Raw genomic sequence first — 57,671 nt, 5'->3', positions numbered from 1 at the left:
AGCTAAAGTACCGCCAAACAGAAAAATCGTCTGTGAGTCAATTGACTGGTAGGCCTGTTTTTCAGTAATCACTCGCGTAATAACCAAAAATAAGGCGCCAATTGAACCAATAATTGCAATTGGCAAACCAATGACGCTCTCAAAAATCATGCCCAGTACGGTAAATACCAACACTAAAACCGCAATAACTTGCTTATATTTAGGACAGTCAACTTTCCTTCTCTTTTCTGCTTTTCCCTCGGTACGCACAGATTGTGCCGGTAACAATTTATAACCTATTGTCAAAAAGTAGATGATCCCGCAAAGCAGCATAGGGATACCCAGTTTGGCATACTCGAAAAAACCGAAGCGTTGCCCGACTTGTTCCAGCGCCGACTGGGCGATCAAATTACCCGGCGAGCCAATAAGCGATAAGTTTCCACCCAGCGCCGACGCAAACGCTAATGGCATCAACAAACGAGATTGCGCATAGCCAGACTTCACCGCGGCGCCGATAACTACGGGGATCAGTACCGCGGCCGTTCCCGTGTTAGACAGAAAGCCGGAGAGTATTCCGCAAACCAACATGATAATAACGATGAGTTGCTTCTCCGAGCGTGCGTAACGGGTAACTATTCCTCCAATTTTATCTGTGACGCCAGTTTCGAATAAGGCGCCGCCAACCACAAACATGGCGACAAATAAAATGACATTCTGGTTAATAAACCCCGAGAAGGCCGTTTTCACATCAAACACGCCGGTTACGACCAGGACAATGCATACGATCATCGCGGTCGCCGCCAGCGGGATCTTCTCCCAAATAAACATCACAATTGAAAATAACAATAGTGACAATGTAATTGTTACTGGAGACATAAAAATGCGACACTCCATTTAGCGTTTTTAAAATATATCCTTGTTCCATGAACGCAGATTATAAAAAAGGTCAAAATCAAGATTTAATTTATTAGATTACCTTCCAGTACATTAATAACTCCCACCACCATACCCCGATGGTGATATGCAGGATGAACGTCAGCAGCGCCAATATACCGCCGACAATCCACCACGATTTAATATCATTATAACCAACGCCAAATATCACCGGGCCAGCGGCCCCGCCATAATGGGTGACCATACCGCCATACGAATTACTAAACAGCAGGGCTAATGCGGTTAACATCACTGGCGCACCGGAAACATTCGCCAACATAGCGAAGACCGGGACCATCGCCACAATATAAGCGCTGCCGGAGGCGAAGAAATAACGCACTAATATACTTAATGCTACGATAACGACAAAAGCCAGCGTGCTATGAGTGCCAAACGATATATTGTCCTTCAGCAATTCAGCTAACCACAAGAAAAAGCCCACTTTAGATAATAGTGAACTCAAGCCAATGATCCCGCCGTACCAAATCAGGGTATTCCATCCCCCTTTATTTTTTATCACATCATCCCAGGTGACGATTTTTAACACCAGCATCAATGCCATGACACAAATAGCTACCGTTGATTCGTTAACGCCAAGCGACTTACTAAATACCCAACCGGCTAATGCCATGACAAACAGGCAGGAGAGCATTTTTTCACGTAAGGTCATCGGCCCTAAAGACTCAAGACCCTCTTTGGCAATTGCCTTATTATCCACTTTCTTTAACTCTGGTGGATATAACTTATAGGTAATGAGCGGTGTTAATAACAGCATAATAATGCCAGGTAATATTCCGGCTAATGCCCATCCGCCCCAGCTCAATTTGATATGACAAATATCTTCAATCATTTTGAGCGCCAGTATATTCCCAGCCATTGCGGTAAAGAACATATAACTGGTCGTTTTGGTAACCATATAGACGTTAATCATCAAATAATGGCCAACGCGTTTTGCCGTATGCTCCGGTTCCGAGCCTAACGCAACAGCCACGCTATTGATGATAGGTAAGACGATACCGCCGGCGCGAGCCGTATTCGACGGTGTCGCGGGGGAAAGGATGAGATCAAGAAAGGCGGTAACATAGCCTAAGCCAAGCGTGGTACTCCCTATCTTGCCAATAAGAATATAAGCAATCCGCTTACCTAAACCAGTAATAACAAAGGCAGCACTTAAGGTAAACGCTGAGAAAACCAGCCAGGTAGTTCCCGATGCATAGCCACTTAATACACTCGATGATTTTATTACGCCATCACCTAAATTACCAATAACGACCATTGATGTGGCGACAGCGACTAACAATATTACCGGTTCAGAAAACGGCTTAATAACCAAACCAACAATCGCCGCCAGATAAATCCCTGATAGCACCCAAGCCAGTTTGGTCAATCCCGCTGGAGCCGGAAATAGACTAATAAGCAATGGGATGGCGACAAGCACTAATAGCTTGCATACTGTTTTTTTATCCATTTCGATCCCTTACCTGAATAAAATTATAGAAGAACACTGATTAAGTTATTCAGGGAGATAAACCATGCCAGAAAGAATCTTACGTGCGGTACGAATAACCGATGCGCGAATATTTTCAGGATTTCCATTCGCGTTACTTAAGTTCACCTCAATGCTGCCGCTAGGGTGTTCAACGCTAATTAATCCTTCACCAGACATTCGCGTAAGCTCATTAACCACGGTGTCGGCGATAACACAAGAACTCGCCAGACCGATAGCACCCGTAATCGCCAGAGACTTATGGCAGCTGTGGGGCATGAAATAACGCACGCTCATTGTTCCGCCGTGTTGCGGTGGAGCAACCAGTACCGGTTTAGGTATAACCATGTTGGATACATCGCCAAACCCCATTGCCGCGCCAGCTTGTTGACGTATAGATTCAAGACGCTGGAAAAATGCACTGTCCTTGTCTAATTCAGCAGCAGATTCATATCCGGTTTTACCGAGACTGTGTGCAGGGATAATCACCATCGGCATCGCCATATCAATACACGTGACGCGAATATCATCAAAAATATCGACCCGGTTACCGGTGGGGAAAAGTTGGCCCGACTTCGCCCCGGCGGCGTTTAGAAATGTCAGAGCAACGGGAGCCGCCTGCCCGGGAACGCCATCAATATGGGTATTCCCTTCATAAACGACCTGGCCGTTCGGTGTTTGAATGTCAGCATCGACAAAGGTATTGGTATTTACGTTTCTGATACGCACCCGCGTTACCGGTGAACTCGCCGCGATGAGACCTTTTTCGATAGCAAATCCACCTACCGCGCACAGCATATTACCGCAATTAGGCGTGGTATCGACCCGCCGTTCATTGACAATGACCTGCACAAATAAATAGTCAATGTCTGCTTGTGGGCTGGACGATTGACTGACAATAGCCACTTTACTGGTTTGCGGGCTACCACCGCCAATACCATCAATTTCCAGTTCATGGCCTGAACCCATGATGGTTAATAACGCCTCATCACGTTTTTGAATATCTTCAGGTAGATCATCCGCTAAAAGGAAAGCCCCTTTTGACGTTCCTCCACGCATGAGAACACACGGAATTTGTTTCATAACACGCTCCTTACAAATATAGAAGAAAAAGAATAAATAAACGGGGCGTGAATTTAATGAACTTAATGTATTTAAAGTTTTTTATTTACTTTATTATTCATTAATCGCACAACCGTTCACCATCTGATTCTACTTGCAAGGCGGATAGTGATTGATAAAATATGAAAATAAGACTTATACCTACAAAACATTAATAATAACTATCGGCACGGTAATAATTAACAAGGCCATTCTACATATTAATAATTCATCTCAGATTACGGAGTAACAATGAACAATGAACTATCCGGTATGAAAGCCTTTGTCACTGTTGCCGAACTGGGTTCATTTAGCAAAGCCGCTGAAGTACTTAACCTGACGCAACCCGCCCTAACCCGAAAAATACAGAAAATAGAAAGTAATCTTAATACCCCGCTTTTCGAACGAACCACCCGAAAAATCATGCTCACCCAGGCAGGACAAATGCTTCTTCCTAAAGCGAAATCACTGATTGCCAGCCTAGATGCCGCCATTTTCAACATCAGCAATCTGACTTCGAATGTGCATGATACGGTAACGCTTTCTTGTATCCCGACGGCGGTATTTTATTTTTTACCACGTGCTATCGTTCAATTTAATCAGCGCTATCCCCACATCAAAGTTCGAATTTATGAACAAGGTATAGAAAATTGCATGACTTCGGTGAGAAAAGGCGAAGTCGATTTTGGAATAAATATGAACTTCATCACACATCCCGACATCGAATTTAGCCCGCTGGTCAACGAACCCTTCGTGCTGGCTTGCCGGCAGGATCATCCGCTCGCCAGTAAAAAATTAGTGGAATGGCGCGAGCTCGTCTCGCAGAGATTAATAGGCGTCAGACGCTCAAGCGGTAATCGGCAACTTATTGAAAGTTGCCTGCAGGATAAACCGTGGAGGTTAGATTGGTTTTACGAAGTCAGACATTTATCCACCTCTCTGGGTCTGGTCGAGGCGGGGCTTGGCATATCGGCTCTGCCCTGCCTGGCCATGCCGCATCACGCTAACAGCGCTGTCGTCAGCGTGCCGCTGGTTGAACCGGTCATCAGGCGCACGCTTGGTATGATTCGCGTTAAAAACCGTCCTCTTTCCGCGGCGGCTGAACGCTTCGCTTCATTATTGCTACTCATGTGGACGGATGAAGCGAGCGAGTTATGGTGTAATGTGGTCGATTCACACTAGCTTTACCTGTCACGGCGCGAGAGCGAAAACCTCCGCCGCCCAACGTTGAAAACCAGTGATATCCAAATCCAGCGCCACTTGGGCGTTGGCCGGTTGTCCCAAACGCCCTTCGATATCCACCACGGTGGTGCCGGCCGTCCAGGTCCCCTGCGTCTCCACCGCTACAAAGCAGGGTTTGAGCGTAAATAGATCCGGGCGAACCAACCACGCGATAGCGCAGAGATCGTGCATTCTCAGGCCGCCGCTCATACTGCCGCTGCGATAGTGGCTAAACAGCGCATGAAGCATTTTACCGGTTTGATTGAGCGTCGGCAGGGTTGCCAGATAGTCCGCACTCAGCAGCGCCTTATTGGTGACATCCAGTCCGCACATCACAATGTCCAACCCACTCTGGAAGACTTTCGCGGCGGCTTCCGGATCGATGGCGATATTAAACTCGGCGTTAGGGGTAAAGTTGCCGCGACCGGCCGAGCCGCCCATCAGCACCAGTCGACGAATATTAAACAGGCACTCAGGATACTGCGTAATCAGCAGAGCAATATTGGTTAGCGGGCCGATGGCCACCAGTGTCACGGGTTCCGGCGCGTGCATCAGCGCATCGCGAATTGCCTGAAAAGCCGGTTTAGCCAGCGGCTGGCGGTTATGCTCGACGAAATCATAGCCCTCCATGCCGGATTCGCCGTGCACCGAGGCGGCATCGCGCAGCGGACGCACCAGCGGCATCGATGCCCCTTGCGCCAGTGGTACATCAGCATTCCAGAAATGCAGCAACTGCAGCGCATTGCGGGTCGTCTTCTCCACCGAGACATTACCCGCGACCGTCGTCATGAGTTGCAAATCCAGCTGCGGTGAGAAGAGCGCGGCGGCGATCGCCGCCGCGTCGTCAATACCCGGATCGGTGTCGAGAATAATCGGTAAGCGCATGGTTTTCTCCCAAAAAAAATGCCAGACGTTAAGTCTGGCATCTTCTCATACTGATGGATGAAAGAACTTACTCTACTTCACGGACATCCACACGCAGCTCTTTCGGTACTTCAAAAACGATATTCTCTTCACGGCCTTCCAGCGGCACCGCTTCGCCGCCGCCCAGCTCCTGCAGGCGGGCAATCACGTTCTGCACCAGGATATCCGGGGCCGATGCGCCCGCCGTTACCCCAACGCAGGCAGCGGATTTCACCCACTGTTCCTGAATATCGGTGGCATCGTCGATAAGATAAGCCGCTTTCCCCATCCGCTGCGCCAGTTCGGCCAGACGGTTAGAGTTAGAGGAGTTTTTCGAACCGACCACCAGCACCACGTCAGCCTGTTCCGCCAGCGCGCGTACGGCTTCCTGACGGTTAGTCGTGGCGTAACAAATATCGTCTTTACGCGGGCCGACGATTTTCGGGAAGCGCTCGCGCAGCGCGTCGATAACGTCAGAAGTATCGTCGACGGAGAGCGTGGTCTGAGTCATAAACGACAGTCGGGCATCGTTTTTCACTTCCAGCGTCAGCACATCTTCCGGCGACTCAACCAGGTACATGCCCCCTTCCGGGTTATTGTACTGACCCATGGTGCCTTCAACTTCCGGATGCCCGGCGTGGCCGATCAGAATCGACTCTTCGCCGCGGCGGCTGGCACGGGCGACTTCCATATGGACTTTGGTCACCAGCGGACAGGTGGCGTCGAAAACCGTCAGGTCACGACTCTTCGCTTCATTGCGTACCGCCTGTGAAACGCCGTGAGCAGAGAAAATCAGGATCGCGCCGTCCGGCACTTCGCTAATCTGTTCGATAAAAATCGCTCCACGCTGACGCAGGCTATCGACGACGTAGCGGTTATGGACGACTTCGTGACGAACGTAGATTGGCGCGCCGTACAGCGTCAGCGCGTTTTCGACAATGCTGATAGCGCGGTCAACGCCGGCGCAAAAACCGCGCGGGTTAGCCAACAGGATCTGCATCTTACCCCTCCAGCGCCGGATCGACTTCCAGCACTTCAATATCAAAATGAACGGTGCGCCCGGCCAGCGGATGGTTGAAATCAACGGTAATAGAGTCGCCGTTCACTTCGCGGATCACACCGGGCATTTCGCTGCCATCCATTGCGGTAAAGAGCATAATCGCGCCGATTTCCGGCTCGCCGGCGTCGATAAACTCGCGGCGAGAGAAGTACTGGATCAGATCCGGGCTAGGTACGCCAAAGGCGGCGTCAGGTTCCAGCGAGAACGTGGTTTTATCGCCGGCTTTCAGCCCCAGCAGATGCTGCTCCAGCCCTTCGGAAAGCGAGGCATCACCAAGACGAAACAGCGCCGGTTTACCGTTGCCGCGCGTGGACTCGGCGGTGGAGCCATCATCCAGTTTTAGCGTGAAGTGCACCAGCACCGCGCTGTTGCTCTGTACAGAGTTAGACATGCAGGTTTGCTCTTTTACATTACCGCCGCTTGTTTGCCCGGTGGCGCTGCGCTTACCGGGCAACAAGGGCCGATGTATACTGTAGGCCGGATAAGACGCTTTAGCGTCGCCATCCGGCAATTTTTTATGCTGTTTTTTTATCACTGGAAGGCAAGAAGCCTTCCAGCACAATCAGCGCCGCGCCGATGCAGATGGCGCTATCGGCAAGGTTGAAGGTGGCGAAATGCCAGTCGCCGACGTAAAAGTCGATCATATCGACCACAAAGCCGTGCCACAGGCGGTCGAACAAATTCCCTAACGCGCCGCCAATGATCAGCGCGTAGGCAATGTTGTTCAGCTTTTGCGTCGCCTTCGAACGGTACATCAGCACCGTCAACACCACACAGATGCCGACCGCAATCCCGGCGAAGAACCAGCGCTGCCAGCCGCCGCTATCGGCGAGGAAGCTAAAAGCCGCGCCGTAGTTGCGCGCATAATGCAGATTAAGCGATGGAAACAGCGATACCGTCTCCCCCAGAGCGAAGTTCTGGAGGATCAGGAATTTGCTGCCCAGATCGATAATCAGCACGGCTACGACGACCCACATCCAGCGTAGCCCCGTTGAACAGATCGATTTACTCATCAGGCGAATTTACGTTGCTCGCCGTCACCGGCGACGTTACTGACACAGCGACCGCAGATTTCCGCGTGTTCCGCCACCTTGCCGACGTCGCTGGTGTAATGCCAGCAGCGTGGGCATTTCTCGCCTTCGGCTTTGCTCAGGACCACTTTCAGCCCTTTCAGCAGATCGCTCTGCCAGGCATCAGCCGGCGCCTGTGCATAATCGGCAACGTTAGCGCCGGAGGTCAACAGGACAAATCGCAATTCTTCGCCCAGCGCGTTGAGCTTGGCCGCCAGTTCGGCATCGGCATACAGCGTAACCGCCGCTTCCAGAGAACCGCCAACTTTCTTGTCCGCACGCGCCTGCTCAATCACCTTGTTGACTTCGCCGCGCACTTTCAGCAGTTCATCCCAGAAACCGTCGTTCATCGCTTCGTCGTCGGCCAGGCCGAACAGGCCTTCATACCACTCGCCGGTAAAGACGTATTTTTCACGCTCGCCCGGCAGGTAGCCCCAGATTTCGTCCGCGGTGAAGGACATGATCGGCGCCATCCAGCGCACCAACGCTTCCACAATGTGGAACAGCGCGGTCTGGCAGCTGCGGCGCGCCACGCTGTCCGCTTTCGCGGTGTACTGGCGGTCCTTGATAATATCGAGGTAGAACGAACCCATCTCGATGGAGCAGAAGCGCATCAGGCGCTGTACCACTTCGTGGAAGTCGTAGGATTCGTAGGCTTTGAGGATATCTTCCTGAGCCGCCTGCGCGCAGCCGACCGCCCAGCGATCCAGAACGACCATCTCTTCCGGTTTGACCATGTCTTTTGCCGGATCGAAACCGTTAAGGTTCGCCAGCAGGAAGCGCGCGGTGTTACGGATACGACGATAGCTGTCCGCGGCGCGTTTGAGGATCTCATCGGAGACCGCCATTTCGCCGGTGTAGTCGGTGGAAGCCACCCACAGACGCAGAATATCGGCGCCCAGTTTGTTCATCACGTCCTGCGGGCTAACGGTGTTACCGATAGACTTGGACATTTTGCGGCCCTGACCGTCGACGGTGAAGCCGTGGGTCAGTACCTGACGATATGGCGCTTTGCCTTTCATCGCCGTGGAGATCATCAGCGAAGACATGAACCAGCCGCGATGCTGATCGGAGCCTTCCAGATACATGTCCGCGGCGTGACCGGCGAATTCCGGACGCACATCAACCACCGAAGAGTGGGTAGACCCGGAGTCAAACCACACGTCGAGGGTATCCGGCACTTTTTCATAGCTGTCGGCGTCATCGCCCAGGATGTCGCGGGAATCGAGATCCCACCATGCCTGGATGCCGTCAACTTCAACGCGTTTCGCCACTTCTTCCATCAGTTCGAGGGTACGCGGATGCAGTTCGTGAGTTTCTTTATGCACGAACAGCGACATCGGCACGCCCCAGGTACGCTGACGGGAGATACACCAGTCAGGACGGTTGGCTACCATCGATTCGATACGCGCCTGGCCCCAGTCCGGGATCCACTGCACGCCCTTGATCTCTTTCAGAGACTGCGCGCGCAGGCCTTTCTGATCCATGCTGACGAACCACTGCGGGGTGGCGCGGAAGATGATCGGCGATTTGTGGCGCCAGCAGCACGGATAGCTGTGCTGCATTTTTTCCACGTGCAGCAGCGCGCCGCTGTCACGCAGCATCTCAACGATGATGTCGTTGGCTTTGAAGACGTTGATACCGTCCAGAGACGGGTAAGTACCTGGCAGGTAAGAACCGTCCGGGCCAACCGGGTTGGCGATTTCCAGACCGTATTTCTGGCTGATAGTGTAGTCGTCCGGACCGTGGCCGCCGGCGGTATGCACCGCACCGGTACCCGCGTCCAACGTCACGTGGTCGCCAAGGATAGCCGGCACGTCAAAATCGAGGAACGGATGCTTGAAGCGCATCAGTTCAAGTTCGGAACCTTGTACCGCCGCCAGGATGGTGTAATCCGCCACGCCAATGCGCTGCATCACGCTTTCAACCAGGTCTTTCGCCAGGATCAGCGCCTGACCGTCAACCTGCACCAGCGCATAGTCGAACTCAGGCGACAGAGAGATGGCGCGGTTAGCCGGCAGGGTCCACGGCGTTGTGGTCCAGATAACCAGCGAAACCGGGCCAGTGGCGTCGACTACGCCGAATTTGGCCAGTACCGCGGCTTTATCTACCGCGTGGAACGCCACATCGATAGACGGAGACGTTTTGTCATAATACTCAACTTCCGCTTCCGCCAGCGCGGAACGGCAGTCAACGCACCAGTGAACCGGCTTAGCGCCTTTATGCAGGTGACCGTTGCCGATGATTTTACCCAGCGCGCGGATGATATTGGCTTCAGTTTTGAAGTCCATGGTCAGGTACGGACGCGACCAGTCGCCCAGTACGCCCAGGCGGATAAAGTCTTTACGCTGGCCGTCGATCTGCTCGGCGGCATATTCACGGCACTTGGCGCGGAATTCTGCGGCGGTGAATTTCTCGCCCGGCTTACCGTATTGCTGCTCGACTTTCAGTTCGATCGGCAGACCGTGGCAGTCCCAACCCGGAACGTACGGCGAGTCAAAACCCGTCAGTCCTTTGGACTTAACGATAATGTCTTTCAGAATCTTGTTAACCGAGTGACCAATATGAATGCTGCCATTCGCATAAGGAGGGCCATCATGCAGAATGAAGGTTTTTTTGCCTTTTTTCGCCGCACGGATGATGCCGTACAGGTCATCATCGGTCCAACGCGCCAGCATTCCCGGTTCGCGTTTGGCGAGATCGCCACGCATCGGGAACCCTGTTTCCGGCAAATTCAGGGTGGATTTATAGTCACTCATCAGATTCTCGGTTCCGTTATTTCGGTTTGATAAATACCAGTAGGATTATCCCTGCCTGGTGAGCCCAAAGTACTCGCGGGCCGTTAACTCATCTCGTGCGATTTGCGCTTTTAGCTCATCCAGCGACGCAAAACGCTGCTCGTTACGTATTTTTTTACGCAGTATTACATCTATATGGCGACCGTAGAGGTCCATTACAACGTCCAGAAGGTGAACTTCCAGCTGCTGCCGCACGCCGGAGACCGTTGGACGAGTGCCAATGTTGGCGACGCCGGGTAATGGCTTATCGCCGAGCCCTGCCACTTCTACCGCAAAGACCCCTTTAACCGGGGAAACCTGACGACGCAGCGGTAAGTTCGCCGTCGGGAAACCTATGGTGCGCCCCAGCTCATCGCCGTGGACGACGCGACCAGAGATGGTAAACGGATGCCCCAGCAGGTTTTCCGCCTGCGCGAGGTCATCGTCGGCCAGCGCCTGACGCACCGCGGTGCTGCTAATACGTACGCCGCCTTCACAGAAGGTCTGAGTGCTGGTGACGTCAAAACCGTACTCCGCCCCGGCCTTCTGTAATAACAAGAAATCCCCCTGACGACCAGCGCCAAAGCGGAAATCATCCCCCACAGCAAGGAACTGCACGCCAAGCTGGCGCACCAGCAGTTCGCTGATAAAATCTTGCGCCGTCAACGCGGCGAAACGCCGGTCGAAACGGACACACAGCACGTAGTCGACGCCGCTTTCCGCCAGGTAACCCAGCTTTTCACGCAGCCGCGTGATCCGCGCCGGCGCTTTATCGGCGGCAAACAGCTCCAGCGGCTGCGGCTCAAAAATCATCACCACAACCGGCAGACCGAGCTGGCGGCCCTCTGCGCGCAGGCGCTGCAGCAGCGCCTGATGCCCGCGATGCACGCCGTCGAAATTTCCAATGGTCAGCACGCACCCGTGCGGGGCCTGACTGAGATTATGTATGCCGCGTATCAGCTTCATGTCTGGCTCAAAACAGTGAAAATCGTCCGAGTATACCTTGTACAACAGGCGACGTTAACCAGCGATTGCACCTCGATTACGAAAGATCCTGCTAATTCATTCACTCAGCGTAAGAATGCAGGAAAAACTATACGCGGCCGTCGATTTTTATGGTGGAAAGACTGTATTCGACTACAACAAGCTGGTAGAATCTTGCGCCATCACTACGTAATGAAGCCTCGTTATCTTAAACGGCGCTTATTTGCACAAATCCATTGACAAAAGAAGGCTAAACGGGCATATTCCTCGGCCTTTGAATTGTCCATATAGAACACATTTGGGAGTTGGACCTTGGCTAATATCAAATCAGCTAAGAAGCGCGCCGTTCAGTCTGAAAAGGCTCGCAAGCACAACGCAAGCCGTCGCTCTATGATGCGTACTTTCATCAAGAAAGTATACGCAGCTATCGAAGCTGGCGACAAAGCTGCTGCACTGAAAGCATTTAACGAAATGCAACCAATCGTGGACCGTCAGGCTGCTAAAGGTCTGATCCACAAAAACAAAGCTGCGCGTCATAAAGCAAACCTGACTGCACAGATCAACAAACTGGCTTAATCGCCCGCTTGCTGAACTTTGTTAAAGAAACCCGCGAAAGCGGGTTTTTTTATGTCTGTTGTTCGTCTGGGCCGACCTCTGTCGGCCATAGTCGCGCTTAACTTTGCGGCTGCGCAAACAGCGATGAATAATCGCGATTGCAGATACGCTGTACCGCAGGATGCTGAATCATTCGTTCGGCAAAAATAGCGTGATACTCCTCCATCACGTTCTCCATGCGCCCGATTTCCACAATCGACTCATCGGCATAAAAATCGTGAGCATAGAGGGTTGGCGCCACAAAAATCGCGTTATGCGCCGCGCCGAAGGCTTTCATGAGCGCCGCATCGTCGAACTCGCCGAGAATTTCCACCTGTAGCCCCTGCGAATTAAACCAGTTCAGCAGCTTGCGCCCGAGCATTGAACGACGGCCGGGAATAAGCAGGCGACGCTCCTCAAGACAGGCGGGAAATGCTTTTTCCGGCGGCGGATTCATACACCAGAAGCTGACCCCGCACTCGCCGATTTTCACCGAGAACAGCCCTTCCTGCTGAGTAGAGTCAATTGGGCAATCGGAGATAATCATATCCAGCTTATGCTGGCTCAGTTGCTCCAGCAGCATCTCGTGGGTGGATTCAAAACAGCGCAAATGAATTTGCTCATCTTCCACTACTGCCGCATCCAGCACGCCGCTCACTAACCGCTTGGAAAGCGCATCGGCGACGCCGACATCAAATAGCAGGTTCGACTCTTTGCGGTAATTGACGATATCGAGCATCTCCTGGCTCAGCGTAAACATGCGATCCGCGTAGCGAAATACCAGCTCACCCAATTCGCTCGGTTCCAGACCTCGCCCTTTGCGTTTAAAGAGCTTTCCCTGCAGTCGCTCTTCCAGCGCTTTTATTTGCCCGGTGATCGTCTGCGGCGTCAAATAGAGCGCCTCGGCGGCGCCGACGACCGAGCCTTCACGGTAGACGTGCCAAAAGTAGTACAAATGGTTGTAATTGATATGCGACATGCATCCCTCCCTGATATGTCCGGGAGAGCCCACAGGCCCTCCCGATGAAGTTACACGCTGTGAGTAAGATCCGTTTCGCGCTTACGCAGAATCATGTAGCCGATGACGGCAGACAGGATAGACCCTATCAGAATGCCCAGCTTAGCCCAGTTGATCAATCCGGGATCCACGCTGCTAAAAGCGAGCGTGGCGATGAAAATCGACATGGTGAAGCCGATTCCGCACAGTACGCCGACCGCCATAATCTGCGGGAAGCGGGTTCCTGGCGGCAGCGAGGCCCACTTAAACTTCAGCGCCAGCCAGCAGAACAGGCTGATGCCAAGCGGCTTACCGACAAACAGCCCGGCGATAATCCCCAGCGGCAGCAGTGAGGTCAGCCCCGCGAATGTGACGCCCTGCAGCGAAACCCCGGCATTGGCAAAAGCAAACAGCGGCAGGATAAGAAACGCGACCCACGGATGCAGCACATGTTCAAGCTGCTTCGCTGGCGATTTGCCATTCTGCTCCTTCAAGGGAATCATAAAACCGACGATAACCCCCGCCAGGGTCGCATGTACGCCGGATTTAAGTACCGCCGTCCACAGCACCGCGCCTACCAGTATATAGATACCGGTGCGCCGCACGCCGCTCAGATTAAGCGCCGCCAGCACCACAATCGCGCCTGCGGCGACGGCCAGCGATAGCACCGATAGATCGTTGGTATAAAACAGCGCAATAATAACGATCGCCCCAAGGTCATCGATGATAGCCAGCGCCATCAGGAAAATTTTCAGCGCCGTTGGTACACGGTTGCCTAATAGCGCCAAAACGCCAAGCGCGAAGGCGATATCTGTCGCCGCCGGGATCGCCCACCCTTCCCGCGCAACGGGATCCTGGGCATTGAAGGCTAAGTAGATAAGCGCAGGCACCACCATGCCGCCAATCGCGGCAACCACCGGGAACACCGCCTGGCGGCGGCTGGCAAGCGCCCCCTGGATCATCTCACGTTTAACCTCCAGACCAATTAACAGGAAAAACACTGCCATTAGCGCATCGTTGATCCACAACAGCATGTTTTTGTTAATTTCCAGCGCACCGACGCGCAGCTGTACCGGCGTTTCCAAAAAAGCATGATACAGACCGCTGGTGACGCCGCTATTGGCCATCATCATCGCCAGCGCAGCGGCGCAGATTAAGATAATGCCCCCGGAAGCATCGCTACTGAAAAATCGTTGCAGATGTTTCACTTTTACTCTCACCTTGTTGGTCAATAACTCGATAAAAGTATGATACAACCGCTAACACATCGAAAAAATCAGATTTAAGTTGCCATTACACTCATTTTTTCCGAGCTATAAGCGCCTCTCGTTAATCATAGACCACCCGTAGCAGGGTGAGCTGCTTGTCGGTATCGAGATAGCTTTTTTCCACCGTCGCGTAAGCTGAGGCCAGCGAAGTCGTGATATTTTCCACAATCACGTGGCGTTCGATGCGATCGGCGCGCTGGCAAAAAATCTCGCTACTTTCCGTTTCGTTCCAGCAGCTTTCAGTAACTACGTTGCCAAAAAATTGGATATTACCGACAGTGTGCGCCCGCACGCCGCCGATCGTGAACAGTGAAATGGCCGCCAGCCCTAACCAGCGTTTCTTGAATTGCATACGCGAAATCCTCGGTCGGAGGAAGCAGATAACCGGGAACCGCGCCCCGGTCGCTGAGACTTAGCCTTTAGCTTTCTGAATCGCCATCTGCAACGCATCCTGCGACGTACTGCCCGGCACTACCGAGATACGACCGGCGTCCGGAGCGGCAGCCTGCGGCATGACCACAAAAGCCGGAGTACCGGAAAAGTTCATATGTTGAGCCAGCGCCTGATTGCTCATCAGCGCGTCATGCACCGCCCCGCTCTGCTCGGCGGTTTTTACCGCCGTCATTTGCGGCTGGGTGAGATAATGCGACGCCAGCGCGTAAACCTCCTGCTCGGTTAACTGCCCCTCCACTTTGCCGGTAGCGTACAGCGCATTATGCCAGGCCAAATATTTCGTGCCGCCATCCTTCAACCACACTTGTTCACCGACCCTCGCCGCCAGACCTGACACCGGCCAGCGGGATGAAAAAATCGGGAACTCTTTAAAGATAAAACGCGTGTCAGGATTGGATTTCACGAGCTCCTCCACCACGGGCGACATCTTGCTGCACCAGGAACACTGGTAATCAAAAAACATCACCACCGCTGCTTTGGCATCCGCCGGGCCAACGGAGGGAGAGCTATCGCTCAGCAGCTCAGAGCGGTACTGAAGCGCCAGCTGCGCATAAGCCTGCTTCTGGGCGACCTGCTGGCGCTGATGTAGCGTTTCGCTGGCGGCAATCAGGAATTCCGGATGATCCGCCAGATACGTCGCCACCGCTTCGCCGACTTTATCAGGATGGCTGGCGATATAGGCTTCCGCGGCCGGTCCAATATCGCTGGCAGCTGGAGAGGTATTCGCCGCCAGTACGGAAAAAGAGATGACGCCGCCAAGCGCCATGCACACCGCCGATTTACAGGAAAGTTTGCGCATTATTGAGTTCTCATTATTAAGTTCAGGGGATGCCCACAGGGGCTGAGTAAAATCGTCATCACCGTTGCGCCGTTACCGTAACCGGCGGCATTACTCCTCCGGCATCGTTGAGACTTTGCCAGCGCACGACGCAGCGTGTCGCCTGTCGACACCACGACGTGCGGCGGGTAGAAAAGGGCGCGACCACCCCCGCGGCGTCTATAGGCGCACCGTTGACGCGGGTTGAAAAGAGCGTGACGTAGTACGGCCCGGCATTGCGTACCGCCAGACCATCCGCCGTTAAGCTCCAGGCTAATTGGCGATAAGCCTGCTGCGGATCGCCGGTTAGCCCTACGGGCCGATAAATCAGCTTTAACGCCGAGCGAAAGGCCATCTGCACGCTATTGACGCCGGTTTTTCCCGATGGAATAGCGGCAATACTCAGGGTGAACAAAGTTTCACGATCCTGCGCCAGCGCCTCGCCGCTCCACGCGACACGCAGCGTGTTCTCCTGCCCTGCGCGCAATAAGAAGAGCGGCGGCGTGACCACGAATGGCGGTTTACGGGGTGACAAATTATCAGCGCCTGGCCAGCGTCCACCGCTCAGCACGTGGCTGTCCACCAGCCAGTCGCTCTCAGAGGTATTGCGTAGCGGAACGCTCAGCGTCGTCCGCTCAGCGTGATAAATAAAACGCGTGCCGCCAATCACCACGCCCGCATGACCTATTCCAAAGGGCAACAGCCAGAGCCAAAACCAGCAGAAAAGTCGTCTATTCATAACTCAGCACAAAAGTCGCGGAAGCATCGGCTACACCCGGCGCCACCGGGGCGCCATCAGCCACATAGCGGGCATAAAACTGTAAACGTTGGGACGCTGCGCCCGCGCTTAGCGCCTGCACATCGCTTTGCGCCCCCGGCGCGATCTGTTGTTTGTTCTTGTCGTATAACGCAATCCCGATACCAGAGGCCGCGTTCGCTCCACTATCCAATGCGAAAAGGTCGCCGCTTTGCGAATCGCTGACGCCGTTAAAGCTCAGCGTTACGCCGCTGGCGGTGCTACCGCAATTTTGCAGCGTGATTGAAAATGGCTGCCATTCCGCGCCGGCCCCGGTTTGATAAAACTGGCGGTTGCTGACGGTTCCCATATCGACCTGAATGTTTTCGGAATCCGGCGACAGCGTGCAGGTGTTGTCGGTAATCGTTCCCGTCACATAAACCCTCCCGTCATGCGCCAGCGCGCCGCTTACCGCCAGAAGAAGCCCACAGCAGAAGCACAGTTGTTTGATCATTGCCGCGCGCCTATTCATATTGCAGATCGAAATACATCACCGCCGTCGCATTGCCGGAGGTCACGGTTGGTCGGGTAGATTTGTAGCGGATATAAAACGATAAGGTGTTGCGGCCCGTTTTCAGCGGATAGACCACCGAGCTGGTGTTGTTGATGCTGACGGCATCCTGGTCCTCATCAAGGATCTCCACGCCAACGCCGCCAGCCAGCATTTTTTCGCTTCCCATCCCGGTGTCACTTAGCGCCAGTAACGCCGGGTTGTCGCTGTCGGCAATGCCGGTAAACCAGATTTTGCTGCCGGTAATGCCCCGCGAGCAGTTTTTTAGATTAATGTTGAACGGCTTGAACTTCGTCGTCGTACCGGTAGAGGGGAAATCCTCCACCGAGAACTGACCTAAATCGATACTCTGGCTGAGGCTGGAAATTTCGACATCGCAGGTTTGCGCGACAATCGTGCCGGTAAATTCCAGGTTGTAACCGCTATCGTCGGCGTAGCAGCCGTTACCGCACAGCAGGATAAGTAAGATGAAGTACTGAAACAGGCGCATTAATCGAAATCCACCCGTAAGTTAGCCAACGCGGTAAAAGCGCCTTCCGCCGGCGTCTGGCCGGTGGTGCTGACCGGATACGCTTGCAGGGAAAGGGTCGCCTGTCCGTTTTCATCGGTAGTAAAAGGCTCGACGCTGCTGGCGTCATTGGGTGTTAATACCGTGCCATCGCTGCTTTCGACCACCACGCCAACATCAGGATTATCGGTGGCGATAGCCTGGCTTAAGTGGCTATCGGCGGTGGCTATCAACCGCAGACTCAGGCTAACCTGTGAATCCACCCCACTGCACTTCACCGGCACGGTGAATCTTTTATTACGGACACCGGTTGGTTTTTCTCCGACGCGATTGAAACCGCCGCTGTACAGTGAGCCAAAATCAACGAGGATGGTTTGCCCGGCGTTAATCTCGCAGCTTTGCGGCACGGTCACGCTGCCGCTGTAGACAATGCTGTATACCACGGTACTCAGCGGATCATCCCCGGTGGTGGTGACATAAACGTTAAACATGGTCTTCGGTTCGATATTTACCGTGCCAATAAATGGTTTAACCACCTTAAGCTGAAATACCAGGTTTGAATCATGTACCGGGAATGGTGAGCCATTGTTAACGTTGGCGTCATAACCCATATAGACATAATCAATCGGCGGATAAAATTCCCCTGCCGCCGAGTCTTCGATGCGCATCGCCCCTTCAAGATAGGTGCCGTCCAGCTGCATATATTTCCAGTCGCCGTTGGTTTCCACTATCGATGAAGAAGCGACATACGAACGAAACGTCCGCCCGGAATCTGAAGAACCCGCAGGGCAAATCGCCTGCACGTTTACATCCTGGTTTTTACTCAGCTGAGTGGTCGAACCGGCCTGATTTTGCGCTGCCGTCAGCGTCGTCGTCAGGTCATAATCGACCGTCGCAGGCGAGCCATTGGTATTCTGGCAAATGGCTGCCAGACTACCGCGGGCCAGCAGCAACCCCATGAACAGAACAAAAAAAGAGACAGGCTTCATTTAGCGACATTCCAGATGCTGACGCGCCAGCGGTTGGCTCACGTCGGGGAGATGATAATGAGTGAGGCATTGTTGGTCAGGCTGCGGCCCCCACTGCGCTTTCAGCGTGCCCTGCGGGCTAAGGCCGGAAAGATACACTTCACCGTCGTCGCCAACGATGCCTTCTTCAGGCGCGCCAGCAATAGTGACCGTGGCGCCGAACGGTAGCGGTTTTCCTTCATGGTTTAGCGTCAACAGCGCGCGCTCGCCGATTCGAGCGGTAAAGTTCGCCAGCACCAGCGCCCCTTGGGTGGGAACGACATTGATCACCGCATCATCAATATCGACATCGTCTTTTAGCGAATTAACGTCCAGCGCCATGCGGTTCTGGCGATAGGTCGTGGCATACGGCACCACCGCATAGCCGCGACCATCGGTGTGGATCCCCGGCTGATCTTCGATATTAACGTTGCCAGCCCCCGGCACGGCGATAAGAACATTGGTATCGCCCAACGGCTGGCTGAGAGTAAGACCATGAGCATGCGCGACCATGCCGCCGCTGAGGCCATAGTTCAGTTGTCGATAATCGCCATGATTGCTGTTGTTGTAGCCGACATTCAGGTTACCCTTCGCGCCATCGTATTCCAGGCTGGCGGAACCGCTCTCGCCAACGCCCTGATTCTGGTAGCCCTGCTGCACGCTGTAGCTCAGATTGTTTTGATCCAACAACGTGCCGCTGATACCGCTATTTTGCGTTACGCCGCCGTGTCCATCGCTACTGGTGGAAAACGTCGCATAAACGTTATGACGACGCTGGGTGATATCGTCGCCGTGGGTAAGCCACTGGCTGAGCGGTAGCGAGATATTAAGCGCCAGAGCCTGGTCGCGTTCCTCCTCGCCGGGCGCGCGGCTGCTGCTATATGACAGGCTCCACGAGACCCCGGCCAGCGTGTCGCTGTAGCCAATTTGCAGTAATTTATTGCTTTCATCGGTGTGCCAATAGCTCTGTTGACTGCCGGTGATGTACAGCGAGCCAAAATGCCCGAACTGCTGAGAGATATTGACCTGTACCTTGCCGCGTTTGGTGTAATAGAGGTTGTATTCATCGCCGGCATCGCGCTCGCCGTCGTCGTCCTGCTGGCCGTTATAGCCTGACATTCGCTTCCACGCAGTATCATCGAGCGTATAAAAACCAGAGGTCGAGTAGCGATAGCCCAACAGTTGAAAATGGGTGCCCAGGTCGTTCAATGATTTGGCATATAAAAAGCGCAGCGATTGTCCCTGATGTTCGCTCTCATCCGCCAGAGTGCTGTAAGCCTGGGTAAGATCGACAGAAATCGCTCCCCAGTCGCCGAAGTTAGCCCCTGTACCCAGCGCCAGCGCGCGGTAATCGGAGGCAAACTGCGTTCCGCCGTACAGCGTAAAGCCGTGGGGCAACCCCCACATCAGGGTCGCCTGGCCGAAACTCACATCCCGCTTCTGGCTGCTATCGCCGCGATAGGTCGCCGCGGTGGCGGCGTATTTCACCCGCCCCTCGCGTTGCAAAACCGGTACGGCGGCATAAGGGACGCTATAACTGGAAATGCTGCCATCGGACTCCTTGATCTCGACGTTGAGATCGCCGCTGGAGGAGGTCGGATAGAGATCGTCAATAGTGAAGGCGCCAGGCGGTACATAGCGCTGGTCGATGGTGTAGCCATTCTGGCGAATCGTCACCTGGGCATTGCTTTTCGCGATGCCGTGGATAGTCGGCGCGAAGCCTTTCATGCTGTCCGGCAGCATATTGTCATCAGACGCCAGCTGTAGCCCGCGAAACGGCAGGCTATCGAAAACGCCTGCAGGGGTATAGCTGTCGCCTGCCGTCAGTTCGCCTTTTAACTTCGCTACATCACGTTCAACGTAGGTGCTGATGTGCTGCAAGTCGCTTTTATTCTGCTGATTACCGCTGTTGTAGTTCCATGTCGAGTAATCACGTAAACGCCAGGCGCCAAGATTTAAGCCGCTGTTAAGCCCCAGGAAGTAGCTGTCGCTATTGGTGCCGCCAGCGCTACGGTCCCGGCTATTCGCGCCGGTAAACGTATAGTTGAGCAGCAATGCATTGATACCTTCATCCCAGTTTTGCGGCGGAATATAGCCCCGCGCCCGGGTGTTCAGCGCCGCCTGCGGAATGCTGATATTCAGCCGCTGCTGATTAAAGTCAAAAGCGCTGGAGGCGGCAGGGATCGCCGCCGCGAGATCGACGCAGTCCCCCACGCTTGCCTTCGCCAACGGTGGAAACGCGCTGATATTCACGTTCATGCCGTTGAGCATTTCGGGCGTCAGGCAGGCGCGTAGACCTGAGCCATCGGTAGCCTGCGGGTTCGCGCGAAAAGCGATATCGCGCGTCGTCAGCAATGCGCCATTAAGGTAGACATCGACCCGATAAACTCCCGGCGCCTGACCGTTACCCTCAAAATGCGACAGGTCAGCGATTTTCGACGGGTCGTCAGATAAAAAGGCAGGGTTAAAATAGTTTTCCGCCCAGCCGCGCGGCAGCGTACATACGCTTGCCGAGATTAGAGCCAGGCTGATAAGCGCAGGTAGTCTACCCACCGTCAACTGGCGAGCGGCGACATCGAGTTTCAACACAATCTTACTGGCTCAGACAGGTTTGCTGCGGCGTGGTGGCGCCGAAATCGTTAATCGACTGGAAAGTCACCTGCCCTGTTCCGCCGTGCAAGTTTATCTCGCTTTTCGGCGGCACCATCGCATTGGCTAATTTCTGCCCGCCCACATGAATATCAACCAGCGAGACATAATACGGGGAAGGATTGGCGATACTCAGGCGGTCACCGGCACGCTGACAGCGTAACATTCCCGGCGCGTCTACCGAGGCAACAGACAAGTGTTTAGGGCGAATAAACAGTTTAATGACGCTTTGCGTGGCGATTTGCAGCGAATTCGCCGCCAGTTTACTTTTATTAACCGAGGGAATGGCTTTACTGTTGAGATAAAAAACGCTTTCCCGATCTGTCGGCAGGGAGGGGCCAACGTACATAATACGCAGCAGATTTTCTTTCCCCGGCTGAATGACGAACAGCGGCGGGGTAACGACAAAATCGGCGCTTCTGCCGCCATCGGCGTTCGCCACCCACGACTGGATTAAAAATACATTATTGCTGGAAGAGTTAATCACCGGCAGAGAAACCTGCTTATCGCCCTGCGGATAAATAACCCGGGTCGAACCCAGCGCTATGCCACCCGCATGGGCCAGTTGAGTCATTCCCAACGCCGCCAGCAGCAAGAACGAAAATAAAATCGGGGTAATTCGCGTACTCATTATTTGATAACCAGGGAGAAGATGAAATGCATCCCTCCGCTGACAACAACGGAGGAGATGCGGATACCAATCAGGAATAGACCATGCTGAAGGTCGCGGTCGCTGCGACGTTACCCGCCGTGGCCGCGCCGGTAGCGACATAATCCACGCTCAGCGGCACGGTGTTTTCACCATCAATCAGGGTGATGGTGCCGGAGGTATCGCCGATATTCAGAACCTGCCCATCCGGTCCGTATAACTGCAGCGCAACGTTAGTCGCCGCACCCGCGCCAGCGGTGTTCGCCAGCGAACCCGCGAGCGTGCTGTCCTGCTGACCATTAAAAATCACCGCCGCATTCTGGCTGACGGTGGTATCGCAATCTTCCAGTTTGATTGAGAAATCTTCTTTCTGATTAGCTACCATTCCGGCTGCAGTCAGTTTGCTGGTGCGAACCTGGCTCAGGGTAACGGTTTGATCGATAGAGTCAGCAGAAACGGAGCATGCGGCATTCACAACCTGTCCCGTAAAATTCACCGTACCACCGGAGACCGTCGCGGTATCCGCATTCGCCGCGCAGCTCATACCGCCCGCCGTCATGGCAGTCATGGCCATCACTAAAAGATGTTTTTTCATAAATAACCTTTTAAATACACAAGTCGAAAATAGAATTAATAACGAATTTTAGTACCGAGCTCTCTTCACAGAGATCTCTTGCTGGTACCGGGCGCAAAAACGTTAAAGTTTGTAGCGTACAGAAATACTATATTCAATGAATAGCAAACCAGCGCTTATTTATAAGCGCCGATAGATAATTAATTTCTGCCGTTATTTAATTATTATAAATTGGCCAGAGAGTTGCAATCGACAAAAACTGTTTTTATAGGACCACCATTAACTGACTGTTTTTACAGTAAATAAATCGTTATAGCTGTTATTTAGATACAGCAACTAGTAAGCCAGTGGCAGTTTTTTAATCCCTAACAGACGTCCACCATCAATATTGATATATCCGCCCTTTCGCAATTCAGAAAGAAGCTTCATGGTACGACTCCGCGATATTCCGGTACGACGTTGAATAAAGTTCAGAACATTAATGCTCTGGCGATATTCGTCGTTGTAGGCGGCAATTTCGATTAATAACGCACGAACCTTAAGATAAGAATCAACGCCAACCAGCTCCCGGTCGCGAACGTTCATCACCATCAGACGATAAGCGAGAAAACGAGCTACGTCGTGCCAAAGATTGCACTCATCCGTCACCTTAATAAAATCCGCTAACGAGACGGCACGACCACGGCATTCTGTTTCAGCAATCAAAAAATGCTCCGGGCGGGTGGGAACATCGTATGTCACACCGTAGCTATCTATCAGTCCAGCAATTGACGGGGCGAAAACCGATAGCACGTTCAAGCCTCGATCACTGCGGCAAATTGAGAAGATACCGGACTCCAGCAACACAATGCGGCTGCTCTGCTCTGTGTATAGTGAAAATTCTTCACCCGACTGCACGACGAAAGATTTACCAAAGGGCAAGAGCGCTGAAAATAAGGCGTCAATCGCTGCATGCGGTTTAGCCTGCTGAGAGAAAATATATGAGTGCAAGACATTCTCATTATCATTTTCGAAACTAGTTAATTTCATTATATCTTCATTAAATATCCATAATCATATGAGAAATAAAGATATACGCACATTAGTTAGCCTTCAATTAATAATAAATAAATACTAAATATAGAATAAATGTATGATGAAAGCACAAATAATCAATCATTTATTGAATAAGGTAATTCTCAAACAAATAACCAACAAAGATCTCAAAATATCAATAACTATTATTAACATCGCACACTATTACAAATGAAATTATTTTTTATGATATAACAAGAAAGTGAAAAGGCGGCGATCCAGAATAGTACCTCTTCTGAATCACCGCCTTAACGCTACATGAAATACAGGGAATTAACTAAAGTAGCGGGGCGCCGCGTAGTACTCCACTATTTTCTCCGCCAACCAACCGCCATCTTCACCGTTGGAATGAATAGTGGTGATACTGACGGTCGAACCGCCGCCCCACAGCACGGCAAAAACGTTATAGTCCGGCAGATTTAACGCCTGCATCTGGCTCCAATCGTATCCGCCATCGCGGCGCAGAAAATCACCCACCGTCGCGACGCCATAGGTCGTGCTGTTCACCTCGGTATTTAACAGCGCCGGGGTAATGGTGTCGATATCGCTGCCAATCCGCGAATCCCCCATGAAGAAAGTACCGCCTGACGCAAAATGCGCCGCAGCGATTTTACTGGTCCCTTCCGCAACCGTCGGCATATGGCCGCCGGGGATCTGCCACAACATCGCCGGTTTCTGCAATGCTCTGGCGGTCTCCTTCACCATGCCCAGATAGTTCATCCAGCAGGTAGCGTTCCAGCCGTAGTGGGCTAAGGCATCCGGGCTGAAGCAGTCGCGTTCAAATTTATCAAATGCGATAAAGTCTGGCGCATAGTCGCCGCCGTACACGCCCAGTTCATTAATGAAGTCAGCGATCGCCGCCCCTTGTTCCCGCGGCGCGGCATTGGCGCGCAGCAGCCAATCTGCCGTGCCCGTCGCCCAGACGTTGGTCTGCCAGCCGAAAGCGATGTCCGGCGCGAACTGGCGAACGATATAGTTAATCGCCTGTACGTAGCCGTACAAATCGTTGCTGAAAGTCGGCAGCGTCGGCGCGCTGAACCCTGGCATCGAAGGAAGCGCATTAATCGCCGCCGCCAGTTGGACATTGACCTGTACGCTATTGGCCTTACGCAGCGCGGTATAGCCATAAGGCTCCTGCTGCATGGCGCCAAGGAAGTCTGGATTCAGGACAAAGGTTGCCGGAACCGGATGCTGGTCATCTTTCCAGGATTGCGCCGCCAGACACTGGGTAATGAAGCTACCAAAGTGATTGCGTAGACGCTGTTCGTCCTGCAGGTCCGATACCGCGCTGCCGCCGCTGGCATTGGCGGTATAGACCACCATCACCGGCATCACCGCACGGCCGGCGTCGGCCTCGATCTCGCGAACCAAAGGCACGGTTTTATGGATCGGTAGTGAGGCATAATCAAGGAAGCCATCGCCGTTAGTGTCCACTTCCGCCGCCGGAATCGGATCGCCGCCGCCATCAAAACCATCATATTTAAACAGCGCGCTGAACGGCACGCCACGATAAAGATCGACAGTCTCCGCTGCATTCACCGTCACGCCGCCGTGCGCCAGATAATTCGGCCATCCTTTTACCTGCAGCGGAACGCCCTGGATAAACTCAAGCGCGGCATTATTAACGCTTTGCAGCAAACGCAATGGCGCGCTGACATCACAGCGCCACGGCGTACCGGCGATATACACATCCGCGACCTGCACGCTATATTCCCCGGCAGATAAACGCAGCGGTAATTTCTGCTGACGAGTATCGCTTGCCAGCACGAAACTGTACTGGTAGCTGCCGCAGCAGAAACGATAGCGTTGAGCAGCTGCGCCCTGCGGTAAGCCTAATACCGTCACCGCGACTTCAACAAAGTTGTCGCTCGCAACGGGCGTTTTTTGTAGCGCAACGTCTGCCTGAGCCGTCGTGCCTACCTTCGGCACGAAGGTCGCAGGCTGCGCAGACGTTGTCAGCAACTGGTTGTTCATCGTCGTCGGCTGCAGGCAAATAGCATATTGATGATTTGCTAATAGCCGAGTGACGCGCTGCGGTTGGTTCGCCATCAGCGTCAGGGTACGTTCGCGTACACCTGCTTCCGACCACAGCTCAACGACGACTTCCGCGCCTTCCAGTTCATCATCCGCAAGCAGCAGCTCGATCGCGGCAAAGAGCACCGCTGGCTGATAAGCAATCGGGCACCGTTCAACGGCGTTACCGGACGAGAGTGTCAACGCATAGTTTTCAGTAACAGGTGAAATCCTCATTTCATCGTTACACAACTCCAGTACCGTCATACCATAACGACCAGCGCTCAGATCGCCGATGGTTAGCGAAGCGCCCCATTCGCCGGCAAAGCGCTGCTGGCGGCCATCCGGATACTGCAGCTCAATCTCCGGCTTCAGCGAGGTGCTCTGCGCCTGCGTCGGGAATTGCACAATGATTTGCCCCTGGCGTCCAGGATCATGGGCCAGCGTCGCCGTCAGATCGCTAAGCGCGACGGGCGTTTGCGTGGCCGAAAGATAAAACTCCAGCACCGCCGATTTACCGGAAGCCAACAGATACTCGCCGTCGTTATTGATTGTGATGGTATTTTTTTCAATCGGCCAACCGCCATCGCTGGCCAGCGTTACCGCCTGATTCCCCAGCATGGTGCCGCTAAATGGGCTGTACGGATCGGGATGCGCTGTCGCCGTGAAGCCTAATTTCAACTGATTAATATCGACGGACTGCGAATACTGATTCGTCAGCGTCAGGGCTATGCGTTGATACCAGCTGGCGGCTTTCACCTCCCCGGAAACCAGGGTCAGTCCTGCGCCGGTAATCGCCTCATCGGCGGGCGCTTCAGGTTCAACTTCATCAGCGGTATCATCCGCCGGTACTTCAGGTTCTGGTTCAACCTCATCAGCGGTGTCATCCGCCGGTACTTCAGGTTCTGGTTCAACCTCATCAGCGGTGTCATCCGCTGGTACTTCAGGTTCTGGCTCAACTTCATCAGCGGTATCGTCAGCCAGAGTTAACGTAAAGGTGGACATTTTTACCGGTACCTGGGTGGCAGCCAGGCTAAAAAACAGGGTACCGCTTTCCCCTGCCTGCAGCAGCAGTTCACTACTGTTGTTAATGATGATTTCATTGAATTCCAGGGTTCCCTGGGCGGTGTCACGCAAAGTTAACGAACGATCTCCTTTTAGCGTGCCTCCCGTATTGCCCCACGGATCCGGATGCCCGGAGGCGGTAAAGCTAATTGTCGCCAGATTCAGATCTAGCGGGCGGTTACTTTCGTTTGTGAAGGTTAAAGTGACTTTCTGGTACCAGCTATTCACATCAATCTGGCTATTTTTAATTGCAATGGTCATCAACGCGATTCCTCATTCCCTGGTGGAAAAAAGCCCCGGAAAACCGGGGCTTTGTCATGGAGCCCATACCTCGTTAAGCGCAGAAGTATTAGTAAGCGCCTAAGTCAGTCCATGCGCCGCTCTGACCGCAGTTCAGGTCAGGCTGGTCGCCCTGGGACCACCATTTCACCTGGTAGTTGTGACCTTTCCAGCTCACGGTTTCGAAGGTACCCCAGCTTGCGCCGTATACGGTGTTAGCATCCCACAGCGCGTGTGGCGCATCCTGGTCTGCCGCATCATCGGTAGAGGCGTCATCTTCAGCCGGTGTAGTATCTTCGTCTGGAACCGGAATAATGTCGGTTTCATCTTCTTCTTCATCAGCCGGTTCAGGTTCGCCCTGAGATGCTAATGCTGGCACCGCCGTCAGCACAAAACGTTGCTGAGTGGAAGGTTCGTTGTAGCAGTCACGCACAAACAGAGTGAACTGGAAGGCCGTTTTCGCGCTCACTTCAGGCACCACAAACTCAATCACTTCCGCAGTTTTATCCGCGACGGTAATTTCAGACGGTACGCCCCAGCTGTAGCTCAGTTCATCATCATCTTCATCAGAAGAATTCGCGCCTGACAGCTGGACGGTAGAACCGCCGACAACCAGCAGCTCGATAGCGGCTTTTGGCGCATGATTGACATCAGTTGCCTTATCGTCTTCTTCAGATTCATCTTTTTCTACGTTGATGCCTTCGAAGTAGAACGGTTCCATATCGATGACTTCAGATTCAATTTCATAACCCAGACCTTCACGAGCCGCGTTCAGCAACACGCCATTGTCCTGATCGATAGTCCAGGTAAACATACCACCCAGACCCAGGCTTGCTGCATATTCGCCCTTCGCTTTTACTGAACGTGGAGTATCCAGAGACATGAACAGCTTGGATTCCGGGTTATACAGGTAATCAGCATCAGCGACCTGGTCGGTGTAGACGTTGAAACCGTTACGGCCTTTCTGGTTTTCCAGATCCAGGTAGTTGTAGATCACGTCATACCATTCATTAGTGCCGGATTCGAAAGTACCGGTGGTATCGCCGTTACCTGGGTTATAGGTGCCTTTCAGCGGAGACAGCGACTCCAGCTCAACGTTACGGCCATTACGGGTATAGCCGGCATAACCAATGTTGATATTTTCAGCAGGGAAACCTTCAGACAGCAGATGCTCCACGATAGTGTTGACACCCCAACCGCCCTCTTCCAGCGCATTCAGGTTGGTGTGATGGGCAACGCTTTCCGCCCACGGGGTACCGAAGAAGTCATAGGTCATCAGGTTGATGCCATACAGACCTGCTTTAATCAGCGCTTTCACGTTGGAGTAATCAAAGGTCTTCACGACCGCGGAGCTGGCGATGGAGATTTTCACATTGCTCAGGCTGGCGGAATCCAGTTGCTTACGCAGTTCGCCAATAAGCAACGCATAGTTTTCACCATCTTCCGGGCCGAATGGGTTGCCAGCGCCTTCGGCGTTCGGGTATTCCCAATCGATATCCACTTCGCTGAACATCGGGAACTGTTTGAACAGTTTCACCACGCCTTTGGCGAAGGTTTTACGTGCGGAATCAGACGCTGCGGTTTCATGGAAGCCGTTACTCATGGTCCAGCCGCCGATGCTCATGGACAGCACCAGGTTATGGCCCTGCTGTTTCGCTTTCGCCTGCAGATCGCGCAGACCGCCAAGCAGACCTTTACAATTTTCTTGAGTCACGGTCTTCGGATCAACATCCCAGCCGCTAACGCTATGTCCAACGTTGACGTAAGACTGGAAATCACCCCATGGATCAAGGAAAGTCGGTTCGTACTTAACTTTACCGCACTGTTCCGCGCCTTCAGCCACGACGTCACGATATTGGCCATCATTTTTATGGAAACCGGTCACGCCAACGAAGCCGAAAATAATTTTATCGTAAGCCGTCGGGGATATATTGGTCAGGTCGTAGCCGCGACCGCGGTTATCTTTAGAATCGTCCCCTTGCAGGCGACCATCATACTGAGACCAGTCGGTATAATAGCCAAATACCTTCGGCTTAGTGGTTGCTGCTTTATATTTGTTATAGACCGGCTTTGCGACACGAGCTGATGTATAGCTATAGTTGCTAACTTCAGTTGCTGGGTTAAAACCATCAGCGGCGTTGCTGGTTTCGGTAAGAGTATCGCCTTTAATCAGTTTGCTGGTAGCCATTTTAAATTTCCTTTTAAGTTTAAAATTTATCGCAGTTCGTTCTGCGAGACCAATAATCCATTACTCACCCCAAATTAGCTAATCACAAAACCTCAGCAATTCATCAGCACTAAAAAATTATTTTAATGATGTCTACTCAGGAAACATCAACGTGGAATCATTGGGCAAATGAGGCCCGCCTTCCAGCAGGAAAGATAAAAAACAGACAGCATATTAAATATAATTTAGGTAGTAATTAACCGTCATTTAATTTACATGAGATTATGTGACGAAGGTCTCCCCAACAAATGGCAATACAATAAAATCGATGACAAAAAATGGATTGAGCCATTTCTTGTGCAATATATTCACCAACGACAATCAGGATGTGCAAATCTAAAGGAAGACGTTATGAAAACTTATCTCATCAATAACAACTGCATCTACAATGAACAGAAATATGAACTAAGAACGAGCTCAAACTCGCAAGTTATTAGAATGACAGCAATGCGTTCTAAATGTCTTAGCTTCATTATTGAAAACGCTCATCTGGAGATTATCGAACGCCAGAAAATCACTAATGAGCTATGGGGTAGCAGAAGTCATTTTGTGAATGATGCCAATCTAACGCAGATACTGTATTTAATCAGACGAGACCTCAAGGCGTTGGGCATAAACGATCTCTTCATTACCATCCCGCGCCAGGGATTACAGGTCAATAAGGATATCGCCATTGAGAAAGTCGAGCCAAAAAAACCAAGAGCCAGGAAGCAGTTTTTCCGTAAAACGCTGGCAGCCCTGACCACCGTCTTTTCAGTCACGCTAGGTACAATGATGTACATGCATATTCATTAATTCAGGGAGAAAAAAATGAATCCAATTATTGATGGAATTCTGGGGCTGGAAGGCGGTTACAGCACCAACCCGAAGGATAAAGGCGGAGAGACTAACTGGGGTATCACAGAAGCAACGGCGCGAGCGCATGGTTACCAGGGGAAAATGAGTGAACTTTCTCACAATGAAGCCTATGCAATCCTGGAAACGGATTACTGGATCAAACCCGGCTTTGAACAAGTATCGCAACTTTCCTGGGCGGTAGCATTTGAACTCTGCGATGCCGCCGTGAATATTGGTCCCCATCACCCTTGCACGTGGCTACAGCGCTGGCTTAACGTGATGAACCGAGAGCAGCAGTATTATCCGGATATAAAAGCAGATGGCAGTATCGGCCCGCAAACCCTACATGCGCTAAATTCCTATTTATCGCAACGAGGTAAAGAAGGAGAAGCGGTGTTAGTGAAAGCGCTCAACTGTAGCCAGGGCGCTTATTATCTGGATATCTGCGAAAATCGCCGACAAAATGAAGAGTTCATTTACGGCTGGATTAAAAACCGAGTGACATAGTTGAGACAAACAAATCCGTAATAAAAGACTCAAGGATGAGCCTTTTATTACCTGATAATGCTATTTGAGTTTCGAACCGCCAACAGCACTTTTAACTTTTTCTCCGAGGATTTTTAAAATCGGGCCGGCAAATACACCGCCTAAACCAGCGGCTAACAGCACCATATTAAAGCTAAACCCTTTTTCGATAGCAATAGCGCTAAGGAGAAAACTGGTAAAACAAGATATGACTACCTGCGTCAGGCAGGTCATAATTCCCTGATGGGCTTCGCCAGCCTCTTCTTTATTCCTGCGAAGCAGGAAACTAACAAACCCGCCCCAGGCGCCGATAGAAATAATGGTCAGAAGTATTTCTACTTCCAGTAGTACAACTTCCGTTGTCTCTAAATGATTAGGAATAGACATAATCGCTCCTGAATAACTAAAGTTTAAAAAAGATTCATCAGGAGTGTAAGCGGCGGAATAGTGGAAAGGTAATCAAAGAACATCATGACTAACCACATCATATTAATGACGGTAAGATGAGGAAACTTACCGTCTGAATGAGGACAGCGTATGTAACATGGAAACCGTTTCATTTATCGCTGATATATTTCTACTGCTTTTGTTCCATGAAGCATAAACCTGCACGGATTTAAACATCAACTCAGGGGGCGGTTGGATAAAATTTATATCATATTTACGCTGATTTTTATAAAACAACGCCAGTTTCAAAGGTAACAGTGCAATCAATGCGGTTCTTTCTACCATGCTAACCAGCCCGGTGATAGAATCGCTACAATAGCCCATAGTACGTGAACCGTTATAATAAACATCATCTTTAAATAATCCGTTATCAGTGATGATGGTGAGTGAAGTAATCCCCGGTTGATACATGGCATGGCGGGAAGAGTAGAATTGATGCAAAGAAAGCTGCGACAGCTCGCTGAATAAATGACCTTTGGCACAAATACAGACAAAGTTTCTGAAGCTATCAATAATTTGATTATCGAGTCCGGGCTCAACCAGCGGTTCAGAACCGATCGATAAATCACATTGAGCGGTCAATAAAAGCTCTTTAGCTTTATCGCAGCTAATGTTGCGGGATGAAAAATGGTTGATAACGCCCTGCTCGAAAAGCGCGCTACCGTACAGTTGGGAAAGGTAATAACTTTCGATGAAATCGCTTCCAAGGATCGTAATCCGGGTGTCATCATCCTTGTTTTCCGGCAGAAAAGTATTGTCGACAAGCGACATGGCCTGACGGAAACTTTGGTGTATTTCGAGTGCTTTCGCCGTTGGCAGTAAACCATCTTTGCTTCTGACAAACAGCTCCTGCTGATAGAAGTTTTGCAGACGTCTTAATGCCAAAGAGACCGCGGCGGGAGTGATGGCCAATTTTTTCGCCGCCTTCGCGGCATTTCCTGCCGAAATGACAGCGTCAAGAACCTTGATTAAATTATAATCAAAGCCCTTATTGGCACCTTTCGATCCCATCCACTGTCAGCCTCTTTTATCGAAAAAAGCAATATAGATAATACTCAAAATAAATCAAATCCGGACATGCTAAACAAAGTATAGCGTTTCTATTCAAGGCTGAGGTTGGGACAGAAAAAAGCCTGAACAGGGATATTCAGGCTTGTGCTAATAAGGTGATTAAACGCAATTAACGCGTTAAATCATCAAAGAATTTTTTCACGCCATCGAAGAAGCTTTTGGAACGCGGGCTGTTTTTCTCACCCGTCGGACCGCCAAAAGTTTCCTGCAGCTCTTTAAGCAATTGCTTCTGCTTGTCATTGAGGCCCACTGGCGTTTCTACCACCACGCGACACAGCAGATCGCCCTGAGCACCGCCGCGAACGGATTTAACGCCCTTGCCGCGCATGCGGAACAGTTTGCCGGTTTGCGTTTCGCCAGGCACTTTCAGGTTAACGCGGCCATCCAGCGTCGGTACTTCAATCTCGCCGCCAAGCGCAGCCATGGTGAAGTTGATCGGTACTTCGCAGTACAGGTTATTCCCCTCACGCTCGAAGATCGCGTGCTGTTTAACCTGAACCTGAACGTACAGATCGCCCGACGGAGCGCCATGCTCGCCGGCTTCGCCTTCGCCAGCCAGACGAATGCGATCGCCCGTATCGACGCCAGCCGGGATTTTCACCGACAAGGTTTTGGTTTTTTCAACGCGACCGTGACCGTGACATTTATTGCACGGATCTTTAATCAGCGTACCGCGTCCCTGACAGTGTGGACAGGTTTGCTGAACGGCAAAAAAGCCCTGACGCATCTGGACCTGACCGGAACCGTGACAGGTTGGACAGGTCTGCGGCTGAGTGCCGGATTTGGCGCCGCTGCCGTGGCAGACATCGCACTCTTCCAACGTTGGAATGCGGATTTCTTTGGTAACGCCGCGGACCGCTTCTTCCAGCGTCAATTCCATGTTGTAACGTAGATCTGCGCCGCGCGCCGCGCGTTGACGGCCACGACCGCCGCCGAAGATATCGCCGAACACGTCGCCAAAGATATCGCTGAAATCCGCGCCGCCGCCGAAGCCGCCGCCGAAACCGCCGCCGCCCATGCCGCCTTGTTCAAACGCGGCGTGGCCGTACTGATCGTAGGCTGCACGCTTCTGGGCATCAGTCAGGACTTCATACGCTTCTTTGATTTCTTTAAATTTGGCTTCGGCCTCTTTGTCACCCTGGTTACGGTCCGGGTGATACTTCATGGCCAGGCGCTTATACGCCTTTTTGATTTCACGCTCTTCCGCTGTTTTGGAAACGCCTAAAATCTCGTAATAATCTTGCTTTGCCATTGGTGTTTTTCAGCCCCTTAACATGCGTGCACGGGCGGAGAGGAAACCTCTTCGCCCGTGCCAGTGTTTTACCCGTTCAAAGGGCGATTATTTTTTGTCTTTCACTTCTTCGAACTCAGCGTCGACAACATCGTCGTCCTTCGCGCTGTTCTCTTGAGCGTCAGCACCGCCAGCCTGCTGCTGTGCATGCTGCTGCTGAGCGATTTCCATCAGCTTCTGGGAAGCCTGGGCCAGCGCCTGCATCTTCGCTTCGATGTCCGCTTTATCTTCACCTTTCAGGGAAGCTTCCAGCGCGGTCAGCGCAGACTCGATTGCAGTTTTGTCATCAGCCGGCAGTTTGTCGCCTGCTTCTTCAACCTGCTTACGGGTGCTGTGCAGCAGATGGTCGCCCTGGTTACGGGTCTGAACCAGCTCTTCGAACTTACGGTCAGATTCAGCGTTAGCTTCCGCTTCGCGAACCATTTTCTGAATTTCTTCTTCATTCAGACCGGAAGAAGCCTTGATGGTGATCTTCTGCTCTTTACCGCTGTTTTTATCTTTCGCGGAAACGTGCAGGATACCGTCAGCATCGATATCGAAGGTTACTTCGATCTGCGGCATACCGCGCGGCGCTGGGTTAATACCATCCAGGTTGAACTGACCCAGAGATTTGTTATCAGAAGCGCGTTTACGCTCACCCTGCAGCACATGGATGGTTACCGCGGACTGGTTGTCTTCCGCAGTAGAGAACACCTGGCTGTGCTTGGTCGGGATAGTGGTGTTTTTGCTGATAAGCGCGGTCATCACGCCACCCATGGTTTCGATACCCAGCGACAGCGGGGTAACGTCCAGCAGCAGAACGTCTTTAACTTCACCAGTCAGAACACCACCCTGAACCGCTGCGCCGATAGCCACAGCTTCATCCGGGTTAACGTCTTTACGCGGTTCTTTACCAAAGAACTCGGCAACTTTCTTCTGCACCATCGGCATACGAGTCTGACCACCAACGAGGATCACGTCGTTGATATCGGAAACGGACAGACCGGCATCCTGCAGGGCAACTTTCAGCGGCTCGATGGAACGGTTAACCAGATCTTCAACCAGGCTTTCCAGTTTCGCGCGAGTCACTTTAATGTTCATGTGTTTCGGACCGGTCGCGTCTGCGGTGATATACGGCAGGTTAACGTCGGTCTGCTGAGCGGAAGACAGCTCAATTTTCGCTTTTTCTGCAGCTTCTTTCAGACGCTGCATCGCCAGCGGGTCGTTGCGCAGGTCAATGCCCTGCTCTTTCTTAAACTCGTCAACGAGGTAGTTGATCAGACGAGTATCGAAGTCTTCACCACCCAGGTGGGTATCACCATTGGTTGCCAGAACTTCGAAGGTTTTTTCGCCGTCAACTTCGTCGATTTCGATAATAGAAATATCGAAGGTACCACCACCGAGGTCGTATACCGCGATAGTACGGTTGCCGACTTCTTTATCCAGACCGTATGCCAGCGCAGCGGCAGTCGGTTCGTTGATGATACGTTTGACTTCCAGACCCGCGATACGGCCGGCATCTTTGGTTGCCTGACGCTGAGCATCGTTGAAGTACGCAGGTACGGTGATAACAGCTTCAGTTACCGGCTCACCCAGGTAATCTTCAGCGGTTTTCTTCATTTTTTTCAGCACTTCAGCAGAAATCTGCGGCGGCGCGGTTTTGGTGCCTTTCACATCAAGCCAGGCGTCGCCATTATCTGCGGCAACGATTTTGTACGGCATGATGGAAACGTCACGCTGAACTTCTTCATCCTGGAAGCGGCGACCAATCAGGCGTTTAATCGCAAACAGGGTGTTTTGCGGGTTTGTCACTGCCTGACGTTTAGCCGGCTGACCAACCAGAGTTTCACCATCCTGGGTATAGGCAATAATAGAAGGCGTGGTGCGATCGCCTTCGGCGTTCTCCAGCACGCGAGCGGTAGTGCCATCCATAATCGCTACACAAGAGTTGGTAGTACCCAGGTCGATACCAATAATTTTACCCATCTAAACGTCTCCACTAAAAATTCGATCAACATGTGGTTGTGAACCTGTAATAAGGGCGAAACGTGCGGTTTCAACTGCCCTGACATCATTTTTTTTCAGGTTCTTCACTGCGGTTGACTACAAGATGGGGTCGCCCTGGTTTTCATCAAGGGGCAGGCCAAAAAAAATTTTTCTGGCAAAATGCAGGCGCGAGAGCAAACGACACGCCAGACGATAAAAATAGCCGGTATAACCCATACAAAAAATAAATAGTAAATAAGAACATATTCATTGGATATCGCACTCGTTCGCCGAAGAGTTGGCCATTATCGCCGCGAAAGGTAAATTGCTGAAAAATACCCCGCCAGATCATAGACAGCCTCTGCGCGCCTCATTATTATGCCGCGCCCCACCGCAAGTGGCGGGGTAATGCTTCCCTTTCTAATCATTATTTTGAGGAATTATGGGCAACACTAAGTTGGCTAATCCGGCACCGCTGGGCCTTATGGGTTTCGGCATGACCACTATTCTGCTTAACCTGGCGAATAGCGGCCTTTTCGCATTCGATGTAGCTATCCTGGCGATGGGCATTTTTTACGGCGGCATTGCGCAAATTTTTGCCGGCCTGCTCGAGTATAAAAAAGGCAACACCTTTGGTTTAACCGCTTTTACGTCCTACGGCTCCTTCTGGTTGACGTTGGTCGCGATCCTCCTGATGCCGAAAATGGGCCTGGCTGATGCGCCGAATCCGCATTTCCTGGGCATGTATCTTGGCCTGTGGGGTATCTTTACGTTGTTCATGTTCTTCGGCACGCTGAAAGCCGCGCGCATGCTGCAGTTCTTGTTCCTGAGCCTGACGGTGCTGTTCGCGCTGCTGGCGATTGGCCACCTGGTTGATAACGAAGGCATTGTTAAAATTGCCGGCTGGATCGGCCTGGTATGCGGCGCGAGCGCTATTTACCTGGCGATGGGTGAAGTGTTGAACGAGCAGTTCGGCCGTACCGTCCTGCCGATTGGCGAGCCACGCTAATGGCCTGCCGCCGCCCACAACGCGGGCGGCGGCGTTAAATTTAACGCTGCAGTTCTCCTTGCGGTAAAACCGCCTGCGCCGTCAACCCCTGACGCAGCCAAATACCCAGACCCAGCCCCATCAGCGACAGCGCCAGTACGTACCAGGCCGGCGCCATCGGCGAAACCCCCATCAGCATCGTGACGGCAATCGGCGTCAGGCCGCCGAAAATGGCGTATGACAAATTGTAGGAAAACGAGATGCCGGTAAAACGCACTTCCGCCGGGAAGGCGCGCACCATTACGTAAGGTACCGCCCCCACCACGCCGACGCACAGCCCAACCGTGCCATACAGCAGGAACAGCCGCTGCGGGCTGGCGCCGGAAAGGTGGTAAAAGGCCCAACTGGCCGCCGCTAACAGCAGGCTACCGACGATAAAAGTGCGGCTGGCGCCGAATCGGTCTGCCGCCAGACCGGCGAGTAAACAGCCAATACACAGCATAATCGTGGCGATGCTATTGGCCTGCAGGGTAATCGCCGGCGCAAAGCCATAATGTTTTTGCAGCCACACCGGCGACATCAGGATCACCACTACCACCCCGGCGGAAAGCAGCCAGGTGAGTAGCATCGAAACGATAACGGCCTTCTGGTGCTTGAGCGCCACCGCCTTCACCGGCAGCTCCTGCGCCAGCGCTTTGCGCTGTTGCATCTCAAGAAATATCGGCGTCTCCTGCAGCCAACGACGCAGGTACATGGCTACCAGACCGAACACGCCACCCAGCAGGAAAGGAATACGCCAGCCGCCGTCGTGGATACCCTGCGGCGTCATGCTGGTGTTGATAAGCGTCGCCACTACCGATCCCAACAGGATCCCAACGGTCAACCCCGCGGTCAGGGTGCCGCAGGCGATACCGATGCGTTTTTCCGGGACATGTTCGGCTACAAAGACCCAGGCACCCGGCACTTCACCGCCAATCGCCGCCCCTTGTAAAATACGCATGAGCAGTAATAGCAGCGGCGCAACGATGCCCATTGAGGCATAGGTCGGCAGCAGGCCGATCGCCAGCGTCGGCAGCGCCATCAGCAGAATACTGAGGGTGAACATTTTTTTGCGACCGACCAGGTCGCCAAAGTGGGCCATGATAATGCCGCCAAGAGGGCGCGCCAGATAACCCGCGGCAAAAATACCGAAGGTCTGTACCTGACGTAGCCATTCCGGGATATCCGCCGGGAAGAATAGTTCGCCGACGACGGCGGCGAAGAAGACAAAGATGATGAAGTCATAAAACTCCAACGCCCCGCCGAGGGCGGCCAGCGTCAGAGTTTTATAATCTTGTCGATTCAGTGCTCGGGTGTGTTGTGACATAACTGACGTTTCGTCCGCAGTAATATTACGCAATGTGTAAAGTAAAAAACACTATACCGTAAATAAAACAGCACACCACCGGCAATACAGGTTATATCAGCAATGCATTAAATTCAGGATAAAGTTTCACGCCGTGCGCTTTTCGGGCGAAAAGCTGCTACAACGCTCGCTTCCGTCTCCACATACGGCCCCTCAAGCAACTGTACACAATAAGGTACACTTGCAAAGACACCATGCACCAGCACGTTACCTTCAGCGTCTTTCACCCCTTCGAGGGTTTCCTGAATGGCTTTCGGCTGGCCTGGCAGGTTGAGGATCAGCGCCTGCTTGCGGATGACGCCAACCTGCCGGGATAGGATAGCCGTCGGCACAAAGTGTAGGCTAACCTGGCGCATTTGCTCACCGAAACCAGGCATCACACGATCGGCAATGGCTAAAGTTGCGTCCGGGGTCACATCACGACGCGCCGGGCCGGTGCCGCCGGTGGTTAACACCAGATGACAGCCCATCTCGTCAACCAACTCGCACAGCGTCTGTTCAATGATGGGCTGTTCATCGGGAATCAGGCGAGTCTGCAGTTCAAAGGGCGTTGTCAGCGCACGCGACAGCCACTCTTCCAACGCAGGAATACCTTTGTCCTGGTAAACGCCGCTGGAGGCGCGGTCAGAAATAGAAACTAAGCCGATGCGTAATTTATTCATATTCATTCCGTTCAAATAGTGCAATTAAGCGAAATGATACACGCTGGAGAGAATTACAGACAGGATTCAAAAGAAGTAGCGTGACCGGCAGCCCGGTCACGCTGGGATGATTACAGCATGTCGCCGATCATTTTTTCCAGTTTTTCCTGGTCGATGGCAAACTTACGGATACCTTCCGCCAGTTTGTCTACCGCCATCGGATCCTGGTTGTGCTGCCACAGGAACTGGGATTCAGTAATGCGTTCCGGACGCGCTTTCACTTCGCCGCTGAACGCCAGTTTACGTTCGATAGCGCCTTCGCTTTCCGCCAGCTCTTTCAGCAGCGCAGGGGCGATGGTCAGACGGTCGCAGCCGGCCAGCTCAAGGATTTCGCCAACGTTACGGAAGCTTGCGCCCATTACCACGGTTTCATAGCCGTGCTGCTTGTAGTACTCGTAGATTTCGCTAACGGAAACCACGCCCGGATCTTCTGCCGGCGCGTACTCTTTCTTATCCGTGTTCGCTTTGTACCAGTCGAGGATACGGCCAACAAACGGAGAAATCAGGAAGACGCCCGCTTCGGCGCAAGCGCGAGCCTGAGCGAAGGAGAACAGCAGGGTCAGGTTACAGTTGATGCCTTCTTTTTCCAGCTGCTCGGCGGCGCGAATGCCCTGCCAGGTCGAAGCCAGTTTGATCAGGATACGATCGTTGCCGATACCGGCATCGTTATACAGTTTGATCAGGCGTTTCGCTTTAGCGATGGAAGCATCGGTGTCGTAGGACAGACGGGCATCAACTTCGGTAGAAATACGGCCCGGGATCAGTTTAAGGATTTCGAGACCGATGTTCACCGCCAGTTTGTCGGAAGCATCGATAATCTGCTGTGCGCGATCGCTGCTCTGGCTGCGAGCCCAGGCAACAGCGTCGTCAATCAGCTTACGGTACTCAGGGATCTGAGCCGCGCCGAGGATCAAAGAAGGGTTGGTGGTGGCATCCTGAGGCTGATACAGCTTCATTGCCGCGATATCTCCGGTGTCAGCTACGACAGTGGTGTACTGACGCAGAGAAGTCAATTTATCCGTCATGATAGTGTTTCTCTTAAACAGCAGTTAAGGGGATGTAACCGGTCTGCCAAGATGATAACACGCCATAGGGTCAGCGCAACCGCCGACAATGCAAGAGCGCAGAGTGTGATAAACTCGACATATTAATTATCTGAATGCTAAAGGATTGTCACCGGAGTGGTAGCGCTTACACCGCGCGCCGGCATGGACAAGAGGACGTTTAATGCCTGATTTTCTCTCGTTTATCAATGAAATACTCTGGGGCTCGGTAATGATTTACCTGTTACTGGGCGCCGGTATTTGGTTCACCTGGCGAACGCAATTTGTGCAGTTCCGTTATATTCGTCAGTTTGGCAAAAGCCTTAAAAAAAGCCTCCGCCCGCAGCCCGGCGGCTTAACGTCTTTTCAGGCGCTGTGCACCAGTCTGGCGGCGCGCGTCGGCAGCGGTAATCTGGCGGGAGTGGCGTTAGCGATTGCCGCCGGCGGCCCCGGCGCGGTGTTCTGGATGTGGGTCTCCGCGCTACTCGGTATGGCCAGTAGCTTCGCTGAATGCTCGCTTGCCCAATTGTACAAAGAGCGCGATAGCGCAGGCCAGTTCCGCGGCGGCCCGGCGTGGTATATGGCTCGCGGCCTTGAGATGCGCTGGATGGGCGTGGTCTTCTCGATTCTACTTCTGCTTGCCTACGGGGTGATTTTCAATACCGTGCAGGCCAACTCGGTGGCGCACGCCATGGCCTATGCCTTCGATTTTCCGATGGTCGCCGTCGGCGCCGCGCTGGCTGCCGCGACGCTGTTGATTATCGTCCGCGGTTTACGCGGCGTGGCGCGATTGATGCAGTGGTTTGTCCCGCTGATGGCCCTGCTATGGGTGGGCGCCAGCCTGTTGATTGGCCTCTGGCACTTCTCCGCCCTACCCGCGGTCTTTGAAACCATCTTCCGCTGCGCTTTCGGCTGGCAGGAAGCGGCGGCGGGCGCGGTGGGCTATACCATCAGCCAGGCGCTTACCGGCGGTTTTCAGCGCGGGATGTTTTCCAATGAAGCGGGGATGGGTTCCACGCCAAACGCGGCGGCTACCGCGGCTTCATGGCCGCCGCATCCGGCGGCGCAGGGCATCGTCCAGATGATTGGCGTCTTTATTGATACCATCGTTATCTGTACCGCCAGCGCGGTGATTATCCTGCTGGCGCCGCGCGAAAACCGCGATAATGTGGTCAGTGGGATTCAAACCATGCAGCACGCGATGGGCGATCTCATTGGCAGTTGGGGTCCTGGTCTGGTGGCTGCCGTACTACTGCTTTTCGCTTTCAGTTCGATTGTCGCCAATTATATTTATGCCGAAAATAATCTGATCTTCCTGCGGCTCACTAAGCCGCTGCATATCTGGACGCTCCGGGTCATTACCGTATTCATGGTACTGGCAGGCACTCTGGTAAGTCTGCCGGTGGTCTGGCAATTGGCGGATATTATTATGGCGCTGATGGCTATCACTAACTTAACGGGGATTTTGCTGCTGTCGCCAACGGTACGGATCCTCGCCAGCGATTATCTGCGCCAGCGTAAACTCGGCGTACAGCCGGTCTTCGATCCCGCTCGCTATCCGGAAATTCAGCAACATCTGGCGCCAGGCGCCTGGGATGAGATACCGCGTGAATAGCGCGGTAATCGCAGCAATCGCTCCCACCGTACTCTTTTTTTGTTAAAATTCGTCGAAATTCCCTGCAAGGACTGGATATGCTGATTCTGATTTCACCTGCTAAAACGCTCGATTATCAAAGCCCGCTGGCAACGACGCGCTATACCCAGCCCGAACTCCTGGAGTATTCTCAACAGCTTATCGGTATCGCCCGTAAGCTGACGGCGCCGCAAATCGGTAAGCTGATGAGCATCAGCGATAAGCTTGCCGACCTCAACGCCACCCGTTTTCACGACTGGCATCCGGACTTTACCCCGCAGAATGCCCGTCAAGCGATTCTGGCCTTCAAAGGCGACGTTTATACCGGCCTGCAGGCTGAAACCTTTAGCGAAGCGGATTTCGATTTCGCCCAGCAGCATCTGCGTATGCTATCCGGGCTTTACGGCGTGTTGCGTCCGCTGGATTTGATGCAGCCTTATCGTCTGGAGATGGGCATCAAGTTGGAAAATCCGCAGGGCAAAGATTTGTATCATTTCTGGGGCGATGTCATTACCGATAAGCTCAATCAGGCGCTGCAGGCGCAGGGCGACGATATCGTTATCAACCTGGCGTCCGATGAGTATTTTAAATCGGTAAAACCGAAAAAATTGCAGGGACAGTTGATTAAGCCGGTATTCCTCGATGAGAAAAACGGCAAATTCAAGGTGATCAGCTTCTATGCCAAAAAAGCGCGCGGCCTGATGAGCCGCTTTATCATAGAGAACCGTTTAACCCGTCCGGATCAACTGCAGGAGTTTGATAGCGAAGGTTATTTCTTTGATGCGCAGGCATCGGAGAACGGCGAACTGGTGTTTAAACGCCACGAGCAGTAAGCCTGAATGCCCCCGGTATGGCGCCGGGGGCGGAACGATTAGTCGTCGTGGTGATGCCGCTCGTGGCCATGACCATGATGACCTTGATCGTCATCGTCATCGCGATCGTGGCGGCGATAATCATCATGCGGACGCCAGCGGTCGTCGCGCCAGTCATAATGGTTCGCCCACCAGTCATGATCGCGCCAGCGATCGCCGTCCCAGTAGCGTCCATAATCATCACGGTCGCCGATTTGCAGCTTCACCGCCGGGATCAGGGTAATTTCATCTGCATGAACCAACGCAGGAGCGACCAGCAGCAGAGAAAGCGCCAGCAAAACAGGTTTCAGCATTGTCATAAGCAACCCCTTCTATTCGCCCCCATTATGGGTCGATAACAAAATATTAACCCTGCAAAACTACCCTGTTTATTCTCCGCAATCTGAATTTATGCTCTTCCGCATTTATTGGTCAGTTATACACAATCTCTCCATTTTCGGGCGTAAAAAAACCGGGCGCGGAGCCCGGTTTAACGAACAGCGGAGTGGCAATGCTAGCCCATCATCAGCTTACGCAGCGCGGCGAAGTCGGCTGGGAGATTGTGCGAGAGCAGCGGCAGGTCGGCGCGGTCGGCCAGTTCTTTCGGCAGCGGCAACGTCTCCTGTAGGATCTCTTCTACGCTCTCTTTGAATTTAGCCGGATGCGCCGTTCCGAGGAATAACCCATATTCTCCCGGCTGCAGCTGGTCGCGCAACGCGCGATAGGCAATGGCCGCATGCGGTTCCGAGGTATAGCCGATGGCTTTCAATTCACGCATGGTCGCTTTAGTGGTTTCATCATCCACCGCAGCATAGCCCAGTTCATTCAGACGCCATATTTTACGGCGGAATAACTCCTCCACGCGCGGCCAGTTGTTCGGTTGGCTGACGTCCATCGCGTTAGACAGGGTCGCCTGCGTCGCCTTCGGCGCCCAGTTGCCATCCTGCAGGAAGCGCGGCACGGTGTCATTGGCGTTGGTCGCGGCAATAAAACGCTTAATCGGCAGCCCCAGCGATTTCGCCAGCAGGCCGGCAGTAAGATCGCCGAAGTTGCCGCTTGGCACCGACACCACCAGCTGATTGCGGGCTTCCTGCGGCAATTGCGCGACCGCCTCGAAGTAGTAGCAGATCTGCGCCAGCAGGCGGCTGATGTTAATCGAGTTGGCGGAGTTGAGGCCGAGCGCCACCTTCAGCTCTTCATCGTCAAACGCCTGCTTAACCAGCGCCTGACAGGCGTCGAAGTCGCCGTCAATCGCCACGGTTTCGATATTGCCGCCCAGGGTACAGAACAGCTTCTCCTGCAGCGGGCTGATCTTACCGCGCGGATAGAGGATAACCACTTTGACGTTCGGCAGGCCGTAGAAGGCGTGCGCCACGGCCGCGCCGGTGTCGCCGGAGGTAGCGGTCAGAATCGTCACCGGCTTATCGCCCGCGATATGCGTCAGCATTTGGGCCATAAAGCGGCCACCAAAGTCTTTAAACGCCAGCGTCGGACCGTGGAACAGTTCCAGGCAGCCGATATCATCCTGTACTTGACTTACCGGCGCCGGGAAGGCGAACGCCGCGGCAACGCGGGCCTGTAGTTCATTCTGCGGGATCTCGTCGCCAATAAAGGCCGACAGGATTTTCGCGCTGCGGGTCACGAAATCCTGTTCCAGCATTTCGTCGATTTCAGTCAGGTTGAATTCCGGCAGATCGTGCGGAAAGAACAGCCCCTGTTGTTTGCCAAGCCCTTGCGTCACGGCCTGCGCGAAGCTGACCTGTTCGTTATGATCTTTTAAGTTATACAGTTTCATCACTTATCCCACTACTCGAGCGCCCGCCGTGTCCAGCCGGCAAATATGAACGAAGCCTTCCTGATTTTGCAGATAATGCGCGGCCAGCCAGTCGGCGACGCGCTGCGCGGTGTCCGGTTTATCGCACAACGCGAACAGCGTCGGGCCGGAGCCGGAAATACCGCAAGCCTGCGCGCCGATCTCCATCGCCGCCTGACGCGCTTCACTGAAGCCCGGCAGCAGTTTGGTACGGTACGGTTCGGCGATAACATCTTTCATTAACTTTGCCGCCAGCTGCGGCTGACGGCTATAGCAGGCGTGAATAAACCCTGCAAGGTGACGACCGTGGGCGATACAGTCCTGGCGGCGATACTGCGCCGGAAGAATCGCACGCGCTTCGGCGGTAGAGACCTTAATCCCCGGATAGGCCAGCACCCACAACCATTCATCAAAACCCGGGATCTGCTGGCTGATGATGCCATTTTCTTCGATCATCAGTTGCATACCGCCAAGGTAGCACGGCGCCACGTTATCATAGTGAACGCTACCGGAGATGCGCCCTTCCATCTCGCCCATCAGCGCCAGCATTCGGGTTTCATTCAGCGGCTTACCACAAAACTCATTCATTGCCACCAGCGCGGCGACCACCGAACAAGCGCTGGAGCCAAGGCCCGAGCCGATCGGCATATTTTTTTCCAGGGTCATCGCCACCGGAACCGTTTTACCGATCTCGCGGCAAAAGGCTTCCCAGCATTGATAAACGATATTTTCCTGCGGCGCCGACGGTAATTTGCCGGCGAAGCGGCCTACATTACGTAGGCTAAACTCCGCCGCCGTCTCTACCGAGACGTTATCCCCCAGCAAGGTGCCGTCAACCGGCGTCACCGCGGCTCCCAGCACATCAAAACCGACGCTCATATTGGCACTGGAAGCCGGGGCGTATACTTTGACCATCTTAAACTCCTAACTTCCATGACAGGGTGCGTAGCAGGTCGGCGAACACGCCAGCCGCCGTCACGTCATTCCCCGCGCCATAGCCGCGCAGCACCAGCGGCAGAGGCTGATAATAGTGGCTGTAAAATGCCAACGCGTTCTCGCCGTTTTTCACCTTGAACAGCGGATCGTTGCCGTCGACTTCGGCGATTTTCACCCGGCAGACGCCATCTTCTTCAATATTGCCGACGTAGCGTAAGACTTTACCCTCGTCGCGCGCTTTAGCAACCCGCGAGGCGAATTGATCGTCAAGCGTCGGCAGTCGCGCCATAAAGCTTTCGACATCGCCGCTGGCGTCAAAGTCGGCAGGCAGCGCAGGCTCAACGATAATATCCGAGAGCTCCAGCTCGCGCCCGGTTTCGCGGGCAAGGATCAGCAGCTTGCGCGCCACATCCACGCCGGAAAGATCGTCGCGCGGGTCCGGTTCGGTATAGCCCATCTCGCGCGCCAGTTTAGTGGCTTCAGAAAGGCTCATGCCCTCATCCAGCTTACCAAAAATAAAGGAAAGCGAGCCGGAGAGGATCCCGGAAAAATGCACCAGCTCATCACCAGCGTTCAGCAGATTCTGCAGGTTTTCAATGACCGGCAGACCCGCGCCGACGTTGGTGTCGTAGAGGAACTTGCGCCGCGAGCTGCTGGCGGCGTGACGCAACTGGTGATAGTAATCCAGCGAAGAGGTATTGGCCTTTTTATTCGGCGTCACCACATGGAAACCTTCACGCAGGAAGTCAGCGTACTGATCGGCCACCGCCTGGCTGGAGGTACAATCGACGATAACCGGGTTCAGCAGGTGATACTCTTTCACCAGACGGATTAAACGGCCCAGATTAAAGGGCTCTTTCGCTTCCGCGAGTTCGCTACGCCAGTTTTCCAGATTCAAGCCATGGACGTTCGTCAGCAGCGCCTGTGAATTGGCGACGCCGCATACGCGCAGATCGATATGCTTGCCCTTCAACCAGCTCTGCTGGCGCTTAATCTGTTCGATTAACGCGCCGCCGACGCCGCCGACGCCAATCACGAAGACTTCGATGACCTGGTCGGTGTTAAACAGCATCTGATGCGTGACGCGCACGCCGGTAGTCGCGTCGTCGTTGCTGACGACCACCGAAATTGAACGCTCGGAAGAGCCCTGGGCAATCGCCACGATATTAATATTGGCGCGCGCCAGCGCGGCGAAGAATTTCGCCGAGATACCGCGCAGCGTGCGCATTCCATCGCCCACGACGGAGATGATCGCCAGCCGCTCCATGATTGACAGCGGCTCCAGCAGCCCTTCTTTCAGTTCGAGATAAAATTCCTCTTCCATCACTCGCTTCGCCCGCGCGCTGTCGCTTTGCGGCACGCAGAAGCTGATGCTGTATTCCGAAGAAGACTGGGTAATCAGCACCACGGAGATACCGGCGCGGGACATGGTGGCGAAAACGCGCGCCGCCATACCGACCATGCCTTTCATTCCCGGCCCGGAAACGTTGAACATGGCCATATTGTTAAGATTAGAGATCCCTTTTACCGGCAGGCCGTCTTCATCAAGGCTGGCGCCGATAAGCGTGCCCGGCGCCTGCGGATTACCGGTATTTTTAATCAGGCAGGGGATCTGGAACTGGGCGATGGGAGCGATAGTGCGCGGATGCAGCACCTTCGCGCCGAAATAGGAGAGCTCCATCGCTTCTTGATAAGACATGGATTTCAGCAGCCGCGCATCCGGTACCTGACGCGGGTCGCAGGTATAGACGCCATCAACGTCGGTCCAGATTTCGCAGCAGTCGGCGCGCATACAGGCTGCCAGCACGGCAGCGGAGTAATCAGAACCATTACGCCCGAGAACCACCAGCTCACCCTTTTCGTTACCGGCGGTAAAGCCGGCCATCAGCACCATGTGGTCTGCCGGGATTTGGCTGGCGGCGATACGGCGGGTAGATTCAGCAATATCAACAGTGGATTCAAGGTAGTGGCCGACGGCCAACAGTTTTTCGACCGGATTAATCACGCTGACCTTGTGGCCGCGCGCTTCCAGCAGCGCCGCCATGATAGCGATAGAGAGCTTTTCACCGCGGCAGATCAGCGAGGCATTAACGCCGTCCGGGCACTGGCCCAGCAGGCTGATACCGTGCAACACGTGTTTAATCTGCGCGAATTCCTGGTCTACGAAAGTTTTCAGCTGTGCGAGCGGGAAGCCTGGTTGAATGTCGGCCAGTCCCTGCAGCAGGTCGGCAAAAATGCGTTCAGCGTCGGCGATATTGGTAAGAGCGTCCTGACCGCTAATGGTTTTTTCAATCATTGCGACCAGATGGTTGGTGATTTTCGCCGGGGCAGACAGCACGGTCGCAACCTGCCCCTGCCTGGCATTGCTCTCCAGGATATCGGCAACCCGCAGAAAACGTTCTGCATTTGCCACTGATGTACCGCCGAACTTCAACACTCGCATGGTTCTTACCCCTTGATCTCTTGTCAAAAAAAAAGCCCGCACTGTTCAGGTGCGGGCTTTTTTCTGTTGTTTCCTGTACGCGTCAGCCCGCACCGTTACCTGTGGTAATGGTGGTGGTGATAATGGTGGTAATCATGCCGATGCGATTCATGGATGTTGTGTACTCTGTATTTTTATCTGTCTTGTGTCCTGCCTATATTGGTTAAAGTATCTGCCTGCTTAAGTCAACGAATTTCTAAATTGGCGACTTTTCAACCAACACCGTCATTACGCCACAGCGCCCCGATATTTCCGCCGCATTGCCAGACGGTTGCTGTTGAAATCAGTACATTCAACCATAAAAATAACTTATCACAGGATTTTATTCAGATAGATTTTTTTCAATATCATGCAGCAAACGATGCAACATGGCGGTGTCGCGCTGTTGTAACAGGCCGATCCGCTGCTGTAGCCAGTCGGCCAGTTTTATGTCGTCATCGACACCCAAGCGTCCAAGTAGCGAAAGCGTCCGCTGACGTAGCGCCTGCAATTGTTTTTCGTCGGTTTCAGGCGCCTGAACCGCAGTCTGCTGCTGCAGCGAGCTCAGCTGATAGCAATACACCATTACCGACTGCCCAAGATTCAAGGAGGGATAATCGGCGACCATCGGCACGCCGGTAAGCACATCGGCCAGCGCCAGTTCATCGTTAGTTAATCCGGAATCTTCACGGCCAAAGACCAGCGCCGTATGTTTCATCCATTGCGCTTTTTCTTCCAGCAGCGGTAGCAACTGCTGCGGCGTGGCGTAGTAGTGAAAACGCGCGCGACTGCGGGCGGTAGTGGCGACGGTAAAGTCGACATCGTGCAGGGCCTGCTCAAGCGTCGGATAGGTTTTTATATTATCTAAAATATCTCCCGAACCATGCGCAACCCAGCGCGCGGCAGGCTGCAGATGCGCTTCGCTATCGACAATCCGCAGTTCGCTGAATCCCATGGTTTTCATCGCTCGCGCCGCCGCGCCGACGTTTTCAGCCCTCGCGGGGGCCACTAAAATGATCGATAAACGCATTATGCTTCCCTTATCCACTTACGCGGCGTGACTCTGCGGTCTCCCCCATTTTACGCGGCGAAAATTTACAAATTTGCAACAAAAATCACTAAAAATGAGCTTTATTACTCTTAAAAAAAACTAAACTGTTCACATTGGACACCAATACGGAGTATGTTAACAGAACGCATTTATCCATATGTTTGGCAATGATATTTCAGTTTTCATTTGTCTACGGGCTTTGGATTCATTGCATTTATTAATTCATAGCTGCAACTAATTGAGCTGTGTAAGAAATGTGACGATAAATCGCAAATCGATGCAATGATTTCACAAGACTGTTAACGTGCTACAATTGAACTTGATATATGTCAACGAAGCGTAGTTTTATTGGGTGTTCGGCCTCTCTTAGCCTGTTATGTTGCTGTTAAAATGGTTAGGATGACAGCCGTTTTTGACACCGTCGGGTCCAGAGGGAAAGTACCCACGACCAAGCTAATGATGTTGTTGACGTTGATGGAAAGTGCATCAAGAACGCAATTACGTACTTTAGTCATGTTACGCCGGACATGTTAATTTGTGGCATGTACCAGGCAGGTCAGGGACTTTGGTACTTCCTGTTTCGATTTAGTTGGCAATTTAGGTAGCAAACATGCAGACCCCGCACATTCTTATCGTTGAAGACGAGTTGGTAACACGCAACACGTTAAAAAGTATTTTCGAAGCAGAAGGTTATGATGTATTCGAAGCGACCGATGGCGCGGAAATGCATCAGATCCTGTCTGAAAATGATATCAACCTGGTGATCATGGATATCAACCTGCCAGGTAAAAATGGTCTTCTGCTCGCGCGTGAACTGCGTGAGCAGGCTGACGTCGCGCTGATGTTCCTTACCGGCCGCGACAACGAAGTTGATAAAATTCTTGGCCTCGAAATCGGCGCCGATGACTATATCACTAAACCGTTTAACCCGCGTGAACTGACTATCCGCGCGCGTAACCTGCTCTCCCGTACCATGAACCTGGGTACCGTGAGCGAAGAGCGTCGCAGCGTTGAGAGCTACAAGTTCAACGGTTGGGAACTGGATATCAACAGCCGTTCATTGGTGAGCCCAAACGGCGAGCAGTACAAGCTGCCGCGTAGCGAATTCCGCGCGATGCTGCACTTCTGCGAAAACCCGGGCAAAATCCAGTCACGCGCAGAGCTGCTGAAGAAAATGACCGGTCGCGAGCTGAAGCCGCATGACCGTACCGTGGACGTGACCATTCGTCGCATTCGTAAGCATTTCGAATCCACGCCGGATACTCCGGAAATCATCGCCACGATTCACGGTGAAGGTTACCGTTTCTGCGGCGATCTGCAGGAATAATTCTGGTTATCCCGCAGCTATAATGCAAAAACAGCGCCTTCTGGCGCTGTTTTTTTATGCTACTTTTACTTCCAGATACGTAGCGTGTCGTCATCCTTGCTTTGCGGTTTTTCCGGTTTGCTCTGCGGTAGAGATAAGGCATACCAGTCCACGCGGCGGGTCAGGAACATCAACGCGCACAGCGCCAGCAGTAGCACCCCAGTGCCGAGCAGCAGCGCGCTATCCTCAGAACGCAGCAGTAGCCACATCACGCCATCCAGCAGCAGCAGCGCCACGACGAATAACAGACTATTACGCCACCCTTTCAGTACCGCCTGTAAATAAATACCGTTGATTACCGCGCCAATCAGGCTGGCTATCGCCCAGGCTCGGGTAAAGCCAATATGCTCAGAGAGCGCCAGCAACACGAGGTAGAACATCACCAGCGATAAGCCGACCAGCAGATACTGCATCGGGTGCAGACGACGATGCGTCAGGCTCTCGAAAACGAAGAAGGCCATAAAAGTCAGTGCGATTAACAGGATGGCGTATTTAGTCGCCCGGTCGGTGAGCTGATATTGATCGGCCTGCGACATCACGTCCACGCTAAAGGCGGGTAAACGCGACCACTCAATATCGGTGTCATCGGCGAAATAGTTGCCCATATTGTTGGCAAACCAACTGCTCTGCCAGTGTGCGCTATAACCCGAGGCGCTCACTTCGCGTTTCGTAGGCAGGAATCTGCCAAGGAATCCTGGATGCGGCCAGTTACTGGTCAGCTGCAGCTCGCTGTTGCGGCCCAACGGTACAACGGAGAAGCCGCCGGTACCGTTAAGATTGAGGGTAAAAGCAATATCCAGCGGTTTATTGTCTGCGCTTAACGCCGGCATCGGCATATGAATGCCTACCCCGCCGCCGTTCAATCCCAATCCCGGTTCAACGGTCAGTGCCGTACCGTCAATTACCGGCGCGTTGATCACGCCGATGCCGCGGGCATCGCTCACGCTAAGCACTAAAAACGGTTTTCCTAAATTGATATTTGCCTTTTGCAGCTCTTTCAGCCGCGAAGGATCGAACTGCGCCTGAATTTGCAGGGCATTATGCCAGACCTGCCCACTGTATATGCCGACTTTTCTCGACTCCACATTTTGCACACCGTTAACCGTCAGCGTTTCCGGTAGCCAGTAGTAGATCCAGCGACGCTGATATTCGACCTCTTTTTGGTTCTCCATACGAAATAGCGTCTCGGTCACCGGGATAGCAACCAGCGGCCCCGTCAGCTTTTGTGAACCGCTGGTACTGTGCTCTATCGCATCCACTACATCGCTGCGATAGTCCGCACGCTCGCTAATAAGCGCTCTGACCATCATCAGCGGCACGGACAACAGCAAAATACAGCCCAACAGCGTACTAATTTTCCAGAATAATGGTGATTTCATCATAGCCTTCTCCCTATCGTGATGGGCTCACTGTAGGGCGGCTATGTGCAGTGTGTTTGAAGCTATGTGAAGGGACGGTGAAGTTGTAGCGTCGCGACAACGCCGCCTTCAGGGCGATTACGCAGGCTAATATCACCCTGATGCAGACGCGCCACCTCACGCACAAACGCCAGTCCTAAACCGCTGCTCTTATGGCCATCTTCCCGCGGCAGCGAGTAAAAGCGTTCAAAGACGCGCGCCAGCGCAAAGTCAGGAATACCGCGACCGTTATCCGTCACGCTTAGCTGCGCCTCTTCGTGGCACGTCTCCACCGCCAGAGCGATTTCACCGCCGCGGGGGGTAAAGTCAATCGCATTATCGATAAGATTGCCCAGCGCCTGCGCCAGTAGTTCGCTATCGCCATTCACCGTTACCCCGCTCTTCTGCCAGCGCAGGGTGATGGCTTTCGCCTCCAGAGCAATGTCGCGTTCATCCGCCAGACGTTGGAAAAGCGCATCAACCGAAACCAACTGCGGCGTTATCTCCAGCCGATTTTCCAGCCGCGCCTGTTGCAGCAGTTTTTCCACCAACAGCTGCATGCGGGTATTCTGCGCAAGAATATTTGCCGTGAAACGCGCGGCGACCTCAGGCGGCGGCCCCTCGCGCAAGATCTCCGCCGCACCGCGGATCGCCGCCAGCGGGCTTTTGAGTTCATGAGTGAGATCGTAGACATAGTTTTCGATCGCGTTCTTGCCTTCTAGCTTCACGCGCATGCTCTCCAGCGCCTGCGCCAGCTTGCTTAACTCGCTACTGCCGACGTTCGGCAGAGGCAACGGACGCTCGGCAGTCACCGAATCGGCGTAACGCACCAGTTTGCCAATAGAGAAGTTAATCCACCAGACCATCCCGGCGCCGATCAGTAAAGCAATCCCCAGCAGCGCGCCACCGGCCCACAATATCCGCCGCTCGCTGCGTTTAATCACCGGCGTCATTGCCAGATTAGGTTTACCAACGCTGACCACGCCGATGATACGCCCGTTATCCATCACCGGCGCGGCAATGTACATGACTGAGCTATTATCATCATTGGGGTCACTGCGCGAACTGCGGGCGCCGTACTGGCCGCGCAGGGTCAGCCAGACGTCATTCCAGCGCGAATAATCCTGGCCAACCGCCTCCCCGCAGGAGTCAAACACCACCTTCCCCTGAGCATCCGTCAGATAGACGCGGTACTCATTGCGCATTTTCCTGATACCGCTGATATTGGCGTTGATGGGCTGCTGATTAAGCGACTGAAAGGCCTGCGCCAGCCGCCCCTGCTGCGGATTTACCGAAAGAAGATCCTCCCGGGCCAGCGCCGCCAATAGCGTTGCGGTATCGTTAAGCGTGCCTTCCGTTGCCCGGCGCACGCCCGGTTTGACTTCCTGCACAAAGATAGAGAGCACAAACCACGCGGCAATGCCGACAATCAAGAAATACCCCAGTAGCAGGCGCATCCCGATACGCATCAATAGCCCCCCAGGCTATAGCCCAGACCGCGATGCGTATTAATCGGGTTAATATCAGGATTCACCGCCCGCAGCTTGGCGCGTAGGGTTTTGATATGGGTATCGACGGTACGATCGATACTCTCGTAAGCATCGCTCCACACTCGCTCCATCAACTGCTGGCGAGAGAACACGCGACCGGGGGCGTTAATGAGGGTTTTCAACAGCAGGAATTCGTAACGCGTCAGGCTCAGCGGTTGACCGTACCAGCTAATTGTCATCGCCAGCTCATCCAACACGAACTCGCCAACGCGCACCACCGGCGAAGGGGTAGAAAATTTCTGCAGGCGACGCAGAACGGTACGCACCCGCGCGCAGACTTCGCGCGGCGAAAACGGTTTGGCGATATAGTCGTCAGCGCCAATTTCCAGCCCCAGCAGCTTATCAACCTCTTCGCTGCGTGCGGTCAAAAACAGTACTGGCAATGCCTGATGGCGCGCCAGCAGTCGTCGGCATAGTTCAAAGCCGCTAATATCCGGCAAGCCGACGTCGAGGATCGCTAAATCCGGGCTCTGATGCAGCGCCGCATCAAGCGCGGGCAACCCGCGCTCGAAGACGGTCACGTCGAATCCTTCCTGCTGCAGCATGTAAACAAGGGTATCGGCGATACTCTGTTCATCCTCAACTAACCAAATCCGTGGCTGTTGCATTGTGACTCCCGTTTATTTATTCCACGGCATGATCGGCACGGCGCTGATGGCATTCTTCGGCGAGCCGTCGACCACTTTATCCGAATAGGTCAGGTACACCAGCGCATTGCGTTTAGCGTCATAGAAGCGTACGACCTGCAGTTTTTTGAACACCAGCGAGGTACGTTTCTGGAATACCACATCGCCCTGGCTTTTGCCGTTTTTGATTTTATCCGTCAACTCAATCGGCCCGACCTGCTGGCAGGAGATGGCGGCGTCTGAGGTATCTTCCGCCAGCCCCAGCCCGCCTTTAATGCCGCCTGTTTTTGCCCGGCTAATATAGCAGGTGACGTTTTGTACATCGGGATCGTCGAAGGCTTCGACCACGATTTTATGATCCGGCCCCAGCCATTTAAATACCGTATCGACGGAGCCGATTTGCTCGGCGTGCGCCAGTTGGCCTGCGGCCAGCAAGAACAAACCTGCCACTAACTTCTTGTATTTCATATTGTTACCATTTCTTAAAATTCCGCTGCGTGATAATCACAAACGCTGTGGAAAAGGTTTAAAGATCACAGCTTTACAAAATTACCAACGATATCCACCAGATAATCGCATTTATAAGCAAAAAAAACACTGAATGCTAAAACATCAAAAAATGCTATTATCCGCTACCTTAATATAGGTACCTGAGTTTAAAGGATGGGGACATTTTATGGATCAAGCTGGGATTATTCGCGATCTCCTGAGCTGGCTGGAAGGTCACCTGGATCAGCCCCTCTCGTTGGATAATGTGGCGGCGAAGGCAGGTTATTCCAAGTGGCATTTGCAACGTATGTTTAAAGACGTCACGGGTCAAGCCATCGGTGCCTATATTCGCGCACGCCGTCTCTCCAAATCCGCCGTGGCGCTACGCCTGACCGCACGCCCGATTCTCGACATCGCGCTGCAGTATCGCTTCGATTCTCAACAGACGTTCACCCGCGCCTTTAAAAAACAGTTTAATTTGACCCCAGCGCTCTACCGCCGTTCTCCGGACTGGAGCTCGTTCGGTATGCGTCCGCCGCTGCGGCTCGGCGAATTTACCATGCCGAAGCATGAGTTTGTGACCCTGAGCACCACGCAACTGGTCGGCGTGACCCAAAGCTATACCTGTAAGCTTGAAGAGATTTCTGAATTCCGTAACCAGATGCGCGTTCAGTTCTGGCGCGAATTCCTCGGTAATGCGCCCAGCATTCCGCCAACGCTGTACGGCCTGCATGAACCGCGTCCAAGTCTGGAAAAAGATGACGAGCAGGAGGTGTTCTACACCACCGCGCTAACGCCGGAGATGGCGAACGGGCACCTGCATAACTCTCATCCGGTGATTCTGGAAGGCGGCGAGTATGTGATGTTCACTTACGAAGGATTAGGCACCGGGCTGCAGGAGTTTATCCTGACGGTATACGGCACCTGTATGCCGATGCTGAACCTCACCCGCCGCAAAGGCCTGGATATTGAGCGCTTCTATCCGGAAGATGATAACCGGAACCAGGCCACGCCAATTCAGCTGCGCTGCGAATACCTGATTCCGATTCGTCGTTAACGCTGTAGTTCGTCCATCGCGGGGGCATCGAGATGCGAAACGTCCCCCGCGGTCTCCACCACCCATCCTGACGCCAGCCACGGGCTCTGCTGATAATCAACGCGTGAAATCGAACAGTTGCGCAGGCGCAGACGGCGCTCCGCATAAGCAGGCAGCCCGAGGATTGTGCTCACCAGACAGCCCAGAGCCATCCCATGACTCACCAGCAGCGGCCGGCTACCTGGCGGTAATTCCAGACAGGATGATAGCGCCGCGCGCATACGCTCGCTCAGCTCCTGCATGGATTCGCCCTGCGGTATGCGCCCATCCGGCGTACCGTTGACCAACTGACGGCGCCAGCCCTCTTCTTCCTCACTAAGCGAGTCGATATGGCGCTTCTCCAGCACCCCCATATCCAGCTCGCGCAGGCGCGGATCGGTAACGACGCCGCAGCCGCAGGCTTCAGCGATAATTTCTGCCGTGCGGCGGGTACGCCCGAGGTCGCTGGCGATAATATGGGTGATCCCCAACGTTCTGGCGCGCTCGCCCACCTGCCATGCCTGGCGCTCGCCGTGAGCGGTCAGTGGGCTATCGGACTGGCCTTGAATACGTCGCTCGGCGTTCCACTGCGTTTCACCGTGGCGAACAAGGTATACCTGTAACATGCTTATTTTCCGTTCTGAACCCTTCATCAATCGACGATCGGCGCTATCGGCTACCGCCAGAGTGATTTAGAGTATACTGCGATGACGTTAATTAATTCTGAGTTGTTTTGATTATGCACCATGTTGTCTCAGCTACCACTAATCCCGCCAAAATTCAGGCAATTCTGCAGGCTTTTAACGAGATCTTCGGCGAAGGATCCTGCCACATTGAGTCCGTCGCCGTCGAGAGCGGCGTGCCGGAACAGCCCTTCGGCAGCGAGGAAACGCGGGCTGGCGCACGAAATCGCGTCGCTAATGCCCGTATCGCGCAGCCGGAAGCCGATTTTTGGGTGGCGATAGAAGCCGGGATCGATGAAGGCAGCACCTTCAGTTGGGTGGTAATTGAGAGCCAGCAGCAGCGCGGCGAAGCGCGCTCGGCAACCCTGCCGCTGCCGGAAGTCATTCTTGCGCAGGTTCGCGCCGGGGAAGCGCTGGGGCCGGTCATGTCGGAGCATACCGGTATCGATGAGATAGGCCGCAAAGAGGGCGCTATTGGCGTCTTTACCGGCGGCAAGCTGACGCGCAGCAGCGTCTACCATCAGGCGGTCGTGCTGGCACTCAGCCCATTCCATAACGCTATTTATCGTTAAGCAGGGTCTGTTCCAGCCACTGGCGTAGCTCTACCGGCGCCGATTTCAGGCTATTCGAACCGCGGGTAATGGTGGCAATACCGGCGCCGAGTTCGTTTTTGAGCTCGCGCTGGCTCATCTCGCCGCGCAGCAACTCTTCAATAATACGCACCCGGGTGCCCAGCGCTTCGCGCTCGTCGGGCGTCAGCATCAGCTGCAGTAACGGCAGGTGAAGGTCTTCGGCGTAAGCTTGCTGCAGCAGCGCCACGAAACGTAGCCACTCCTGATGACGTTGTTCGGCCACGGCCGCTGAATAGGGAGATTGTTGGGTCATGTTACGTCGCCATGTTGAGACGGGCAGCCAGGCTGCCCGTCGAATGTACTCATCAACGAGTACAAAGAATAACATACTTCCGAACAATCAGTAACGCTGTTGCCATTCGGCGTCGCTCAGCAAGTTATCCTGCTTGCCCATAAAGTAGCGGTAATAGGCATCGTAAGAGAGGACGTTTTTTACATAGCCGCGGGTTTCCGAGAACGGAATACTCTCGACAAATGCCACCGCATCGATGCGCCCGGCGCTATTGCCCTGCCAGGTTCGCACGCGTCCAGGCCCGGCGTTATAGGCGGCGGAAGCGTAAATACGGTTATTGCCGAACTGCTGGTAGACGTACTGCAGATAGCTGGTACCAATGTTGATATTGGTTTCCGGATCCAGCAGCTGCGACGGACCGCTATAGCCAGGAATGCTGAACATGCTAACGGTATGCGTCGCGGTGCCCGGCATAATCTGCATCAAGCCGCTGGCGCCGACCGGTGAACGCACTTTCGGGTTCCAGGCGCTCTCCTGACGCGCAATCGCCATCGCGTAGCTCTGCGGAATATCTTTGCCGCTAATATAACGCGCGAACAGATCGTTGTACGCCAGCGGGAAGCGCTCTTCCAGCTGATCCCACAATTTACCGGCGATCGTCGCCTGTACGCTAAGATCCCACCAGTGTTGATCAAAAGCGTAACGCGCCAGCTGCGCCTGCTGCGATTTGGTCCGGCTACTCACCAGGTTCGCCCATTCGCTGCGCGCGGTGTTGTCCATGTTCCAGTACATCAGCTCGCGAACGCGCGCCATCTCAGGGCCAGAGGCCAGCGCCGGGTCGATAGTGCCGGAGGCTTTATCAATGCGGAAGGTGTACTCTTCACCCAGACGCTGAGCGGCAACCATCGGATAGAAGCCGCGCTGCTGCATCAGCGAATGCAAGATGGCTTTCGCTTCGTCATCGCGCCCGCGCTCCAGCAGCAGATCCGCCTGCCAGTAGCGCCACTCGTCTTTCTCTTTCGCCTCCATCGGCAGACGCGCCAGCCAGGTGTTCAGCCCATGACGATCGCCGTTGCCAAGCGCCATACGAACCCGGCGTTCCACAAGCGGGGTCGATTGCGAACGCATGATCGCGTCATCGCGCCACTCCGCCTGCGCTTCGGTCACATCGCTGCCCATCAGACGCCAGGCGACGATATCGCGCAGCTCCTGGGTTTGATCCTCATTCAACTGCTGCGCCTGCACCAGCGATGGGATCATCAGACGGGCGTTTTCCACATCCTGACGCGCGACGCTGGCAAAAGCGACCGCCGCCATCTGGCGGGTAAAGTCGGTGGCCCCGGTGGTGCGGGCAAAGGTCATCACGCTATTGGGGTCGTTGGCCAACGCCACCACCGCCGAAGAGATGCTCTGATAGTTTGACGGCATCTGCTGAGCAAGCACGCGGACCAGGCTGGTATTGCCGGCCTTCATCGCCAGGCGGATTCGTTCGAGATAGGCCAGTGGATCCTGCTGCCCGGAATCGCGCCATGCGCTGAACAGCGGATCGCAGGCATTTGGCTGGCTCTTACCAGTCAGCCACAGCTCTTTCGCCCCGCTCCACGCCTC

54 protein-coding genes and 1 other annotated feature (2 of these 55 cut by a window edge) are annotated in these 57,671 nt (G+C 53.5%); of the genes, 10 read left to right on the top strand and 44 right to left on the bottom strand.

Annotation, left to right across the window (positions count from 1 at the left end; genetic code table 11):
• From AC22LX_RS21975 to AC22LX_RS21965, 3 genes are all read right to left on the bottom strand, one after another.
• A protein-coding gene (locus AC22LX_RS21975; protein ID WP_045395787.1) for an SLC13 family permease crosses the window boundary here: on the bottom strand, window positions 1-855 show its 5' portion. It extends 408 nt beyond the left edge of the window; 855 of the gene's 1,263 nt are visible here — the first part of the coding sequence; its start codon is at window positions 853-855; the stop codon falls past the left edge of the window.
• A gap of 91 nt (window positions 856-946) precedes the next feature.
• Window positions 947-2,380: an anion permease gene (locus AC22LX_RS21970; protein WP_045395790.1), complete on the bottom strand. Its 1,434-nt coding sequence runs from the start codon at window positions 2,378-2,380 to the stop codon at window positions 947-949.
• Window positions 2,381-2,425: 45 nt separating this feature from the next.
• Entirely contained in the window at window positions 2,426-3,481 is a 1,056-nt protein-coding gene (locus tag AC22LX_RS21965; protein WP_045395792.1) for a 4-oxalomesaconate tautomerase, read from the bottom strand.
• 270 nt (window positions 3,482-3,751) lie between these two features.
• On the opposite strand from AC22LX_RS21965, the gene AC22LX_RS21960 reads away from it, so the two are divergent.
• On the top strand, window positions 3,752-4,681 hold the full coding sequence (locus tag AC22LX_RS21960) for a LysR family transcriptional regulator (RefSeq protein WP_045395794.1): 930 nt from the start codon (window positions 3,752-3,754) through the stop codon (window positions 4,679-4,681).
• 9 nt (window positions 4,682-4,690) lie between these two features.
• On the opposite strand, the gene rihC is transcribed toward AC22LX_RS21960, so the two are convergent.
• The 6 genes from rihC to ribF form a co-directional block, all read right to left on the bottom strand.
• Window positions 4,691-5,605 carry a ribonucleoside hydrolase RihC gene (rihC, locus tag AC22LX_RS21955; protein ID WP_045395797.1) on the bottom strand — a complete coding sequence of 305 codons (915 nt, stop codon included), beginning with the start codon at window positions 5,603-5,605 and terminating at the stop codon, window positions 4,691-4,693.
• Window positions 5,606-5,672: 67 nt separating this feature from the next.
• A complete protein-coding gene (gene ispH / locus AC22LX_RS21950; RefSeq protein WP_015368325.1) occupies window positions 5,673-6,623 on the bottom strand; it encodes a 4-hydroxy-3-methylbut-2-enyl diphosphate reductase in 951 nt (316 codons plus the stop codon).
• Between the two features lies 1 nt (window position 6,624).
• A complete protein-coding gene (fkpB, locus tag AC22LX_RS21945; protein ID WP_015368326.1) occupies window positions 6,625-7,074 on the bottom strand; it encodes an FKBP-type peptidyl-prolyl cis-trans isomerase in 450 nt (149 codons plus the stop codon).
• 124 nt (window positions 7,075-7,198) lie between these two features.
• Window positions 7,199-7,696: a signal peptidase II gene (lspA, locus tag AC22LX_RS21940; protein ID WP_213292776.1), complete on the bottom strand. Its 498-nt coding sequence runs from the start codon at window positions 7,694-7,696 to the stop codon at window positions 7,199-7,201.
• Window positions 7,696-10,512, bottom strand: a complete 2,817-nt coding sequence (gene ileS / locus AC22LX_RS21935; protein WP_213292777.1) for an isoleucine--tRNA ligase — start codon at window positions 10,510-10,512, stop codon at window positions 7,696-7,698. The genes lspA and ileS overlap by 1 nt, the downstream gene beginning before the upstream one ends.
• Window positions 10,513-10,557: 45 nt before the next feature.
• The gene (ribF, locus tag AC22LX_RS21930; protein ID WP_045378895.1) at window positions 10,558-11,496 is read right to left on the bottom strand and encodes a bifunctional riboflavin kinase/FAD synthetase; all 939 of its coding nucleotides are present in this window, start codon (window positions 11,494-11,496) and stop codon (window positions 10,558-10,560) included.
• Window positions 11,497-11,826: 330 nt separating this feature from the next.
• Between ribF and rpsT the strand changes: the two genes are divergently transcribed.
• The gene (rpsT, locus tag AC22LX_RS21925) at window positions 11,827-12,090 is read left to right on the top strand and encodes a 30S ribosomal protein S20 (RefSeq protein ID WP_001518655.1); all 264 of its coding nucleotides are present in this window, start codon (window positions 11,827-11,829) and stop codon (window positions 12,088-12,090) included.
• 97 nt (window positions 12,091-12,187) lie between these two features.
• On the opposite strand, the gene nhaR is transcribed toward rpsT, so the two are convergent.
• From nhaR to AC22LX_RS21855, 14 genes are all read right to left on the bottom strand, one after another.
• On the bottom strand, window positions 12,188-13,087 hold the full coding sequence (gene nhaR / locus AC22LX_RS21920; RefSeq protein ID WP_045395806.1) for a transcriptional activator NhaR: 900 nt from the start codon (window positions 13,085-13,087) through the stop codon (window positions 12,188-12,190).
• A 50-nt stretch (window positions 13,088-13,137) separates the two neighbouring features.
• Complete coding sequence (nhaA, locus tag AC22LX_RS21915; RefSeq protein ID WP_045395807.1) at window positions 13,138-14,313, bottom strand: Na+/H+ antiporter NhaA; 1,176 nt, start codon at window positions 14,311-14,313, stop codon at window positions 13,138-13,140.
• A 121-nt stretch (window positions 14,314-14,434) separates the two neighbouring features.
• Window positions 14,435-14,725: a hypothetical protein gene (locus AC22LX_RS21910; protein ID WP_045395811.1), complete on the bottom strand. Its 291-nt coding sequence runs from the start codon at window positions 14,723-14,725 to the stop codon at window positions 14,435-14,437.
• 60 nt (window positions 14,726-14,785) lie between these two features.
• Window positions 14,786-15,625: a DsbA family protein gene (locus tag AC22LX_RS21905; RefSeq protein WP_487334220.1), complete on the bottom strand. Its 840-nt coding sequence runs from the start codon at window positions 15,623-15,625 to the stop codon at window positions 14,786-14,788.
• Window positions 15,626-15,683: 58 nt separating this feature from the next.
• Window positions 15,684-16,382 carry a pili/flagellar-assembly chaperone gene (locus AC22LX_RS21900; protein ID WP_487334219.1) on the bottom strand — a complete coding sequence of 233 codons (699 nt, stop codon included), beginning with the start codon at window positions 16,380-16,382 and terminating at the stop codon, window positions 15,684-15,686.
• Complete coding sequence (locus AC22LX_RS21895) at window positions 16,375-16,893, bottom strand: fimbrial protein BcfF (RefSeq protein ID WP_047043951.1); 519 nt, start codon at window positions 16,891-16,893, stop codon at window positions 16,375-16,377. The genes AC22LX_RS21900 and AC22LX_RS21895 overlap by 8 nt, the downstream gene beginning before the upstream one ends.
• Before the next feature lie 10 nt (window positions 16,894-16,903).
• The gene (locus tag AC22LX_RS21890) at window positions 16,904-17,440 is read right to left on the bottom strand and encodes a fimbrial protein BcfE (protein WP_045395822.1); all 537 of its coding nucleotides are present in this window, start codon (window positions 17,438-17,440) and stop codon (window positions 16,904-16,906) included.
• Window positions 17,440-18,447, bottom strand: a complete 1,008-nt coding sequence (locus AC22LX_RS21885) for a fimbrial protein BcfD (RefSeq protein ID WP_063447672.1) — start codon at window positions 18,445-18,447, stop codon at window positions 17,440-17,442. Before AC22LX_RS21885 ends, AC22LX_RS21890 begins: the two co-directional genes overlap by 1 nt.
• Window positions 18,448-21,051 carry a fimbrial biogenesis usher protein gene (locus tag AC22LX_RS21880; protein WP_161801881.1) on the bottom strand — a complete coding sequence of 868 codons (2,604 nt, stop codon included), beginning with the start codon at window positions 21,049-21,051 and terminating at the stop codon, window positions 18,448-18,450.
• Between the two features lie 7 nt (window positions 21,052-21,058).
• A complete protein-coding gene (locus AC22LX_RS21875) occupies window positions 21,059-21,745 on the bottom strand; it encodes a fimbria/pilus periplasmic chaperone (RefSeq protein WP_045395831.1) in 687 nt (228 codons plus the stop codon).
• Window positions 21,746-21,815: 70 nt separating this feature from the next.
• Window positions 21,816-22,358: a fimbrial protein BcfA gene (locus AC22LX_RS21870; RefSeq protein WP_045395834.1), complete on the bottom strand. Its 543-nt coding sequence runs from the start codon at window positions 22,356-22,358 to the stop codon at window positions 21,816-21,818.
• 315 nt (window positions 22,359-22,673) lie between these two features.
• The gene (locus AC22LX_RS21865; protein ID WP_045395837.1) at window positions 22,674-23,366 is read right to left on the bottom strand and encodes a winged helix-turn-helix transcriptional regulator; all 693 of its coding nucleotides are present in this window, start codon (window positions 23,364-23,366) and stop codon (window positions 22,674-22,676) included.
• A gap of 318 nt (window positions 23,367-23,684) precedes the next feature.
• Window positions 23,685-26,750: a chitinase gene (locus AC22LX_RS21860; RefSeq protein WP_045395840.1), complete on the bottom strand. Its 3,066-nt coding sequence runs from the start codon at window positions 26,748-26,750 to the stop codon at window positions 23,685-23,687.
• Window positions 26,751-26,838: 88 nt separating this feature from the next.
• Window positions 26,839-28,956 (bottom strand): glycoside hydrolase family 18 protein, encoded by a 2,118-nt coding sequence (locus tag AC22LX_RS21855; RefSeq protein ID WP_045395842.1) that lies wholly within the window; start codon window positions 28,954-28,956, stop codon window positions 26,839-26,841.
• Window positions 28,957-29,346: 390 nt separating this feature from the next.
• Between AC22LX_RS21855 and AC22LX_RS21850 the strand changes: the two genes are divergently transcribed.
• Window positions 29,347-29,790, top strand: coding sequence for a winged helix-turn-helix domain-containing protein (locus AC22LX_RS21850; RefSeq protein ID WP_049060229.1), 444 nt, complete (start codon window positions 29,347-29,349; stop codon window positions 29,788-29,790).
• A 15-nt stretch (window positions 29,791-29,805) separates the two neighbouring features.
• Window positions 29,806-30,339: a glycoside hydrolase family 108 protein gene (locus tag AC22LX_RS21845; protein WP_045395844.1), complete on the top strand. Its 534-nt coding sequence runs from the start codon at window positions 29,806-29,808 to the stop codon at window positions 30,337-30,339.
• Between the two features lie 60 nt (window positions 30,340-30,399).
• Here AC22LX_RS21845 and AC22LX_RS21840 read toward each other — a convergent pair whose 3' ends face one another.
• From AC22LX_RS21840 to dnaK, 4 genes are all read right to left on the bottom strand, one after another.
• Entirely contained in the window at window positions 30,400-30,744 is a 345-nt protein-coding gene (locus AC22LX_RS21840) for a phage holin family protein (protein WP_015704339.1), read from the bottom strand.
• A gap of 126 nt (window positions 30,745-30,870) precedes the next feature.
• Window positions 30,871-31,815, bottom strand: a complete 945-nt coding sequence (locus AC22LX_RS21835; RefSeq protein WP_015704338.1) for a LysR family transcriptional regulator — start codon at window positions 31,813-31,815, stop codon at window positions 30,871-30,873.
• Window positions 31,816-31,984: 169 nt separating this feature from the next.
• Window positions 31,985-33,127 (bottom strand): molecular chaperone DnaJ, encoded by a 1,143-nt coding sequence (gene dnaJ, locus AC22LX_RS21830; RefSeq protein ID WP_045395847.1) that lies wholly within the window; start codon window positions 33,125-33,127, stop codon window positions 31,985-31,987.
• Between the two features lie 87 nt (window positions 33,128-33,214).
• Window positions 33,215-35,131: a molecular chaperone DnaK gene (dnaK, locus tag AC22LX_RS21825; RefSeq protein WP_045395850.1), complete on the bottom strand. Its 1,917-nt coding sequence runs from the start codon at window positions 35,129-35,131 to the stop codon at window positions 33,215-33,217.
• Window positions 35,132-35,573: 442 nt separating this feature from the next.
• On the opposite strand from dnaK, the gene satP reads away from it, so the two are divergent.
• Window positions 35,574-36,140, top strand: a complete 567-nt coding sequence (satP, locus tag AC22LX_RS21820; protein ID WP_487334218.1) for an acetate uptake transporter — start codon at window positions 35,574-35,576, stop codon at window positions 36,138-36,140.
• A 40-nt stretch (window positions 36,141-36,180) separates the two neighbouring features.
• Here the strand turns inward: satP and AC22LX_RS21815 are convergent, their stop codons facing one another.
• From AC22LX_RS21815 to tal, 3 genes are all read right to left on the bottom strand, one after another.
• On the bottom strand, window positions 36,181-37,485 hold the full coding sequence (locus tag AC22LX_RS21815) for an MFS transporter (RefSeq protein WP_045395857.1): 1,305 nt from the start codon (window positions 37,483-37,485) through the stop codon (window positions 36,181-36,183).
• A 113-nt stretch (window positions 37,486-37,598) separates the two neighbouring features.
• Window positions 37,599-38,186: a molybdopterin adenylyltransferase gene (gene mog / locus AC22LX_RS21810; RefSeq protein WP_045395860.1), complete on the bottom strand. Its 588-nt coding sequence runs from the start codon at window positions 38,184-38,186 to the stop codon at window positions 37,599-37,601.
• A gap of 110 nt (window positions 38,187-38,296) precedes the next feature.
• Window positions 38,297-39,250 carry a transaldolase B gene (gene tal, locus AC22LX_RS21805; protein WP_487334217.1) on the bottom strand — a complete coding sequence of 318 codons (954 nt, stop codon included), beginning with the start codon at window positions 39,248-39,250 and terminating at the stop codon, window positions 38,297-38,299.
• Window positions 39,251-39,452: 202 nt separating this feature from the next.
• Here tal and AC22LX_RS21800 point away from each other — a divergent pair, with 202 nt between their 5' ends.
• The gene (locus AC22LX_RS21800; protein WP_063447678.1) at window positions 39,453-40,883 is read left to right on the top strand and encodes an alanine/glycine:cation symporter family protein; all 1,431 of its coding nucleotides are present in this window, start codon (window positions 39,453-39,455) and stop codon (window positions 40,881-40,883) included.
• A 77-nt stretch (window positions 40,884-40,960) separates the two neighbouring features.
• Window positions 40,961-41,734 carry a peroxide stress protein YaaA gene (gene yaaA, locus AC22LX_RS21795; protein ID WP_045395869.1) on the top strand — a complete coding sequence of 258 codons (774 nt, stop codon included), beginning with the start codon at window positions 40,961-40,963 and terminating at the stop codon, window positions 41,732-41,734.
• A 38-nt stretch (window positions 41,735-41,772) separates the two neighbouring features.
• Here yaaA and AC22LX_RS21790 read toward each other — a convergent pair whose 3' ends face one another.
• The 7 genes from AC22LX_RS21790 to yjjY form a co-directional block, all read right to left on the bottom strand.
• Window positions 41,773-42,072 (bottom strand): DUF2502 domain-containing protein, encoded by a 300-nt coding sequence (locus AC22LX_RS21790; protein ID WP_063447679.1) that lies wholly within the window; start codon window positions 42,070-42,072, stop codon window positions 41,773-41,775.
• A 194-nt stretch (window positions 42,073-42,266) separates the two neighbouring features.
• The gene (gene thrC, locus AC22LX_RS21785) at window positions 42,267-43,547 is read right to left on the bottom strand and encodes a threonine synthase (protein WP_049060232.1); all 1,281 of its coding nucleotides are present in this window, start codon (window positions 43,545-43,547) and stop codon (window positions 42,267-42,269) included.
• 3 nt (window positions 43,548-43,550) lie between these two features.
• Window positions 43,551-44,480, bottom strand: a complete 930-nt coding sequence (thrB, locus tag AC22LX_RS21780) for a homoserine kinase (protein ID WP_045395879.1) — start codon at window positions 44,478-44,480, stop codon at window positions 43,551-43,553.
• A gap of 1 nt (window position 44,481) precedes the next feature.
• The gene (thrA, locus tag AC22LX_RS21775) at window positions 44,482-46,944 is read right to left on the bottom strand and encodes a bifunctional aspartate kinase/homoserine dehydrogenase I (RefSeq protein ID WP_045395882.1); all 2,463 of its coding nucleotides are present in this window, start codon (window positions 46,942-46,944) and stop codon (window positions 44,482-44,484) included.
• Window positions 46,945-46,969: 25 nt separating this feature from the next.
• Window positions 46,970-47,088: a sequence feature (Thr leader region), on the bottom strand.
• Window positions 47,027-47,095, bottom strand: coding sequence for a thr operon leader peptide (gene thrL, locus AC22LX_RS21770; RefSeq protein WP_004222578.1), 69 nt, complete (start codon window positions 47,093-47,095; stop codon window positions 47,027-47,029). (Overlaps the previous feature by 62 nt.)
• Before the next feature lie 210 nt (window positions 47,096-47,305).
• Window positions 47,306-47,992, bottom strand: a complete 687-nt coding sequence (locus tag AC22LX_RS21765) for a tRNA/rRNA methyltransferase (protein ID WP_045395885.1) — start codon at window positions 47,990-47,992, stop codon at window positions 47,306-47,308.
• A 395-nt stretch (window positions 47,993-48,387) separates the two neighbouring features.
• Window positions 48,388-48,528 carry a YjjY family protein gene (gene yjjY / locus AC22LX_RS21760; RefSeq protein WP_001541509.1) on the bottom strand — a complete coding sequence of 47 codons (141 nt, stop codon included), beginning with the start codon at window positions 48,526-48,528 and terminating at the stop codon, window positions 48,388-48,390.
• A gap of 95 nt (window positions 48,529-48,623) precedes the next feature.
• On the opposite strand from yjjY, the gene arcA reads away from it, so the two are divergent.
• Window positions 48,624-49,340 (top strand): two-component system response regulator ArcA, encoded by a 717-nt coding sequence (gene arcA / locus AC22LX_RS21755; protein ID WP_002887843.1) that lies wholly within the window; start codon window positions 48,624-48,626, stop codon window positions 49,338-49,340.
• 65 nt (window positions 49,341-49,405) lie between these two features.
• Here the strand turns inward: arcA and creD are convergent, their stop codons facing one another.
• From creD to creA, 4 genes are read right to left on the bottom strand one after another with little or no spacing between them, the layout of a single operon-like run.
• A complete protein-coding gene (creD, locus tag AC22LX_RS21750; RefSeq protein ID WP_047043915.1) occupies window positions 49,406-50,761 on the bottom strand; it encodes a cell envelope integrity protein CreD in 1,356 nt (451 codons plus the stop codon).
• 59 nt (window positions 50,762-50,820) lie between these two features.
• Window positions 50,821-52,245 (bottom strand): two-component system sensor histidine kinase CreC, encoded by a 1,425-nt coding sequence (gene creC / locus AC22LX_RS21745; RefSeq protein WP_487334216.1) that lies wholly within the window; start codon window positions 52,243-52,245, stop codon window positions 50,821-50,823.
• Window positions 52,245-52,934 (bottom strand): two-component system response regulator CreB, encoded by a 690-nt coding sequence (gene creB / locus AC22LX_RS21740; protein WP_045395896.1) that lies wholly within the window; start codon window positions 52,932-52,934, stop codon window positions 52,245-52,247. The genes creC and creB overlap by 1 nt, the downstream gene beginning before the upstream one ends.
• Before the next feature lie 12 nt (window positions 52,935-52,946).
• Entirely contained in the window at window positions 52,947-53,420 is a 474-nt protein-coding gene (creA, locus tag AC22LX_RS21735) for a protein CreA (RefSeq protein ID WP_020079661.1), read from the bottom strand.
• 208 nt (window positions 53,421-53,628) lie between these two features.
• Here creA and robA point away from each other — a divergent pair, with 208 nt between their 5' ends.
• Window positions 53,629-54,498, top strand: coding sequence for an MDR efflux pump AcrAB transcriptional activator RobA (gene robA / locus AC22LX_RS21730; RefSeq protein ID WP_045395899.1), 870 nt, complete (start codon window positions 53,629-53,631; stop codon window positions 54,496-54,498).
• On the opposite strand, the gene gpmB is transcribed toward robA, so the two are convergent.
• Window positions 54,495-55,142, bottom strand: coding sequence for a 2,3-diphosphoglycerate-dependent phosphoglycerate mutase GpmB (gene gpmB / locus AC22LX_RS21725; protein WP_015368369.1), 648 nt, complete (start codon window positions 55,140-55,142; stop codon window positions 54,495-54,497). The genes robA and gpmB overlap by 4 nt on opposite strands.
• Before the next feature lie 113 nt (window positions 55,143-55,255).
• Here gpmB and yjjX point away from each other — a divergent pair, with 113 nt between their 5' ends.
• Window positions 55,256-55,771: an inosine/xanthosine triphosphatase gene (gene yjjX, locus AC22LX_RS21720; protein WP_487334215.1), complete on the top strand. Its 516-nt coding sequence runs from the start codon at window positions 55,256-55,258 to the stop codon at window positions 55,769-55,771.
• Here yjjX and trpR read toward each other — a convergent pair.
• Together trpR and sltY are read right to left on the bottom strand one after the other, a co-directional pair.
• Window positions 55,758-56,084: a trp operon repressor gene (trpR, locus tag AC22LX_RS21715; RefSeq protein WP_015368371.1), complete on the bottom strand. Its 327-nt coding sequence runs from the start codon at window positions 56,082-56,084 to the stop codon at window positions 55,758-55,760. The genes yjjX and trpR overlap by 14 nt on opposite strands.
• A gap of 87 nt (window positions 56,085-56,171) precedes the next feature.
• Window positions 56,172-57,671 carry the 3' portion of a murein transglycosylase gene (sltY, locus tag AC22LX_RS21710; protein ID WP_047043908.1) on the bottom strand. The gene runs 438 nt beyond the window's last position, so only the last 1,500 of its 1,938 coding nucleotides appear in the window; its start codon lies off the right edge, out of view — the gene reads right to left on this strand; its stop codon occupies window positions 56,172-56,174.

Source organism: Klebsiella sp. PK01 (assembly GCF_057624675.1).
Note: the sequence above shows the minus strand (reverse complement) of the source record. Positions and strands in the feature narration are given on the sequence as shown.

Excerpts from the sequence above, each read along its gene's own strand:
- AC22LX_RS21850 (WP_049060229.1), top strand. The coding sequence starts at position 29,347 with ATGAAAACTTATCTCATCAATAACAACTGCATCTACAATGAACAGAAA.
- yaaA (WP_045395869.1), top strand. The coding sequence starts at position 40,961 with ATGCTGATTCTGATTTCACCTGCTAAAACGCTCGATTATCAAAGCCCG.
- AC22LX_RS21835 (WP_015704338.1), bottom strand. The coding sequence starts at position 31,815 with ATGGGATCGAAAGGTGCCAATAAGGGCTTTGATTATAATTTAATCAAG.
- AC22LX_RS21860 (WP_045395840.1), bottom strand. The coding sequence starts at position 26,750 with ATGACCATTGCAATTAAAAATAGCCAGATTGATGTGAATAGCTGGTAC.
- tal (WP_487334217.1), bottom strand. The coding sequence starts at position 39,250 with ATGACGGATAAATTGACTTCTCTGCGTCAGTACACCACTGTCGTAGCT.
- gpmB (WP_015368369.1), bottom strand. The coding sequence starts at position 55,142 with ATGTTACAGGTATACCTTGTTCGCCACGGTGAAACGCAGTGGAACGCC.
- creC (WP_487334216.1), bottom strand. The coding sequence starts at position 52,245 with ATGCGTATCGGGATGCGCCTGCTACTGGGGTATTTCTTGATTGTCGGC.
- lspA (WP_213292776.1), bottom strand. The coding sequence starts at position 7,696 with ATGAGTAAATCGATCTGTTCAACGGGGCTACGCTGGATGTGGGTCGTC.
- AC22LX_RS21800 (WP_063447678.1), top strand. The coding sequence starts at position 39,453 with ATGCCTGATTTTCTCTCGTTTATCAATGAAATACTCTGGGGCTCGGTA.
- arcA (WP_002887843.1), top strand. The coding sequence starts at position 48,624 with ATGCAGACCCCGCACATTCTTATCGTTGAAGACGAGTTGGTAACACGC.
- AC22LX_RS21845 (WP_045395844.1), top strand. The coding sequence starts at position 29,806 with ATGAATCCAATTATTGATGGAATTCTGGGGCTGGAAGGCGGTTACAGC.
- ispH (WP_015368325.1), bottom strand. The coding sequence starts at position 6,623 with ATGCAGATCCTGTTGGCTAACCCGCGCGGTTTTTGCGCCGGCGTTGAC.
- trpR (WP_015368371.1), bottom strand. The coding sequence starts at position 56,084 with ATGACCCAACAATCTCCCTATTCAGCGGCCGTGGCCGAACAACGTCAT.
- AC22LX_RS21960 (WP_045395794.1), top strand. The coding sequence starts at position 3,752 with ATGAACAATGAACTATCCGGTATGAAAGCCTTTGTCACTGTTGCCGAA.
- AC22LX_RS21970 (WP_045395790.1), bottom strand. The coding sequence starts at position 2,380 with ATGGATAAAAAAACAGTATGCAAGCTATTAGTGCTTGTCGCCATCCCA.
- ileS (WP_213292777.1), bottom strand. The coding sequence starts at position 10,512 with ATGAGTGACTATAAATCCACCCTGAATTTGCCGGAAACAGGGTTCCCG.
- AC22LX_RS21900 (WP_487334219.1), bottom strand. The coding sequence starts at position 16,382 with ATGAATAGACGACTTTTCTGCTGGTTTTGGCTCTGGCTGTTGCCCTTT.
- AC22LX_RS21905 (WP_487334220.1), bottom strand. The coding sequence starts at position 15,625 with ATGCGCAAACTTTCCTGTAAATCGGCGGTGTGCATGGCGCTTGGCGGC.
- creD (WP_047043915.1), bottom strand. The coding sequence starts at position 50,761 with ATGATGAAATCACCATTATTCTGGAAAATTAGTACGCTGTTGGGCTGT.
- creB (WP_045395896.1), bottom strand. The coding sequence starts at position 52,934 with ATGCAACAGCCACGGATTTGGTTAGTTGAGGATGAACAGAGTATCGCC.
- robA (WP_045395899.1), top strand. The coding sequence starts at position 53,629 with ATGGATCAAGCTGGGATTATTCGCGATCTCCTGAGCTGGCTGGAAGGT.
- AC22LX_RS21890 (WP_045395822.1), bottom strand. The coding sequence starts at position 17,440 with ATGCGCCTGTTTCAGTACTTCATCTTACTTATCCTGCTGTGCGGTAAC.
- thrC (WP_049060232.1), bottom strand. The coding sequence starts at position 43,547 with ATGAAACTGTATAACTTAAAAGATCATAACGAACAGGTCAGCTTCGCG.
- satP (WP_487334218.1), top strand. The coding sequence starts at position 35,574 with ATGGGCAACACTAAGTTGGCTAATCCGGCACCGCTGGGCCTTATGGGT.
- AC22LX_RS21765 (WP_045395885.1), bottom strand. The coding sequence starts at position 47,992 with ATGCGTTTATCGATCATTTTAGTGGCCCCCGCGAGGGCTGAAAACGTC.
- thrA (WP_045395882.1), bottom strand. The coding sequence starts at position 46,944 with ATGCGAGTGTTGAAGTTCGGCGGTACATCAGTGGCAAATGCAGAACGT.
- rihC (WP_045395797.1), bottom strand. The coding sequence starts at position 5,605 with ATGCGCTTACCGATTATTCTCGACACCGATCCGGGTATTGACGACGCG.
- AC22LX_RS21840 (WP_015704339.1), bottom strand. The coding sequence starts at position 30,744 with ATGTCTATTCCTAATCATTTAGAGACAACGGAAGTTGTACTACTGGAA.
- dnaJ (WP_045395847.1), bottom strand. The coding sequence starts at position 33,127 with ATGGCAAAGCAAGATTATTACGAGATTTTAGGCGTTTCCAAAACAGCG.
- AC22LX_RS21815 (WP_045395857.1), bottom strand. The coding sequence starts at position 37,485 with ATGTCACAACACACCCGAGCACTGAATCGACAAGATTATAAAACTCTG.
- AC22LX_RS21865 (WP_045395837.1), bottom strand. The coding sequence starts at position 23,366 with ATGAAATTAACTAGTTTCGAAAATGATAATGAGAATGTCTTGCACTCA.
- thrB (WP_045395879.1), bottom strand. The coding sequence starts at position 44,480 with ATGGTCAAAGTATACGCCCCGGCTTCCAGTGCCAATATGAGCGTCGGT.
- fkpB (WP_015368326.1), bottom strand. The coding sequence starts at position 7,074 with ATGTCTAACTCTGTACAGAGCAACAGCGCGGTGCTGGTGCACTTCACG.
- AC22LX_RS21790 (WP_063447679.1), bottom strand. The coding sequence starts at position 42,072 with ATGACAATGCTGAAACCTGTTTTGCTGGCGCTTTCTCTGCTGCTGGTC.
- mog (WP_045395860.1), bottom strand. The coding sequence starts at position 38,186 with ATGAATAAATTACGCATCGGCTTAGTTTCTATTTCTGACCGCGCCTCC.
- AC22LX_RS21870 (WP_045395834.1), bottom strand. The coding sequence starts at position 22,358 with ATGAAAAAACATCTTTTAGTGATGGCCATGACTGCCATGACGGCGGGC.
- AC22LX_RS21965 (WP_045395792.1), bottom strand. The coding sequence starts at position 3,481 with ATGAAACAAATTCCGTGTGTTCTCATGCGTGGAGGAACGTCAAAAGGG.
- yjjX (WP_487334215.1), top strand. The coding sequence starts at position 55,256 with ATGCACCATGTTGTCTCAGCTACCACTAATCCCGCCAAAATTCAGGCA.
- AC22LX_RS21855 (WP_045395842.1), bottom strand. The coding sequence starts at position 28,956 with ATGGCTACCAGCAAACTGATTAAAGGCGATACTCTTACCGAAACCAGC.
- dnaK (WP_045395850.1), bottom strand. The coding sequence starts at position 35,131 with ATGGGTAAAATTATTGGTATCGACCTGGGTACTACCAACTCTTGTGTA.
- AC22LX_RS21885 (WP_063447672.1), bottom strand. The coding sequence starts at position 18,447 with ATGAAGCCTGTCTCTTTTTTTGTTCTGTTCATGGGGTTGCTGCTGGCC.
- AC22LX_RS21895 (WP_047043951.1), bottom strand. The coding sequence starts at position 16,893 with ATGATCAAACAACTGTGCTTCTGCTGTGGGCTTCTTCTGGCGGTAAGC.
- nhaR (WP_045395806.1), bottom strand. The coding sequence starts at position 13,087 with ATGTCGCATATCAATTACAACCATTTGTACTACTTTTGGCACGTCTAC.
- creA (WP_020079661.1), bottom strand. The coding sequence starts at position 53,420 with ATGAAATACAAGAAGTTAGTGGCAGGTTTGTTCTTGCTGGCCGCAGGC.
- ribF (WP_045378895.1), bottom strand. The coding sequence starts at position 11,496 with ATGAAGCTGATACGCGGCATACATAATCTCAGTCAGGCCCCGCACGGG.
- AC22LX_RS21910 (WP_045395811.1), bottom strand. The coding sequence starts at position 14,725 with ATGCAATTCAAGAAACGCTGGTTAGGGCTGGCGGCCATTTCACTGTTC.
- AC22LX_RS21875 (WP_045395831.1), bottom strand. The coding sequence starts at position 21,745 with ATGAGTACGCGAATTACCCCGATTTTATTTTCGTTCTTGCTGCTGGCG.
- yjjY (WP_001541509.1), bottom strand. The coding sequence starts at position 48,528 with ATGACTAAAGTACGTAATTGCGTTCTTGATGCACTTTCCATCAACGTC.